The 57,671-nt window shown below is 60.4% G+C and carries 48 protein-coding genes and 1 pseudogene (2 of these 49 running past the window's edge); 41 read left to right on the top strand and 8 right to left on the bottom strand.

Annotated features, from left to right (window positions below; all coding sequences use genetic code 11):
* Positions 1–746: the 3' portion of a type I restriction endonuclease gene (locus ACNQR1_RS35200; protein WP_418050110.1), read on the top strand. 460 nt of this gene lie to the left of the window's left edge; the window shows 746 of its 1,206 coding nt (coding positions 461–1,206); its start codon lies beyond the left edge, outside the window; it ends in the stop codon at positions 744–746.
* A 672-nt stretch (positions 747–1,418) separates the two neighbouring features.
* Here ACNQR1_RS35200 and ACNQR1_RS35195 read toward each other — a convergent pair.
* Both ACNQR1_RS35195 and ACNQR1_RS35190 read right to left on the bottom strand, forming a co-directional pair.
* A complete protein-coding gene (locus tag ACNQR1_RS35195; RefSeq protein ID WP_418050109.1) occupies positions 1,419–2,234 on the bottom strand; it encodes a hypothetical protein in 816 nt (271 codons plus the stop codon).
* Positions 2,215–3,138 (bottom strand): hypothetical protein, encoded by a 924-nt coding sequence (locus ACNQR1_RS35190; RefSeq protein ID WP_418050108.1) that lies wholly within the window; start codon positions 3,136–3,138, stop codon positions 2,215–2,217. Before ACNQR1_RS35190 ends, ACNQR1_RS35195 begins: the two co-directional genes overlap by 20 nt.
* Positions 3,139–3,755: 617 nt before the next feature.
* Here ACNQR1_RS35190 and ACNQR1_RS35185 point away from each other — a divergent pair.
* From ACNQR1_RS35185 to ACNQR1_RS35165, 5 genes are all read left to right on the top strand, one after another.
* Positions 3,756–4,604, top strand: coding sequence for a TnsA-like heteromeric transposase endonuclease subunit (locus ACNQR1_RS35185; RefSeq protein WP_418050107.1), 849 nt, complete (start codon positions 3,756–3,758; stop codon positions 4,602–4,604).
* A complete protein-coding gene (locus ACNQR1_RS35180; RefSeq protein WP_418050106.1) occupies positions 4,601–6,769 on the top strand; it encodes a Mu transposase C-terminal domain-containing protein in 2,169 nt (722 codons plus the stop codon). The genes ACNQR1_RS35185 and ACNQR1_RS35180 overlap by 4 nt, the downstream gene beginning before the upstream one ends.
* 21 nt (positions 6,770–6,790) lie before the next feature.
* Positions 6,791–7,963, top strand: a complete 1,173-nt coding sequence (locus tag ACNQR1_RS35175) for an AAA family ATPase (protein WP_418050105.1) — start codon at positions 6,791–6,793, stop codon at positions 7,961–7,963.
* A gap of 97 nt (positions 7,964–8,060) precedes the next feature.
* Positions 8,061–9,590, top strand: a complete 1,530-nt coding sequence (locus ACNQR1_RS35170) for a TniQ family protein (RefSeq protein ID WP_418050104.1) — start codon at positions 8,061–8,063, stop codon at positions 9,588–9,590.
* Positions 9,591–9,749: 159 nt separating this feature from the next.
* Positions 9,750–10,700 carry a LysR family transcriptional regulator gene (locus ACNQR1_RS35165; protein WP_418050103.1) on the top strand — a complete coding sequence of 317 codons (951 nt, stop codon included), beginning with the start codon at positions 9,750–9,752 and terminating at the stop codon, positions 10,698–10,700.
* 154 nt (positions 10,701–10,854) lie between these two features.
* Here the strand turns inward: ACNQR1_RS35165 and ACNQR1_RS35160 are convergent, their stop codons facing one another.
* Positions 10,855–11,118, bottom strand: coding sequence for a helix-turn-helix domain-containing protein (locus tag ACNQR1_RS35160; protein WP_418050102.1), 264 nt, complete (start codon positions 11,116–11,118; stop codon positions 10,855–10,857).
* Between the two features lie 50 nt (positions 11,119–11,168).
* On the opposite strand from ACNQR1_RS35160, the gene ACNQR1_RS35155 reads away from it, so the two are divergent.
* The gene (locus tag ACNQR1_RS35155; protein ID WP_418050101.1) at positions 11,169–12,482 is read left to right on the top strand and encodes a TniQ family protein; all 1,314 of its coding nucleotides are present in this window, start codon (positions 11,169–11,171) and stop codon (positions 12,480–12,482) included.
* A gap of 137 nt (positions 12,483–12,619) precedes the next feature.
* Entirely contained in the window at positions 12,620–13,063 is a 444-nt protein-coding gene (locus ACNQR1_RS35150) for a winged helix-turn-helix domain-containing protein (RefSeq protein WP_418050100.1), read from the top strand.
* Between the two features lie 304 nt (positions 13,064–13,367).
* On the opposite strand, the pseudogene ACNQR1_RS35145 reads toward ACNQR1_RS35150, so the two are convergent.
* A pseudogene (locus ACNQR1_RS35145) lies at positions 13,368–13,472 on the bottom strand (hypothetical protein); the annotation flags it as partial.
* 298 nt (positions 13,473–13,770) lie between these two features.
* Between ACNQR1_RS35145 and ACNQR1_RS35140 the strand changes: the two are divergent.
* The 26 genes from ACNQR1_RS35140 (at position 13,771) to ACNQR1_RS35015 (ending at position 44,660) form a co-directional block, all read left to right on the top strand.
* A complete protein-coding gene (locus ACNQR1_RS35140) occupies positions 13,771–14,292 on the top strand; it encodes a nuclear transport factor 2 family protein (protein WP_418050099.1) in 522 nt (173 codons plus the stop codon).
* Positions 14,293–14,634: 342 nt separating this feature from the next.
* Positions 14,635–14,931 (top strand): hypothetical protein, encoded by a 297-nt coding sequence (locus tag ACNQR1_RS35135; protein WP_418050098.1) that lies wholly within the window; start codon positions 14,635–14,637, stop codon positions 14,929–14,931.
* 1,171 nt (positions 14,932–16,102) lie between these two features.
* Positions 16,103–16,813, top strand: coding sequence for an MlaE family ABC transporter permease (locus tag ACNQR1_RS35130; protein WP_418050622.1), 711 nt, complete (start codon positions 16,103–16,105; stop codon positions 16,811–16,813).
* Positions 16,810–17,667: an ABC transporter permease gene (locus tag ACNQR1_RS35125; protein ID WP_418050097.1), complete on the top strand. Its 858-nt coding sequence runs from the start codon at positions 16,810–16,812 to the stop codon at positions 17,665–17,667. The genes ACNQR1_RS35130 and ACNQR1_RS35125 overlap by 4 nt, the downstream gene beginning before the upstream one ends.
* Positions 17,668–17,671: 4 nt before the next feature.
* Positions 17,672–19,099, top strand: coding sequence for an MCE family protein (locus ACNQR1_RS35120; RefSeq protein WP_418050096.1), 1,428 nt, complete (start codon positions 17,672–17,674; stop codon positions 19,097–19,099).
* 27 nt (positions 19,100–19,126) lie between these two features.
* On the top strand, positions 19,127–20,155 hold the full coding sequence (locus tag ACNQR1_RS35115; RefSeq protein WP_418050095.1) for an MCE family protein: 1,029 nt from the start codon (positions 19,127–19,129) through the stop codon (positions 20,153–20,155).
* Positions 20,152–21,513 (top strand): MCE family protein, encoded by a 1,362-nt coding sequence (locus ACNQR1_RS35110; protein WP_418050094.1) that lies wholly within the window; start codon positions 20,152–20,154, stop codon positions 21,511–21,513. The genes ACNQR1_RS35115 and ACNQR1_RS35110 overlap by 4 nt, the downstream gene beginning before the upstream one ends.
* Positions 21,513–22,913 (top strand): MCE family protein, encoded by a 1,401-nt coding sequence (locus tag ACNQR1_RS35105; RefSeq protein ID WP_418050093.1) that lies wholly within the window; start codon positions 21,513–21,515, stop codon positions 22,911–22,913. Before ACNQR1_RS35110 ends, ACNQR1_RS35105 begins: the two co-directional genes overlap by 1 nt.
* Before the next feature lie 2 nt (positions 22,914–22,915).
* Positions 22,916–24,061 (top strand): MCE family protein, encoded by a 1,146-nt coding sequence (locus ACNQR1_RS35100; RefSeq protein ID WP_418050621.1) that lies wholly within the window; start codon positions 22,916–22,918, stop codon positions 24,059–24,061.
* Position 24,062: 1 nt separating this feature from the next.
* On the top strand, positions 24,063–25,562 hold the full coding sequence (locus tag ACNQR1_RS35095; RefSeq protein ID WP_418050092.1) for an MCE family protein: 1,500 nt from the start codon (positions 24,063–24,065) through the stop codon (positions 25,560–25,562).
* Positions 25,529–26,173, top strand: a complete 645-nt coding sequence (locus tag ACNQR1_RS35090; protein WP_418050091.1) for a hypothetical protein — start codon at positions 25,529–25,531, stop codon at positions 26,171–26,173. Before ACNQR1_RS35095 ends, ACNQR1_RS35090 begins: the two co-directional genes overlap by 34 nt.
* Before the next feature lie 43 nt (positions 26,174–26,216).
* Positions 26,217–26,885, top strand: a complete 669-nt coding sequence (locus ACNQR1_RS35085; RefSeq protein WP_418050090.1) for a hypothetical protein — start codon at positions 26,217–26,219, stop codon at positions 26,883–26,885.
* A 2-nt stretch (positions 26,886–26,887) separates the two neighbouring features.
* On the top strand, positions 26,888–27,214 hold the full coding sequence (locus ACNQR1_RS35080; RefSeq protein WP_418050620.1) for a DUF732 domain-containing protein: 327 nt from the start codon (positions 26,888–26,890) through the stop codon (positions 27,212–27,214).
* Between the two features lie 165 nt (positions 27,215–27,379).
* Positions 27,380–28,624 (top strand): cytochrome P450, encoded by a 1,245-nt coding sequence (locus ACNQR1_RS35075; RefSeq protein WP_418050089.1) that lies wholly within the window; start codon positions 27,380–27,382, stop codon positions 28,622–28,624.
* 422 nt (positions 28,625–29,046) lie between these two features.
* Entirely contained in the window at positions 29,047–30,288 is a 1,242-nt protein-coding gene (locus ACNQR1_RS35070; protein WP_418050088.1) for a cytochrome P450, read from the top strand.
* A gap of 130 nt (positions 30,289–30,418) precedes the next feature.
* Positions 30,419–31,519, top strand: coding sequence for a zinc-binding dehydrogenase (locus ACNQR1_RS35065; protein WP_418050087.1), 1,101 nt, complete (start codon positions 30,419–30,421; stop codon positions 31,517–31,519).
* Between the two features lie 23 nt (positions 31,520–31,542).
* Positions 31,543–32,727, top strand: a complete 1,185-nt coding sequence (locus tag ACNQR1_RS35060) for an epoxide hydrolase family protein (protein ID WP_418050086.1) — start codon at positions 31,543–31,545, stop codon at positions 32,725–32,727.
* A 54-nt stretch (positions 32,728–32,781) separates the two neighbouring features.
* The gene (locus ACNQR1_RS35055; RefSeq protein ID WP_418050085.1) at positions 32,782–34,446 is read left to right on the top strand and encodes a flavin-containing monooxygenase; all 1,665 of its coding nucleotides are present in this window, start codon (positions 32,782–32,784) and stop codon (positions 34,444–34,446) included.
* Between the two features lie 123 nt (positions 34,447–34,569).
* Positions 34,570–35,796 (top strand): cytochrome P450, encoded by a 1,227-nt coding sequence (locus ACNQR1_RS35050; protein ID WP_418050084.1) that lies wholly within the window; start codon positions 34,570–34,572, stop codon positions 35,794–35,796.
* 310 nt (positions 35,797–36,106) lie between these two features.
* Positions 36,107–37,717, top strand: a complete 1,611-nt coding sequence (locus ACNQR1_RS35045) for a GMC family oxidoreductase (RefSeq protein ID WP_418050083.1) — start codon at positions 36,107–36,109, stop codon at positions 37,715–37,717.
* A 190-nt stretch (positions 37,718–37,907) separates the two neighbouring features.
* The gene (locus ACNQR1_RS35040) at positions 37,908–38,138 is read left to right on the top strand and encodes a ferredoxin (RefSeq protein WP_418050082.1); all 231 of its coding nucleotides are present in this window, start codon (positions 37,908–37,910) and stop codon (positions 38,136–38,138) included.
* Positions 38,139–38,216: 78 nt separating this feature from the next.
* Complete coding sequence (locus tag ACNQR1_RS35035) at positions 38,217–39,620, top strand: aldehyde dehydrogenase family protein (protein ID WP_418050081.1); 1,404 nt, start codon at positions 38,217–38,219, stop codon at positions 39,618–39,620.
* 561 nt (positions 39,621–40,181) lie between these two features.
* Positions 40,182–40,610, top strand: a complete 429-nt coding sequence (locus ACNQR1_RS35030) for an MmpS family transport accessory protein (RefSeq protein ID WP_418050080.1) — start codon at positions 40,182–40,184, stop codon at positions 40,608–40,610.
* Positions 40,607–43,486, top strand: a complete 2,880-nt coding sequence (locus tag ACNQR1_RS35025; RefSeq protein WP_418050079.1) for an RND family transporter — start codon at positions 40,607–40,609, stop codon at positions 43,484–43,486. The genes ACNQR1_RS35030 and ACNQR1_RS35025 overlap by 4 nt, the downstream gene beginning before the upstream one ends.
* Before the next feature lie 29 nt (positions 43,487–43,515).
* Entirely contained in the window at positions 43,516–44,151 is a 636-nt protein-coding gene (locus ACNQR1_RS35020) for a TetR/AcrR family transcriptional regulator (protein ID WP_418050619.1), read from the top strand.
* The gene (locus ACNQR1_RS35015) at positions 44,148–44,660 is read left to right on the top strand and encodes a MarR family winged helix-turn-helix transcriptional regulator (RefSeq protein ID WP_418050078.1); all 513 of its coding nucleotides are present in this window, start codon (positions 44,148–44,150) and stop codon (positions 44,658–44,660) included. The genes ACNQR1_RS35020 and ACNQR1_RS35015 overlap by 4 nt, the downstream gene beginning before the upstream one ends.
* 106 nt (positions 44,661–44,766) lie before the next feature.
* Here ACNQR1_RS35015 and ACNQR1_RS35010 read toward each other — a convergent pair whose 3' ends face one another.
* The 4 genes from ACNQR1_RS35010 to ACNQR1_RS34995 all read right to left on the bottom strand — a co-directional run bounded on the left by ACNQR1_RS35010 (position 44,767) and on the right by ACNQR1_RS34995 (position 48,547).
* Positions 44,767–45,279, bottom strand: coding sequence for a CAP domain-containing protein (locus ACNQR1_RS35010; protein ID WP_418050077.1), 513 nt, complete (start codon positions 45,277–45,279; stop codon positions 44,767–44,769).
* A gap of 90 nt (positions 45,280–45,369) precedes the next feature.
* On the bottom strand, positions 45,370–47,016 hold the full coding sequence (locus tag ACNQR1_RS35005; RefSeq protein ID WP_418050076.1) for a hypothetical protein: 1,647 nt from the start codon (positions 47,014–47,016) through the stop codon (positions 45,370–45,372).
* Positions 47,017–47,084: 68 nt separating this feature from the next.
* On the bottom strand, positions 47,085–47,912 hold the full coding sequence (locus ACNQR1_RS35000; RefSeq protein ID WP_418050075.1) for an alpha/beta fold hydrolase: 828 nt from the start codon (positions 47,910–47,912) through the stop codon (positions 47,085–47,087).
* 83 nt (positions 47,913–47,995) lie between these two features.
* Positions 47,996–48,547, bottom strand: a complete 552-nt coding sequence (locus tag ACNQR1_RS34995) for a hypothetical protein (protein WP_418050074.1) — start codon at positions 48,545–48,547, stop codon at positions 47,996–47,998.
* A gap of 276 nt (positions 48,548–48,823) precedes the next feature.
* Between ACNQR1_RS34995 and ACNQR1_RS34990 the strand changes: the two genes are divergently transcribed.
* The 7 genes from ACNQR1_RS34990 to ACNQR1_RS34960 all read left to right on the top strand — a co-directional run.
* Complete coding sequence (locus tag ACNQR1_RS34990; protein WP_418050073.1) at positions 48,824–50,179, top strand: aldehyde dehydrogenase family protein; 1,356 nt, start codon at positions 48,824–48,826, stop codon at positions 50,177–50,179.
* Positions 50,180–50,337: 158 nt separating this feature from the next.
* Entirely contained in the window at positions 50,338–51,951 is a 1,614-nt protein-coding gene (locus ACNQR1_RS34985) for a CoA transferase (protein WP_418050072.1), read from the top strand.
* Positions 51,872–52,633, top strand: coding sequence for a CoA transferase (locus tag ACNQR1_RS34980; protein WP_418050071.1), 762 nt, complete (start codon positions 51,872–51,874; stop codon positions 52,631–52,633). Before ACNQR1_RS34985 ends, ACNQR1_RS34980 begins: the two co-directional genes overlap by 80 nt.
* A 174-nt stretch (positions 52,634–52,807) precedes the next feature.
* Positions 52,808–54,946: a CoA transferase gene (locus ACNQR1_RS34975; RefSeq protein WP_418050070.1), complete on the top strand. Its 2,139-nt coding sequence runs from the start codon at positions 52,808–52,810 to the stop codon at positions 54,944–54,946.
* The gene (locus ACNQR1_RS34970; protein ID WP_418050069.1) at positions 54,943–55,491 is read left to right on the top strand and encodes a VOC family protein; all 549 of its coding nucleotides are present in this window, start codon (positions 54,943–54,945) and stop codon (positions 55,489–55,491) included. The genes ACNQR1_RS34975 and ACNQR1_RS34970 overlap by 4 nt, the downstream gene beginning before the upstream one ends.
* 109 nt (positions 55,492–55,600) lie before the next feature.
* Positions 55,601–57,130 (top strand): flavin-containing monooxygenase, encoded by a 1,530-nt coding sequence (locus ACNQR1_RS34965; RefSeq protein ID WP_418050068.1) that lies wholly within the window; start codon positions 55,601–55,603, stop codon positions 57,128–57,130.
* Positions 57,131–57,141: 11 nt separating this feature from the next.
* A protein-coding gene (locus ACNQR1_RS34960; RefSeq protein ID WP_418050067.1) for an amidohydrolase family protein crosses the window boundary here: on the top strand, positions 57,142–57,671 show its 5' portion. 319 nt of this gene lie beyond the right edge of the window; 530 of the gene's 849 nt are visible here — the first part of the coding sequence; the start codon lies at positions 57,142–57,144; its stop codon lies beyond the right edge, outside the window.

The raw sequence follows: 57,671 nt of genomic DNA, 5'->3' as shown, positions 1-57,671 counted from the left end.
CCAAGGAGTCATTCGACATCGACTCGGTGGTCAATGCCGCAGAGGAACTCAAGTACATCGGCGGCATTCGCCGGATCATCGCTGCCGAGGTGAAAGACCCGTCCGAGGAGTGGGTTCGGTTTTTCGTGAACCGCATCTATGAGGGCCGTACAACGCAGAAGATCGTCGATCAGTTCCGACCACTTGTGGCGAAGGCGCTCAACCAGTATGTCGGTGATCAGGTCAACAGCCGGCTGAAAACCGCGCTCGGCGATGACGCGCCAGACCCGAACCGCTCAACAGAAATCACCCGAACCGACGTGCCTACGCAACCTCCGATCGGACAGGCCGCAATCGCTGAGACAGCAACGGTCGCAGACGGAGTGACTGATCCCGGTGTCGTGACGACGGACGAAGAACTCGAGGGATTCAACATCGTGCGAGCCATCGCGGTGGCCGAGGTTGCGCCTGAACGTGTCCACTATCGAGATAGCAAGTCGTACTTCGCGATTCTGCTTGATGACAACAACCGGAAGCCGATCATCCGGCTGAACCTCAACGGTAAGAGCGTGAAGTTCGTGACGACCTTCGAGCAGGGTAAGGACGTTGGCGTGCGACGCGATATCGCATCCGTGGTGGATATCTACAAGGTCGCAACCGACCACATCCGCCAGACCATCCGACGTTACGAAGGCACTGGCAGCAGTGCAGCGATGGACGTCGATGGTTCGATGGTCTCAATGTCAGACGAGCAGACCGCCTGGTGATGATGCCCGGTAGCCAAATGTCCGACCCCCAGTAGGTCGGCACCGAACCATCCCCCTGTTGAGCACCGCCCTACAGGGCATTTTCTAGACCAAAGTGAGAGTGCTCGTGGATCACATGAGTTACGAATGCTGTGGCTACGAACTTCCGGCGCTGGCAGTTTGACCCGTTGATGTAAGGGCTGATGCCCCGAACCGAAGTCAGGCAACTTACGGGCCGGCTGAGCGGCTGGCGCCGGGGTGTTCACGAAAAAGGGTGATTCGAATCTGGCACGTAAGAAGTCCCGCTGCCACGTGTCCAGTTGCAGCAAAAATGACACGCGGTTGAGACTGCTTGCACATGACGGGGCGTGAGACTGCGGGCATCGCCGCAGGTCAGCATGTCGGCAGATGACACGCAGTTTGAGAACCGACAGGAGCTGTCAGTTCTCATACCAGATGTCACAATCTCATTCCCGATGTCAGACCGATGTCACTTGTGACACCGAACTGCGACAAGTGGTACCGCGGGGCGGCTCAAAAAGTGGTGTCGCTGCCACAGCGCTTGGCCAGGCTTTAGACGGCGATTCGCCAATATCGGAGCTGAAAGCAGGCTTACGGGACGGGTCTTAGTAGTCGAGTCCCCGGCCGCTGACTGGCGGCGCACATGACGAATGACTGCTCACTAAGGACCCGCTATGCGACTGCCAGCGGCTCCCATTTTGGGCCGTCAAATACACGAAAATCTTGCGGGACAACAGCTTCCAAGCGGGCTAACAAACGTAGGTGCCACCCCGCCTCGCGGCCGTTGACTACCTGCGCAGTCACGTTGACCGAACCGCGGTTGGGGATGCGGTGCACTGCGTCGACGAGCAGATCCGGCACCCAGCCGAGCGGCTGATCTGTCACCGTGGTGGTAAGAATTGCTTTCGGGTTGTAGTCGTTGTCTGGCTGGTCATGCACTCTGAGGGGATCACCTGGCTGTAGCGCGCCCAAATGTGCCTCCAGGGCATCGGCGGACAACGAAACATTGTTTCCATCGACACGGATCGGCTCCTCAGGAATGTGCCGGATACCGTGGACGAGAAAGTTGCATTTCATCTGGCCGTTCCCGACTTCGGGAACTGGGAATAGTTGAACCGTGTCCCCTTGCCGTCGCCCCTCGGACCGTGAAATCTGCTCCCACGGAGTCGCGTCGTCATCCAACCCAAGGCGGCGAACCCAGTGCGCGAAGTCCGGTCGGCGGGGTGTCATCGCGCGTTGCGCAAAGAACGCAAACAATCGATCCGAGTGGTATGCCCGATGAAGGTACGGAAATCCAAGGAATGGATGGAAGTCATTGACCTGCAATGCGTTACGGATGTAGTGGAACGAGTACGATTGGCCGTCAAACTGCAATATGCCGACCGGCTCAATCGTGCGTTCGATGGGATGCTGCCAGGTCACGACCAGCCGCCGGCTCACTGCCCGTTGCGGCACCGCAGGTGCGGTGTCACACGTCTCGGCATGCATGAAGGAGCCTTTCTTGGTTGATGCGTAGTAGTTCAAGGATGAAGTTACGCCACGACTCCGACAAGTCCGTGACATTTGGCAGCAGAGGTGGTACATCAGTGGCCACAGTCACTGCGGCTAGTTTGGCTACCCAGAAGTCCTTAACGCGCTGGTCGCAACGATCGAGAGCTGAGACTGCGAGTTCAACTAGCGTTTGCGGCCTCCTTCCGGGAGGGTGTTCGAAGCGCCATGCAGTTCCCTTTTGTGCCCATTTGGCAATCGCTCCCGGTCGCGTGAGCCAGTTGGCGCACGACTCGTCTGTGACGTTGTAACCGAGGCAGCCCGCCTGGTCGTAGCCACCGCAGAGGCGTCGAGGACCGGAGCTGCTGTCGTTGGGCAGCAGGATCGACCAGTTCTCGTCGTGACGGTCTCGATTGGCGATCCAAGCGTCCAACGTCAAGTATCCGGCGAACGCGTCGAACGCGGTAAACGTTGTTGGGAGCGTCGAGTCGAGGGGTGCAGTTGCCTCGAATAGCGCGGTATCGATGCGGCTCAAGGAATGTCCGGGTCGGCCCTTGATATTGAATATTCCGGGTGAGTAGGCAGGGTCGGATTCGGCTAGGAGGACGGCGCCGGACTGCATTTCCCACTGCGGAGGGCGGAGATCGCGCGAAATGCTGCCATTACGGCCGTCGCGTACCGCGAGGCGCACCCGAGCGCATGGCACGCCCAACAACTGTGCAAGTCGGAAACTGATGTACTCACACAGGTCTTCGCGTTGTCGAAATCCGCCTTTGACAGTCGGGGGCTTGAATAGCCACAGGACCCTTGTCTCCGGTTCAACGAGCCAGACTTTTTCGTCTTGTCCGGCCGTCTCATCTGCGGCAACTGCCCATTCGGACACATCGACCGCTGCCATATACATTTGCAAGAGGGTAGCCAAACGGTGGGTGACCATGGAGCAGGCTCACCGCGGTTAGATCGCGTAGGCCAACGGGCGGCGTCGTACCGCTCAAGTTTCTGATGCTAGGGACGGAATGTCTTGCGGCAGAATATGAGCGAGCCGTGACTGTCCGACTCAACACCGGACTTGAGTATTTGCTTCTTGGTGTGGCGCAGCTACCAGAGGTCGATATCGGATGGACCTCCGCGACGGCGTTGCCGAGCGCGTTACAGCCGTCAGGCGCTGCGGTTGGTATCGATACCTGCCCAGGGCCGTATGCGACGACTCTGCGTGTCCAACGTGCTTGTTCTAGGTGGGTAGAGCTGCCACGCCGTCCACCCTGGAGCTCAAGGTCGTCATGCTCGCCATTCCATGGGGTGGTGTCCAAGAGGCGGCGTGTGTTCTCTTGATGGCATTGGCGGATCACCAGCCGAGAGAGCTCCAAAGCAAATGGATCGTGCTCCAGTGGAGCTGACCTGAGGGCGGTTTACGTTGTGGCAAGACTCCGCAGAAGTAACCGCAGACGAGATGCCGCATCAGTACCGTTCGGGTTGTTGAAGATTGAGAGCTGAGGCGCCGCCGACGGCTTCGATGGGCCTATGCTCGATTGCCACGTTGCGATCTCCCTACAATTTTGTCACGAATCCAGCACAACACTTCCGTCGGGGTTGGCATGTGCTCACGATCAAGCGGGGGTTCGCCGATGGATGGTGACGTCGATGAAAACGCTCTCTCGTGACTACATACACGCGTCGTATAGGACCTTGGATGGTTCGGAGGTCGTGGTTGATTGGGCCGAACTGGATCCAGATGCAGTGGTGCGGGGGAGTCCGTGGCGTACTTTCCCGTGGTACGTGGGCCAGCGCAATTACTCCGGACTCTACTGGTGTGTGACCGAAGGTACCCATGTCGGCTATGAGTCGCGACTGGAGCTGTCCCGGTTGGTCGTGGCGGATTTTGACCCGGATTCGAAACATATTGCTAGTCAACCGTTTCAGCTCAACGCAGTCATTGGTGGAGCGTCCTTCAAACGTGTTCCGGACTACCTGGTGTGCACGGATGGGGCGCCGGTGGTCATCGACGTTACGCGTCGGGCGAGCCTTACCAAGCCAGATAAAGTTCGCATATTTGACATGACTCGCGAGGTTGTTGAGGCTCGTGGCTGGCGTTATGAGCTGGCGACCGAACAGCCGCGAGTCGAGTACACCAACATTCGATTCTTGTCGGGATACCGGCGACCATGGCAATACCGCGTCGAGGTGCTAGACCGGTTGCGTCAGGAGGCACGTAGTCTCACCGATGCGACGATCGGTGACGTGGCCTCAAACGTTGGCTATTCCAAACCTATTGCCCTGTCCGCGCTCTTTCATCTCGTGTGGAATCACGAGCTGTTGGTTGATATCTCGAGGAAGCTCTCGTCTGCAAGCATCCTGACGGTGACGCCGTGAGCGGCGGTTCGTGGGCCGCTCGGCACGGCAGGGCCGCAGTCCCTTTCGGTGCGGGGACCATTCTCGACATTAATGGCGAAACGGCAACCGTTATGCAGCTCGTGCCTACCGAACGCGGCAACGATGTGCTGGTCACCGATCGCGGTGGTGCGCGCACCTACTGGATTGCCGCTCGTGAACTCCTGTCGTCGGGCCGTGCACGAATCATTTCATCCCAGGAGGGACCACTTTCCGACGATGACGTAGAAGTCGCGGGAACGGTGTTGGCGAATCTCACTGAGCAGCAACGGTCAAAGGTAGCTGCGAAGACCGGCGACGTGCAAGAAGTGTTGACAGGGTATCGATCCGGCACGACTGAACTCAAACTCAGCGGCGAACCACGACCCGAGTATGCGCCTGACACGAGTATGACCAGCCGTCGATGCGCCAAGGCCGCAGAACTCGGAGTGCACGAGCGTACGGTGCGCCGATGGATAGATGCCTATCGCGCGCACGGAGAAAGCGGTCTGGCTTCTTTATGTCAAACCAACCCATTAGGCCGCACCGATGGTCGGTGGCTGGAAGTCGCTGAGGAAATCCTGACCGAATACCGAGACATGTCCAGGCCAAGCCGTACCGCCATCATGTATCAGATCGAAGCACGACTGGACAGCCGCTTCGGAGTCGGTGTGGTTCCAATGCCCACACGCGCCACCGCATTTCGGCGTCTTGCTCAGATGGATCGCCGCATCCCGACATTCCACGGCAGCCGCAAACGCAATCGCGAAGAGGCTGCTCGCCCCGATCGTGAATACGGCAATCTGAATCCGACACGGCCAGGTGAGTACATGGTCATGGACATCCACAGCCTCGATATCTTTGTCTTGGATCCGTTCACTCTCGAGTCTGTGAACGCCGAACTCACCGTCTCGATGGACGCCTACTCTCGGTGCATCACCGGTGTACGGGTGACGCCGACCACCAAATCCCTCGATGTCGCGATGACGCTCTACCAAACGTATCGCCCAAACCTGGCACCTGCGCATTGGAAGGATTACGCGGTATGGCCCGAACACGGGATTCCGCGAGCGGTGTTCCCCGATGTCGACGGCCTCATAGGCCGCACCGGCGCCAGCAATCCGGCGATCCTTCCGGACACGATCGTCGTCGACCACGGCAAGCAGTTCAAATGCCAGCACATCAACAGCGTGTGCCAACGAATGGGCATTTCCATCCAGCCGGCACGGCTGCGGACGGCTACTGACAAAGGCATAGTGGAACGGTTCTTCCTGAGCTTGCGACTGGGTCTGCTCCAACTCTTACCCGGATATAAAGGGCCGGACGTGTTTTCACGCGGTCTTCACCCCGAGGCGGATGCCACCTTGTTTCTCGATGAGCTGGAAGCGCTGATACGGCAATGGATCGCTGAGCACTACCATCACCACCCGCATGAGGATCTGTTCGATCCCAACATGCCAGGGCACCTCTTTTCCCCAGCGCAAATGTTCGAACATGGGGTGGCACGTGCCGGCTATATCGAAGTCCCTCGGGATCCAGATCTGGCCTTCGAGTTCTTGCGGCCAGTACGGCGTCAAATCCGTCACGACGGAGTGCAGTACAAGAACCTCATCTACAACGGTCCCGCGCTAAACGGGTTGCGTGGCCAGGAGAGCCCGCACGGTGGGCCAGCAGACCGGAAGTGGTACATCTACGTCAACCCCGATGACCTCACTCGCGTCTATTTCCGCCACCCCGAGACCCGGAAGTGGTGCACACTGCTATGGAAGGACGCACCCTCTCTGGACCTTCCGATGAGCGAAGACGGCCTTCAATACGCTCGACGTCTGGCAAAAGCCCGCGGTACCTCCACTCATCCAGCGGCGGCGCTCAAAGCGATGCTGGCGCAGTGGAATATGGACCTGGGGCGCACATTGCAGGAACGTCGCATTGCGCTGCGCCTGGGGCGAGAACGCGCCGCGTTGGTCGGTGATCTGGTGACCAACGACGAGCAGCGAGCTCGGGAGTTCATCGAACAGCTACGCGCGGCCGAGTCGGCAGCCTCGATGACACCGGAGTCGCGGCCTCCGGCTGAGGACGTCGACGATGATCTCGACCCGTTCGATGACGAGGACGCCGACATCGACCTCGACGACGACACCTATTACGCCGATGCCTTCGACGATTGATAACCAGAAGGAGTGATAAGCATGACTGCACCAGCGAAAGACGTTACTGCACTGAGTATGTCGATCAATCGCTCACATCAGCACCGTACGAAAAGGGTGCGTCCAGCGGCTGCCACCACAAAGAAGAAGGTCACCCTGGACAACCTGACACTGTCTCGCAAGGAAGGTTTCCGATCGGTCGTTGAAAGTCCTCCGCGCCAGCAGCCCCGCACTTTGACAATGCGCGAACTTGATCGCCTCGATTCCAAGCAGCGCATGGAATACAACCGGCAACGCAGCATCTGGCACGCAAACTTTCGGACCATCAAAACCACTCAACTTCTCGAACTCGATGAGGACATCGCCGACATCGTCGGGAGCAACCAGCACGATGGCGACAAAGCCAAAGGCGCCATCGGCGTCGAGGCACCCGCGGGTGTGGGCAAGACCAGTGCCCTGTTGGACTTCGCGGGTCAGTTTCATCGTGCAGCCATCAGCGAATGCGGCAGGTTCACCGAGTCTGGCGATGAACGCTGGCCAGTCTGTCGGGTGGGGATGACAGGCAACACCGGACTGAGGGACTTCAACCGGGCAATGCTCGCGTTCTACAACCATGCCGGCACCCGAAGCGGTACCGCCGCCGATTTCGCCAATCGCGCCCTGGACTGCGTGTTGTCCTGCGAAACGAAACTCCTTATCGTCGACGATCTGCACTTCCTCAAGCAGCGCACGACCAGCGTGGAGATCAGCAACCAGTTCAAATACATCAGCAATGAGTTCCCTCTGACCATCATCTTCATCGGAATTGGCCTCAAACAGCGTGGCCTCTACAGCGACGGCGACTACGCCGATGGCATTCTCGGGCAAAGCGGACGACGGATAACGCCTTTGGTGATGCGCAGCTTCGACATCGACAACGCGCAGCACCTCAAGGAATGGCGGAACCTACTGCTCACCCTAGAGAGACGAATCGTGCTGGCCAACAAGGAAAGAGGGATGCTGACCAGACACTGGGACCTGTTGTTCGAACGTACCTCGGGTCGTATCGGGCCGCTGACCACACTTCTCAACCGGGCATGCTATCGGGCAGTGCGCACTGGCACTGAATGCTTGGATGAGGCCACGCTACGACGCGTACCTATGGACGCCGCCTCGCAACATCAACGCTCCGACATGCTGGAGAAGATCCAGCGGGTTCGACGCGGCTTCAAATGACGATGCCACCGAGATGGTGCGTCTGACACGTCATGCACAGGGCGGAAACGGAGACCAGGTACGAGACACCGCGCTGTAGCGCACCGAAGGCACGTTCATGACGCTTCCAATGCGAGTGAAGCCGATCCCCGGGGAATCGCTGGTGTCCTGGTTGGCCGCCCACGCCACTCGGATGAAATGCTGGTGGGGGGAAGTGCTCCAGATCGTCCTGCCGCGATACTCGTATCTCGGAACGTACGCTCGTGACCTACGTTTAGTTGCCCACCTGAGCGACGACCAACGGGACGCGATCGCGAACGCGACGCATACCGATCCAGCTGACGTCGCCGCGATGACTCTGGCAGGACGCTACGAGCCGTCCCTCATATCCATCGATCCTGTCAGCGGCCGACCAGACACGCCGTGGGGAAAGATCAGCCGACAACGCTTCTGCCCACTGTGCCTGAAGACCGATCCGGGTCGTGACCGACTTGACTGGCTGCTGCCCTGGATCACCACATGCCCCGAGCATCAGTGCTATCTCGCCGATGCGTGCACCCGAGACGGACACCACCAATGCGTGAGCCCCACGTGGCTTCACCTTCTGGCCCCGCCGTTGACTTTTCGATGTCGCGGCATCGTGCACGCACCGTCGAACTCGGCCGTCGGTGCCCGCTGCACGGCACGGCTATCGAACGCGCCTTTGACGAAGCTACGCGGCAATGATCCGGTCTTGCTCGCGCAACAGACACTCAGCGAATGGCTGTCACGCCCGCAGATCGACCGCGGTCTCTATTCGGCAGCACCAGCCCGTCCTGACGAGCTCCTTCAAGACGTGCTCCAACTGAGCGCCCGGCTACTCAACGGGATAGGCGGTACGGATCTGCTCAGCCTTTGGGAGCATCGGGCAACTGAGCATCGGATCACCTACTGGGATGAAACGCTGCGTGTCCGGCAGGCCGGCCAGGACAACGGCGTAAAGTCCGCACGCGTCGCTGCCGCGCCTGCCGCAGTGGTGAGCGCATGGGTGACCACAGCCATGCAGATCCTTACGAAACCGTCGATCACTGAGGCCGCCGATGCGTTGCGTGCTGCCAAACACATGATGGAAAATCCTGCGCCTGAACGGATGCCCCCCGTGTGCGCTCGATACAGCACTGCTCTGGCGGCCGCCGAGATTCTGTCGCGGAAACGATGCTTGGACGTCTTCGCCGAGGTCGCCGAAGCCAATGACGTTGCCGGCGTGCAGCATCCACAAAACGACCGGGTGCACGATCACGATGATGACACGACACTCCGCGCGATCCGAGCTGGGCTGTGGGCGCCCTGGACCCTCGGGCTCGACACGGGCACGCTGAGCTGGACAATGCACTGTCAAACGCTGACGCGACTACTGCTGGCAATGGCATCGCCGTTGGCCGGACCCGAAGCCAACCGCCGACTACATATTCATCCGAAGGCGAACAGCGCCATCGGCCGCGCGGCCCGGCAGCTCTATTCACATCGCCAATGGGCCGCGATCCATGAAGCACTCAAGCGGCTAAGCCGGTACCTCAGAGCGACGCCGCCACCGATCGATTACCAACGCCGCCGCGACCTCGACTACCGTCGGCTGCTCAACGACCGCCAGTGGAGTCAGGTTGCCTAATCACTCGACATCTCAATCCAAGGCAGGCCAGACGGGCCCATCATTGTTCGCAATTGGCTTATCGAGCAGATAGGTGGACCGCCAGCGAGAAATGCTGATGGCAAGCTATTGCCCCGTGACGGACCTCAGGATGTTCTGCGCGCACACCTGAGCGGTGAATTGCTTGCCACGCTCGACGCGATCGCGACAGACTTCCTGCGCTCCTGTGGAATCACCGATGAGCCGCTGCGATGGTCACCTCCGATGATACTTCTGGATGGCCTCGATCTGCCGGGCATGACTGTGGCTGCCATCCCAACAGAAGAAATCCACCATCTCATCGACCAGGGATACACCGTTTTCGGCGCGAGTCGCGCACTCGGTGTACCGGTCGACGCAGTTCGTTTCGGCCTCGAACACGACCCACGTCGCGACCACCCAACGCCCGGACCTAAACCAGTGCCCACGCCCGCGCTCGATTGGCTACGAGCAGTGCTACCGGAACCGAAACTGCGCGACCTATACGAGCGTCAGCAACTTGGTCGCCAGACGATCGTCAAACGGGTCGCCGCCGAGCACGGCCGGATTTTTGACCACCGGACACTGGAAAGTCTTCTACGCGAGTACGGCATCGAACAGCGCCCCACTCCGCGGCCGACAGCACAGTGGCTTCAGGACCAATACATCCTGGCGGGCCGCACGCTTACCGACATCGCCACTGAACTCGGCGTATGCCCAGACACAGTGAAAAACTATGCCCGCCGCTACGAGATCCCCACCCACCGCTACAAGTGGCGCTACGACCAGGACCCGCGAACACTGCAACTGCTTGAGGCGCTCGCAATCGACTCAAAAACCTGCGATCCACGACTTGCCAGCACACACACGTGGAATGACCTCCAAGTTCTCGTAGCCACGAGCCGCTATTCGTCATTCAGTGCCGCCGCTGCTGCCCTCGGCCGTGCGCAATGCACCATCAGCGCACACATTCGTTCGCTGGAAAAAGCGTTCGGACACAAAGTGTGCGAACGTGCAACGCGCGCGAAGAAGAATCGTGCGATAGAGCTGACCGACTTCGGGCAACGGCTCGTCAAGCTCGCAACAGCCGTCGATCTCGGTGCCAGGCGCTGACATCCGCTGGACTGACACCGAAAGACCGAGGCTAGGCAAACACCGACATCGCTCTGATCGGCACGCCTGAAAACGTGAACGAACGGTGGCGCACGGCGCGATGCATTTGACGTGAGTTGGCAACGGGCACTGGGCGCTACGAGGTCGACAATCTTTACAGGTCGTCCTCGCTCAGAAGCTCACCCACCGGAACACCGAGGACCTCGGCAATGTCATACAGCCGTTCGGCGAGAATCCCGCGCCGCCCATGTTCCATCTGAATCAGTTGGTTGCGAGCAACCCCGGATTCAAGGGCGAGACTTTCCTGCGACAAGCCCCGATCGAGCCGCAGCGTTCGAATCCGAAGGCCGATGAGCTTGCGACGACGCTGCCATTGCTCGCCCCGATGCGGGTCGTCTTGCGGGGCGCTTGTCGGCATCCCACAAGTAGGACTTACGAGTGCATAGAAGTCTGCACCGCTAACGGCACATGGAAATATGTACCGCTGGCGGTACACTGGTGTGGTGGGTTTCGGGAGTGGCATCACCGAAGAGTCGGCCTACGGGTGACCAGCCGATCGCGCAGGATCGCGGTTTGACCGCCACAAGACGCCCCGTCTGCCCTCCCGAAACCCACCCCCGCAGGCCGCCTGGGCCAGCGGCGGTGCCAACTCCCAGGACCTTGCCCCTGCGCGTTCAACCCCTGCCTGGGGAGGCCCTGGATTCCTGGCTCGAAGCCCTCGCACACCGCTACGGCGTGCCCTTCGGTGATGTGCTCTACCAGTGCGGCATCGCATCGGCGGGACCCGGCGCCTGGATGCGTCTGCTCGACCCTGGCACTCTCGCACGTATCGCGCACGTCGCTGACCTCAGCGCCGACGATGTTGATGCGATGGCACTGCCCCGCGACCATGGAACGCTCACGCGCGTGAACAGGTGCCTGGCGCGGATGCTGCCGTCCGGGCCGTGGGACTGGCGGGCCAACTCCCGATACTGCCCATACTGTCTTGACAGCACGGGCGGACGATGGAAACTCGCTTGGCGCCTCAACTGGACGTTCGCATGCCTCACGCACCACTGCTTGTTGGTCGATACATGCCCAGAGTGCCTATGTGAGCAACGTCGAAATCCATCCCCAATGACCCATGTCCCGTGCCCCGGTCAATGTCGCGGTCCGCGCCGCCGAGATCCGACCGGTGCACTACTCGCCTGCGTCGCAGGCCTCGCTTCTGCACACCCAATCGACCTCTCCGCCCAGCCAAGGTTCCTAGAGGCTCAACAACAGGTGACGAATATGCTTCTCGCTGCGACCCCCGCCGCGAGGCAAGACCTCCATCGCACGCCCGTCGCCTTTGAAACTCTCAGAGTGCTGGTGAGGTGGGTCGCCAAAACGATCGACTACGCACAACTAGAACCGCAGGCCGTTGTGACTTCCTGCTATCCCAGCCTCGCAGCTCCGTACTCTGACTCGACGGCCGAGAACACGGCGGCCGAAACCGCCGCACACGTTGCTACTGCACTAACGATCCTCAACACGCGCAATACAGCCGAAGCTGCACACACCTGGCACGACCTCATGATCGCGGCCAACCACGGACGCATCCACCGTTTGACAGACGCCGACCGAGGCAACCTCATTCCGCGAATCCGGCTGGCTCACAGCCGTGCCTACGCGGACGCCAACGCCCAACATAAACTCCGCCGCCGTCTGAGCGCGTCAGCGGTCAAGCATCAACCGCTTCGCCCTGAACCCACGCTGGGTGGACACCCACTCGGAAACTCTGAACAACACTGGTTCCGTTGATGTTTGCGTCGGCGGCTCGAATCACCGAGCGCGTGGGAGCCATGTCGAAGACGGCGACGCATAGCAGCCGCCACGACTGAACAGACCGCATAGAGGTGGTGAGGGCTTTGGCGCATGAGAACCCCCGGCCGAAACCGATGCCGATCACCGATGAACAACTGCGTAAGGCCGGTGCGCAACGCCGACTAGCGGCATCCCGCGAGCAGCGACTGATCGTCTTGGCCGTGTTGGCTGGGCGATCACAGACCGTGATAGCGAAACTTATCGGCGTATCGCAGCCGCAGATCAGTCGTACTATCGCCGCAGTCAAACGCCAGAACAACGGGACCCTGAAAGTAGCGCCAAAGTCCGCTCTCGACATCATCGATGAACGCGACGCTGGCGAGATCGACACCCCGGCAATGATGCAGGCGCTCAGGGCGCTCAACTACACCCACGGGCATGTTGCGAAAGTTGGGGGCGTTTCCACCGATGCGTATGCGAGGGGCAGCTGGGACGATATCGATTATGCCTTCCATGAGGACAAGCTTTCCTTTGCGGAGTACTCGGAATTGTTCCGTACGTATGTATCGTCTCGGTGAGTCCGGAGTCTTCATCCGTTGTGAAAGATTGCGGCACGGAAATCAGCGCGTCACGCTCGCCGATCCATAGGTCTCCTGCTCCAAGAGCCTGATCGGCTGCCGGACCTGTGCGAACGACCCAAACATGTTGTGAGTAGCCGACTTTTCCTCTGTTTCGATACGTACTAGTAGCGATCCGGAAGCGCCTGTCAGATCCATAGCCACCCGCGACGGCTAGGGCAGCGGGGACGGGCGTCGGTCTAGATCGAGACCGCTCCCGTCCCCATTTAGATGGTTAGTTCGGCGGCAGGTAGCCCAGTGTTGACTACTGGGGCGGGTATGCCGGCGCATGAACTCCGCGCAACGCCCAAGGCAACCACTGAAAGAAGTACTCGATTTCATCGCTTGCGTCGTAGTCCGGATTGGGATCCATCCCACGTCCTTCCTTCGCGTGCCGGTTTCCGCCGAGGGATACGCACTCATTTGGACTGAACCCGGTCACAACCACAGTAACTTGATTGCAACACGATAGCAGTCGGCTCGCATTCCCACAATTATTGACTAAGTATGGTTACAGTCGTCTTTAGCGGTGAAGGGTAGTTGGGCGACGCGGCACAGAAGGATGCTGCTGACCTGCAACGGTACTTCGTCTGTGATGTCTCGCGGCCCGGTGCGCAGCGCCAAATAAGCGTGTGCGTCCGCCCTCCGGAAAGAACTGGGAACCAAACATGATTGATGAGGAAGCTCTGGGTTTGAGGCTCGCAGCTCTCGAAGAGCGTCTGACGCTACTCGAGGATGAGAAGTCGATCCGGGAAGTGCTCGCGCGATACGGCTACTACGCAGACGCCTGCTTGGACGATCAGTACATCCAACTGTTCACCCGCGACTGTGTCATGGACATATCGTCTGGCGACCCGGGTGACCCTTTCAAGGTGATCGAGTGGCGCGGCAGGGATGCGATTCGAGACTTCTTGACTGAACGAACGGGCCGTCATGGCGATGGGTTTCGTGGTCGAAGTCTCCATGTGCAAGGCAACAACTTGGCCATTCGAATCAGCGGGGCAGAAGCGACGGCTACGGGTTACTCGTTCATCCTGCGCCAAGGTGACGCCGATGTCTGTTTGGTGAGCGCATCGATCAATCGTTGGCAGCTGCGGAAGGACGACGGCCGTTGGCGCGTGCAGCGCCGCGTCAGGCGCGGAGTCGGTGCGCCAGATACTGCCGCGGTGCTCAAGTCTGACGACGATTGACAAGACGGTTGCGCCCCAGTCGCCACTGACTCGGGACCGGCCAGTCGAGGTGCGATCCGACCCCTACGGCGACCTATATGACGGTGTTGCTCAGGCTTTCCGGTAGCGCCCGTTTCAGTTTGGCATCAGTGCACGTAGACGTGCGATTCGCACGGTGAATCGGCGGTCTTCGTCGACTTTGCGCGGCCAACTCTCACCCTGCTATCGGCGTGGGCGGCCGGCTCGCGGCATCTGCTGCTCCGCGCATGGCCCACTGGTGGAATGTCAATGGCGTCGCTTGACGGAAAATGGCTGCGTGTTTAGAGTCTGTGTGACGCGCACTACAGAGTCGAAGGAGACAACGTGGACATCGAGCGTTTGTGGAAATTGGCTGAGGATGCCGCGGGGCTTCTGCCCGAGGCTCCGGTGTCCGGCGGTGCGCTCCACTGGATGGCCTGGCGCGAACTGGTGTGGGAGACCGCCCGCCGCCTGGGTGAGATTGGTGGTTCGGCTTTGCCAGACCTCGCTACCGGAGCGGTGATCGACCCCAATGTCACATCGGTGGACCCCTGTCAGCTCATGAAGTTGGCAGCGATGTTGCAGCGCGACGCAGTCGTTGGCCTGGTGACAGAGGATGCGGCTGCGATGCGCCTGCGCTAGCCCGAACACGCCGCCGACTGATCCGATGTCACAAGAGACGGCGACGATGCATGTTGGACCGCGACGAGTTTTGAGTTGCCTGCTCCGGTCCTGACTATGCTCGCGGGACTTCTGACTATCTGGGATGTCGATCTTCTCGCAAGTCGGAATTTCGGTTGCAGCCCATCGTGGCTGGTGGAGACGCCAAGCTACTCGCGTTGCGTGCAACCTCACCTAGCCGACGCGGCGCAAAGGACGCTGGGGCGGTAGGTGAAACGTTCTCAACCACGGTTGATTGGGTGCGGCGGGATGGCGTGGTTACCGCCCCGGCTAGCAGAGTCAATTATGAGCGCTCAATAGGTGCCAACCTCTTAGTCGTTTCATAGGATAACTAGCAAAAGTTGCGACGATGTCGTAGGCGCGGCGCGCGGATAGCTGAATAATTAACGTAGGCGATAGCTGATGAGTGTTCCAGCTGTGGGCACGACTGCTTCAGTTACTCCAAATGTCGCACGGGTCTGCGGCGAGGCGAAGCTGCGTCGGCGCCAACCTGCGCCGGCGTTGTGCTTCCCATACGAAAATCGGAATTGTTACTAAATAGCCAGCCGCGCAGCATATTTCGGTGGATGCATGCACCCTTTTCAGCGGGCCCGCGCTGTGGCCATGCGGAAGCGGCTAAGCTGCCGGCACATCGCCTCCGAGCTTCCGGCCGGCGGGGGAGCTTCGCCAACTGTCTTCGAAGCTAACTGTTGCTAGACCGGCTAGCTGTTACCGGTCGGAGCTCATGTTTTGATCGCGTTGACGCAGTCACCGTTAATATGTCACACTCGTGTTCAACCAGTGAAGCAAGTCACATAATAAGACTTTGATCAGTAGTTTTATCTCGCTGTAGCAGCATTGGGGCTTCGCGCAAGCCAGGCGTTGTGGAAGCCGAAAGACACCGAAGGGTAGGACCGGATTTGATCGGGTATGGCGCCGCACTGGATCTCGGGTGGTGAGGGTGAATCACTCAGACGTCGATGACACGGTTGTGTTGGAGGACGATGACATCGCCGTTCTGGACGAAGATGCCATGGCTGTTCTGGATGCTGCAGGGCACCACTCGCGGCGTGCGCAGCTTGCGGGTGCGTTGCGACGAATCTCGTCAGGCAAGGCCGCAAAGCCAATTCACGGGGTGGGCGGCTTCTTCGCGATGGCCCTCGACGTACTCGTGTTGATACCGCGCCGACCGTTCGCATGGCGAGAATTCATACTGCAATCGTGGTTCGTTGCCAGGGTTTCTCTGCTACCCACCTTGATGCTGGCGATCCCGTTCACGGTACTGATGGTCTTTACGTTCAACATCCTGCTCGTGGAATTCGGTGCAGCTGACTACTCCGGAACCGGTGCCGCATACGGAACGGTGACCCAGATCGGTCCGGTGGTGACAGTGCTTGTCGTCTCCGGCGCAGGAGCCACCGCGATGTGCGCAGATCTAGGAGCGCGCACGATCCGGGAAGAACTCGATGCGCTACGTGTCATGGGTGTCAATCCGATCCAGGCGCTGGTGGTGCCCCGCGTCCTCGCGGCGACAGTAGTTGCCACCTTGCTGTCCTCTGTGGTGATCCTCGTCGGCCTCATCGGCAGCTTCATCTTCTCGGTTTTCATCCAGCATGTGACACCAGGATCTTTTGTCAGCGGGTTGACGGTCATTACCGGTGCCGCAGATGTCGTGATCTCGCTGATCAAATCGACCCTCTTTGGACTGGCCGCCGGTCTAATCGCTTGTTATCAAGGCACTTCGGTTGGTGGTGGGCCGGCCGGTGTGGGCAATGCTGTCAACGAAACTGTCGTCTACACCTTCGTGGCACTGTTCGCAATCAACATCGTTGCGACAGCCGTCGGTGTAAAGGCGACACTATGAGCACAACAACCGCACCGAGCAGCTTGCACCCGCGGTTGAGACGCGTGGTGTCGGGATGGGTCGACGGGGTAGGCCGCATTGGAACCCAGGCGCAATTCTACTTCCAAACTCTGGTGTCAACGCGTGACGCGTTGACACACTACAAGGTCGAGACGATCCGACTCATTGCCCAAATGAGTTTGGGCACAGGTGCTTTGGCGGTGATCGGCGGCACCGTGGTGATCGTCGGATTCCTGACTCTGTCCACCGGGGCCCTGGTAGCGGTGCAGGGGTACAACCAGTTCGCCAATGTCGGTGTCGAGGCCCTCACCGGGTTCGCCTCCGCCTTCTTCAACGTCCGCCTCATCGCACCGGTGATCGCCGGCATCGCGCTCGCGGCCACCATCGGTGCTGGCGCCACAGCGCAACTCGGAGCAATGCGGATCAACGAAGAGATTGACGCGTTGGAAGTGATGGGAGTGCGTTCGGTGGCATATCTGGCCTCGAACCGGGTCATCGCCGGTGTGGTCGTGGTGATGCCTCTGTATTGCGTCGCGATGCTCACCGCGTTTCTGGCTGCCCGGTTTGGCACCACGGTTATCTACGGCCAATCCACCGGTGTCTATGACCATTACTTCAACACGTTCTTGAACCCAACCGACATCATCTGGTCGTTCTTCCAGGCGGTGTTGATGGCAGTCGTGATCATGCTCGTGCACACCTACTACGGCTTCACCGCGTCCGGTGGCCCTGCTGGTGTGGGGGAGGCCGTCGGACGTGCGGTCCGCACGTCGATGATCTCCGCAGTCTTCGTGGTCCTGTTTGTCTCACTGGCGATCTATGGCCAGTCCGGCAACTTCAATCTGTCGGGATAGCAAGGTGACTTCAAAAAAGAGCACGAACCGCGTCCACCCGGTTTGGTGGGCGGTCGGCATGTTCGCCGTTATTCTCAGCCTCGTACTGCTGTGTTCAGCTCTGTTCGCAGGGACATTTCACAGCTATGTGCCGGTAACTTTGACTGCGGATCGAATCGGCCTGGTGATGGAATCAGGTGCGAAAGTCAAGATGCGAGGCGTCGAGGTAGGACGGGTTGCGGGTACGACACAGGGGTTCAATCCAGTCGGTCTGAGGTTGGAGATCTTCCCCGACCAAGTTGCGCACATTCCGGCGAACGTAGAAGCGGAAATCAAGGCCACCACCGCTTTTGGGGCCAAGTACGTCGATCTGATTGCCCCCGAGAACCCGAGCCCGAAACGGCTGGCTGCCGGCGCGGTACTTCATTCCCGAAATGTTGGCACCGAGGTCAACACAGTCTTTCAAAGCCTGGTCGGTCTACTGCGTCAGATTGATGTCCCAAAACTCAACGCGGTACTGACGGCTATGGCGGACGGTGTCCGCGGAGAAGGCCAGCAGATGGGGAAGGCAACAACTGCTGCCAACCAGGTACTGGAAGCGGTCAACCCACGGATGGGAACCGTCGCTGAGGATTGGCGGTCCTTCAAGGGCGCTAGCGACGCGTACAGCACTGCAGCGAAAGACATTCTGTCGGCCCTGGATGCGACGAGCACGACCAGTGACACGATCAGAAGTCATGCCCGCGACCTGGATGCCGTGCTGCTGGGCACAATCGGGTTTTCTAGCAGTGGTACTGAGTTGGTCGCCTCGAGCAAGGACAGCTTCGTCTCCATGGTCAACCAACTTGAACCAACGACGAACCTGCTGCAGAAGTACAGCTCAACTTATACGTGCACGATCCTGGGCGGCATGTACCACCTTGAACATGGGGGTGACGCATGGTTCGGTGGCAACGGCCGAACGTTCATCGCGGATGCCGGACTCATATTCGGCGACGATCTTTACACTTACCCGGAGAATTTGCCGATTGTTGCGGCCAAGGGCGGTCCGGGCGGCAAACCCGGATGCGGGTCGCTGCCCGATGTGTCGAAAAACTTCCCTGTACGCCAACTGGTGACCAATACAGGTTGGGGCACTGGGCTGGACTGGCGTCCGAATCCCGGTATCGGGCAACAATGTTGGGCGAACTACTTTCCTGTGACACGTGCGATTCCGGAACAGCCGAGCCTGCGGCACTGCCTGGACGGACCCGGACCTGGTCCAGCTCCCGCCTATCCCGGTGGTGTGCCATACGGTGCCCCCTGGTACGGGCCGGACGGCACTCCGCTGTATCCAGGTGTGCCGCCGGCTGATCCGCAGGCGCGGTATCCCTCGCCGGCACTAGGGCCGCGACCCGGAGTGGATCCCTTGCCCATCGACCCCCCGGCCGAAGCGTCGCCGCCGGCACCGTGAAACCAGCCACCATGAGAGGTATCAACCGTGAATGACAAGCTAGGTCGTGCCGCGATCAGCTTCGCCGTGTTCGCGATCGTCTGCATGCTAGGAACCTTTGCGCTGCTCGCTGTCTTCGCACAGTTTCGGATGTCCAAGGAACAGATGTATCGGGCCGAATTCAGCGATGTCAGCGGCCTGGCTGTCGGTGACTTTGTCCGGATCGGCGGTGTCGAGGTCGGCAAGGTCAAAAAGATCTCCATCACCCCGGAGCTAAAGGCCCTAGTTGACTTCAGTGCAGAACCGACGGTGATCCTCACTGAAAGCACCGAGGCGGCCATCCGATGGGCTAACCCGATTGGTGACCGCTATTTGGCTTTGCTCGAAGGCACGGGGGAGTTCAAGCGGCTCAACCCGGGAGGGACCATAGCGTTGGCCCGGACCCAGCCGGCGCTTGACCTCGACACGTTACTGGGGGGTTTTCGGCCGCTGTTCCGGGCATTGGACCCTGAACAAGTCAACGCATTGTCCGGGCAGTTGATTGCCGCCTTCCAGGGGGAAGGCGCCACGATCGGCTCGTTCCTGAGCCAAGCAGCCACCGTTGCCAACACCTTGGCCGACCGCGACGAGTTGATCGGACAGGTCATCGACAACTTGAAAGCAGTCGCAGGCACCTTCGGCCACCAAAGCGACCAGTTCGGTAAGGCGATTGATTCGTTGTCCGAACTCGTGAAGGGCCTTTCGGACCGAAGAACCGATGTGACCAACGCTATTGCTTACACGAATGCAGCGTCTGCCACCATCGCCGATCTACTCGATCAGTCACGCCCGGCGTTCAAAGAACTACTGACGCAAACGGATCGCACGGCCTCCATCGTCTACGACGACCGCGAGTGGTTTGCTAACTACCTCAGCACGGTCAAAGACTCTTACAAGGTTCTGAGCCGCTTGGGGATCATGGGCGACTACTTCACCTTCTATCTGTGCGACGCGATCCTGAAGGTGAATGGAAAGGGTGGTCAGCCGGTATACGTGAAACTGGCCGGCCAGGACACGGGACGGTGTGCACCCAAGTGAAGTCCTTTGCAGAACGCAACCTGTTTGTCATCGGCGTGACGGGTCTAGTGTCCGTCCTTGCGATCGCCGCCGCAGCCTTGGAATACGACAAGTTGCCCTTCATCAGAAGCACCCATCACTACTCCGCCTATTTCGCCGAGGCCGGCGGATTGCAGGCAGGCGCGGCCGTTCAGGTATCGGGCTACCGCGTCGGCGAAGTCTCATCGGTGGACCTCGATGGTGCGCGCGTCCGCGTCGACTTTGACGTCGACGATGAGGTACATCTGGGCTCCTTGACTGAAGCCAACATCAGGACCAAGAGCCTGCTCGGCTCCAAGGTTTTGCAGGTCACGCCGAGAGGGGACGGCACCCTGACGGAGGCGATTCCTCTTGAGCGGACTAAGGCTCCCTACCAGTTGCCTGACGCCCTCGGAGACTTGTCAGCCACCATCAGCGGGTTGAACACCGACGACGTGTCCAGTGCATTGGCAACGATTGCCGAGACCTTCCAAGACACTCCGCCGGATCTGAAGCGTGCAGTAGAAGGTGTCGGGCGTTTCTCACAGACCCTGGCCGCGCGTGATGAAGCGTTGCGGAGTCTCTTAGCCGATGCGAAGAAGGCAACCACGGTGCTGTCTGACCGTGCCGACCGGATCTCGCAGTTGATCGCCAACAGCAATCAACTGCTTGCTCAATTGAAGACTCAAAGCGCTGCACTCCAACAAATTTCAAGCAGTCTGTCGGCCCTGGCACATCAACTCGGCGGATTTATCGATGACAACCAAGCGAATCTGCATCCGCTCCTTGACAAGTTGAACGAGGTCCTCAAGATCGTCGACGACAACAAAGCGAACCTGCAGCAATCGATCAAGTATCTCAACCAGTACGCCATGTCCCTAGGGGAGACAATCGCTTCGGGCCCATTCTTCAAGGCCTACCTCTCCAACCTGTTGCCGGGCCAGTTTCTCCAGCCGTTCATCGACGCCGCGTTCTCAGATCTGGGGTTGGACCACAACGTCCTGGCGCCCTCGCAGCGGAATGACGCCCAAACAGGGCAGCCTGCGACGCCGCCGTTGCCGGTGCCCTATCCCCGCACCGGGCAGGGTGGGGAGCCACGGTTGAACGTCCCAGACGCAATCACCGGGAATCCCGGAGATCAGGGATGCGGCCCTGTTGGTCTTCCGCTGCCTGGTCCCACGGGTTGCTACCCGTACAGGGAGCCGCCTCCGGCACCGGCCCCTGGCGGCCCACCGCCTGGTCCGCCGGCACTGAAACCACCGGGGCAGGACGCTCCCCCGGAACCCACGCCGCTGCCGGTTTTCGACCCTGCTCCACCGTTACCTGACAATGCTTCATCGCCTGCCGAAGGACAGCACTAATGACGCGTACCAGACTCCGCATCGGACTTGCGGTCGGCCTCGTCGCGGTCTTGGCGGTCGGCACGATCTTTGTTGTCAGAGCGATGACTGGATTCGGAAAGAACTACGTGGTGGCCTATTTCGATAACAGCAACGGCCTGTATCACGGGGATGAGGTACGCATCTTGGGTGTGCGTGTGGGGAGCATCGACACGATCGAGCCACAGGCGCAACGGGTGAAGATCACTTTCTGGGTCGATCGGAAGTACAAGGTACCCGCGGATGCGAAGGCAGTGATCGTCTCGCCTCAGCTGGTGACTTCGAGGGCCATACAGTTGACCCCTGCGTACACGGCTGGCCCTGTCATGGGCAACGGGGCGACGATCCCACAGGATCGCACGGCGGTTCCGCTCGAGTGGGATGACCTACGCAAACAGCTGGAAAAGTTGGCGCAAGCGTTGCAGCCGACGACACCCGGAGGCGTGAGCACGCTGGGTGCCTTCATCGATACCGCGGCGCAGAACTTGCGGGGTCAAGGGCCGGACATCCGAAAGACCATCATCTCGCTGTCGCAGGCGTTGTCGGCTCTAGGTGATCACAGCGACGACATGTTCTCCACGATAAAGAACCTGTCTGTTGTGGTGTCAGCGCTCAACGACAGCGCCGCGCTCATGAGGGACCTCAATCAGAATCTGGCATCGGTGACGGGATCCCTGACGGATACACCAAACGCGGTGGGAACAGCCATCAAAGATCTCGACACCGTTGCGGCCTCGGCAACGCAATTCATTGCAGACAACCGAGATGCGCTCGGTACGACCAATGAGAAGTTGTCGTCCATCACTTCGGCAATCCACGACAGCCTCGACGACGTGGAACAGGCGCTCCACCTCTTCCCAACCACGTTGCAGAACTTCTTGAACATCTACCAGCCGTCTCAACTGGGCATCACCGGCGCGATCAACGTGACCAATTTTGCTGACCCAATCTCGTTCTTGTGCGGGGCGATTCAGGCGGCATCGAGACTCGGTGCCGAGCAGTCCGCGAAACTCTGCGTGCAGTACATGGCGCCGATCGTCAAAAACCGGCAGTTCAACTCGCTTCCTATCGGTGAAAACCTCTTCGTCGGGGGGGCGGCCCGACCAAACGAACTCACCTATTCAGAGGACTGGCTGCGTCCAGACCATGTGCCTGCACAACCCCCTCCCGCCGCGGCAAGCCAGCCGCCTGGAGTCGATTCGGTGTCACCGGCCCAGGTTTCAACGGGTGCACTCAACGGCCCGCCGCCACCTGTTGGCGAGCCGATCTCGACCGACCCGGGAGCCGGCCTGGAGGGAATGATGCTTCCAGCCGCAGCGGGGCCGCCGCTGCCCGCTGAGGCTGCGCCGGGGCCGGCAGCCTCCCCCGGAGGTGGATCGTGAGCATGTTCATGCGCAAGCGCTTGCTGTCCAGACTGGTCGGCATAGTGCTGGCGGGAGCGGTGGCCACGTTAATGTCTGGCTGCGAGTGGCGGGGACTCAATTCGGTGTCGCTCCCCGGAACGGAGGGCGGTGGGGCGGGTGCGTTTGTGATCCAGGCACAGCTCCCCGACGTTGCGTACATCCAACAGAATTCGCGAGTCCGCGTGGCTGACGTGAACGTCGGCACGGTCACCAAGATTGAGCGGCAGGATTGGCACGCCTTGGTCACGATGCGGCTCAACGGCGATGTTGACTTGCCCGCGAATTCCACTGCCATGATTGGGCAGACGAGTGTTCTGGGATCCCTGCATGTCGAGCTGGCTCCGCCCACCGGAAAGGCACCAGAGGGCCGGCTGCACGAGGGTTCCCTAATCCCGCTGAACCGCGCTGGCTCCTACCCGGGCACAGATGAAACGTTGTCGGCGCTCTCCCTGATGCTCAACGGTGGCGGGATCGGACAAGTTCAGGACATCACAGCAGCATTCGCCACCGCATTCGCCAATCGTCAGCAAGACTTGCGCAGCTTGATCGAACGACTGGACGAGTTCGCTGGGCACATTCAGGAGCAGACTGCCGACATCATCTCCGCGACGGAGAGCTTCAACGGGTTGGTGGGCCAGCTTGCTGCCCAGAAACCTGTGCTGGACAAGGCGTTACGCACCCTGCCTGAGGCGCTGGCAGTGCTGGCCGAACAGCGACAGAACCTCGTCAACGCTTTCGACGCGTTTGGGAAATTCGCCGCGTTGACCACCGATACCGTTAACAAGTCGAAAGAAAACCTGGTCAAAGAGCTCCAGCAGCTCGGGCCAGTGATCAAGTCACTGGCCTACACAGGGCCCGCTCTGACTCGATCTCTGGATTTCTTCGGTACTTATCCGTGGCCGAAGAAGAATCTGGCCAGATGGGTTCGTGGTGACTACGGGAACCTCACCGCGATTATCGACCTCACCCTGAGCCGCATCGACGGCACATTTTTCACAGGCACCCGCTGGGAGGGCGACCTCACTGAGCTCGAGATGCAGTGGGGCCGCACCATCGGCCAGCTACCCAGCCCGTACACGAATGGCAACCCGCTGGTCGCTCCATACCGATTCGATCAAGGACCGTGACATGCGCTTGACTAAGTGGACCAAGATCCAATTGGCGATCTTCGCGACCGTAGCCATGGTGGCCGGCGTGATCATGGCACTCGGCTTCATCAGGGTCCCCGCATTGCTGGGTATCGGCCGCTACACCGTAACCATGGAGCTTCCGACCGCCGCTGGACTGTACAAGGGTGGCAATGTGACCTACCGGGGGACTGAGGTCGGCAAGGTCACCGCTGTGCGCCTCGACGGCTCCGGAGTAGAAGTTGAATTGTCATTGCGCTCAGATGTGGCGATTCCAGCTGACCTCAACGCTGAAGTGCACAGCACCTCTGCGATCGGTGAGCAGTACGTCGCATTGTTGCCCCGCTCTGCAGATCCCCAGTCGTTGAAGGATGGGGATGTCATCCCATTGGACCGAACATCGACTCCACCGGAGATCGGTTCATTGCTCGACGCCGCAAACCGCGGCCTCCAGGCCATTCCGCATGACAACCTCAAGACTGTGATCGACGAAAGCTACACTGCAATAGGAGGTTTGGGTCCAGAGATATCCCGCATCGTCAAGGGCTCGACCCAACTGGCCATCGATGCGCAGAAAAACCTCGACTCGATCACGACTCTGATAGACCAATCCAAACCTGTGCTCGACTCGCAGGCCGACACTGCCGACTCGATCCAAGCGTGGGCCGCTCACGTGGCAGACCTGACCGGCCAGATCAAGGCCAATGATTCCGCGGTCGCTGGGCTACTGGAGAAGGGCGGGCCAGCAGCCAACGAAGCCCGACAGCTGGTCGAGCGGCTGCAGCCGAGCCTTCCCATAATGCTCGCGAACCTGTCGAGCGTCAGTAATCTTGCCCTCGTCTACAACGCATCTGTCGAACAAATCCTCGCGCTTCTGCCGATGGGAGTGCAGATCATCCAGGCCAGCGACGTGGCGAACAAGGACAGCAAGCATCCCGGCTTCACCCTGAATTTCAACCTCAATCTCAATGTGCCGCCTCCCTGCACGACCGGATTTCTTCCAGGACAGCAGCAGCGGAACCCCGTGTACGAAGACACCCCAACGCGTACGCCCGACGATCTGTACTGCCGCATTCCGCAAGATTCGTGGAACGCTGTGCGTGGTGCTCGCAATCTGCCGTGCATCCGCAAGCCTGGCAAGCGTGCCGCCTCGGCGAAGGTCTGCAACAGCGACGAGGAGTATCGCCCTCTCAACGACGGATTCAACTGGAAGGGTGATCCGAACGCCACGCTGAGTGGACAGAGTGTTCCCGAGGTTGAACCCGACGTCCGCTCGCCGTCCGCGCATTCGAGAGCTGCACAGCCGGCTGCGCCAGAGCCGTCGGATCCGCCGGAACCACCGGCTGCGGCCGAGCCGCCACCCGTCGCAGTCAGTTACTACGACCCCGCAACCGGCACCTACGTGGCTCCGGATGGGCACGTGTACAGACAATCCGAATTGTCGGCCGCCAACACAGGAGACAAGACATGGCAGAGCATGTTGATACCGCCGAGCAACTGACCGAAGACGAGTCGGGCTTGCACCACGAGGACTGCGCTGCCGAGAGCAAGCCTACCGAGGCTGACGACGAATCCTCTTCCGAGACGGACGAATCCAAAGACGATGCCGGAATCCGCCAACGCCGGCTGCTGTCGGCAGTGGACATCCCGTTGCTGTTCGGTCTGGTCACCGTCGTGATCTTGGGCGCGGTGGGTGGATGGCTCGGGTACCGCATGTATGTCAATGATCGAGCGCAGAGAACGCACGACGCATTCGTCGAGGCTGCCCGACAGGGCGCGGTGAACCTAACCACTATCGACTACGCCAGGGCAGACGCCGACATACAGCGGATTCTCGACTCGTCGACCGGAAAGTTCCGCGACCAGTTTCAGGAGCGGTCACAACCTTTCGCCGACGTCGTCAAGCAGGCGAAAACGAAGTCCGAAGGGACTGTCACCGAGGCCGGAGTCGAATCGCAAGATACAGACCAGGCACAGGTGCTGGTTGCGGCGTCGGTGAAAACCTCAGTTCCCGGTGCTCCGGAACAACAGCCCCGGGAATGGCGCATGCGGATCACCGTCGAGAAGGTCGATGACGGCTTCAAGGTTGCAGATCTTCAATTTGTGCCTTGAGGCCGACGAACCAATTTCAACTATGAGCTGAACGGAATACATTGTGCGACTAGTCATTGACAGCAAGACAGACGAAACGCCGCAGGATGAAGAGCACGACGTCGGCGCCTCGTCGGAGTCTCAGATCCATGACCTGACAAACGAGCTCGAAGATGTCGATCCAAGCGAATTTGACCAGGATGACGAGTCCGAGGACTACGAGGATGCAGCTCGGCAGGGGGTAGACAAGCGAACCTGGAGGCACCGACTGGCATTCGTTGTGCTCCCAGCTTGTGCCTTGATACTCGCCGGAGGCGTGGGCTACCTGAAGTGGCAGGACAGTTCGGCTAGGGCCTCGCAGGATTCAGCCGTCGAATCCGTACGGGTTGCGACCGAAAGCGCCATCGCAATGCTTGCCTACCAACCCGATACCGTTGACAAAGACCTGGCCGCGGCCGCGAACCGGCTGACCGGAGATTTCCGGAATGACTACACCAAACTCATCAACGACATCGTTATCCCAGGGTCGAAGGCAAAGCGCGTCACCGCTGTCGCAACGGTGCCCTCTGCCGCGTCAATCTCGGCGACTGCAAACCACGCTCAGGTGCTCGTGTTCGTCAACCAGACCACGACGATCGGCGACGGCGTACCGACCAACTCCATCTCAAGTGTCCGCATAACCCTCGACAAGGTGGATGACCAATGGCTCGTTTCGGGCTTCGAACCAGTGTGACGATGCTGGCAGCTACGGCAGGTGCAGCGATCGCGATAACGCCTGTTGCCTCAGCCGACTCAGTCGCCTACTTGGTCAACGTCACCGTGCGACCAGGCTACAACTTCCCGAACCCTGACGCCGCGCTGGCCTATGGACACACCATCTGCGACAAGCTGGCTGCAGGCCGCGGCTATCCCCAGTTGATGAGTGACGTCAAGTCTGATTTCGGCAACTCGGACGAGTATCAAGCGTCTTACCTCATATCTCAGGCCGTCAACGAGCTGTGCCCGTCGCTGATTTGGCAACTGCGCAACACCGCTGCGAACTACCGACCGGCGGGATCCTGAGCCTGCATTGAGTGTGACGGAGAAGGCCAAGTCCTAAGTATGTTGACTGACTCACTATGGTGTTGCAATATCTGTCTGCAAGGTGTTGAACCATAATTTGAGTTTCGTTGAGCGTGACGTATCTGTTCTGTCTTCAGCCTCAGCCCAGTGACGAGGAGAAATCTAGTGACCGCTTATCTCGAGGATGTCAGGCTTCACGATCCGGCCTTGTTTCGTGAAGGTTCGCCGAACGAGTTGATCAAGTACCTGCGTGAGAACGATCCGGTGCATTGGACTGAGGAGACCGACGGGCCGGGTTACTGGGCGGTGACGCGTTATGACGACATCAAGCAGATCGAGCTCGACTCCGAGACGTACTCGAATGAGCCAGTGGTCACCATCTCCGACTTGAACACCAAGGGCAGCGATGAGAACCACAAGATGCTGATCTATTCGGATGCGCCGTGGCACACCGAGCACCGCAAGAAGATCGCCCCGGAACTGTCGCTTTCGCGGGTGCGTAAGGGCCGTGAGGGGATGGACAGCCTCGTCAATCTCATTGTCGACATGGTGATCGAGAAGGGCGAAGCCGATCTGGTGACCGATCTGTCGGGCAAGATGGCAAGCTATGCCATTGCCGATCTGATGGGTCTGGATCGGGAGCACTCGCTGTCGATGTTCCGCGCCGCCGAGATCCTCAACCAGAACATCGACACCAATAGCGGTATCGGGCTCGAGGCAACGATGACGCTCGTCCAGCATGCGGCGGAGGCGTACAACGAGCGCCAGGAGAATCCGCGCAATGACACCCTCACCCGGCTCACTAAGGGGGAGATTCAGGGCCGGCCAGCTGATGAGCTGCAGTTCAACCTCGACTTCATGCTGTTCATCGCGGCCGGTAGTGATACGTCTCGCAACGTGCTGTCCACCGGCATGCTGACGCTGCTGCAGCATCCGGAAGCGTGGAACATGCTCAGGGACAATCCCGAGCGTATGCCGAAGGCTATCGAAGAGATGCTCCGCTACAACCCGCCGATCATGGTGATGCGCCGCACCACCACCCGTGACACCGAGCTGCGCGGACGCAAGATCAAGCAAGGCCAGAAGGTGGTGATCTACTATGCCGGGGCCAATCGTGATCCTGCGGTGTTTGAGGACCCCGACAAGTTCGATATCACCCGTAAGGTCAATCCGCACATGAGTTTCGGCGCGGGGCGCCACCACTGCCTGGGCGCACACCTCGCCCGTCTGGAACTGACTTCGATGTTTGACACGATGCTGCGGCGGATGCCGGACATGGAACTTGCCGGACCCGTAGTGTGGCCGGAACCAGGTGATGTACCGATGGTTACTGGTCCCGAACACATGCCCATTAGGTTCACTCCGGGCGAGCGCGAAGTGACCGGCGACGTAGAGTCCGTCTTCGCGTAAACCGCAAGCCAACCGGAATGGTCGTGACTCTGCTGTCGGGCGCGACCATTCCGGTCGTTATGAGCACCCTTGGATCAGCCAGTGCGATCAAGATTCGCGCAAGCCTGCGCCTCATCAGATTCAAGCTGCCGCGGAGCTCGGCCTGCACACTCATTTCCATGGTCGCGGCGACTCCCAGGACAGCGGTATGTCGGTTCTTCGCTCGCGGCGAAGCCGGCCCGTTGATGTGTGACTTCTACGCGGAGAGCGCTTCGTTCATTGGCCAGATCGGTGTGAGCGGGACCTGTGAGACATAATGATGTTGACCGGCTCACTCTTATGGTGCAATATGGATGTACTGCTTTAAAAGCACGACTTAGATGCGTTGAGCGTGACGTATCTGTTCTGTCTTCAGCCTCAGCCCAGTGACGAGGAGAAATCTAGTGACCGCTTATCTCGAGGATGTCAGGCTTCACGATCCGGCCTTGTTTCGTGAAGGTTCGCCGAACGAGTTGATCAAGTACCTGCGTGAGAACGATCCGGTGCATTGGACTGAGGAGACCGACGGGCCGGGTTACTGGGCGGTGACGCGTTATGACGACACCAAGCAGATCGAGCTCGACTCCGAGACGTACTCGAACGAGCCGAACGTGACTATCTCCGACTTGAACACCAAAGGCGATGAGAACCACAAGCTGCTGATCTATTCGGATGCGCCGTGGCACACCGAGCACCGCAAGAAGATCGCCCCGGAACTGTCGCTTTCGCGGGTGCGTAAGGGCCGTGAGGGGATGGACAGCCTCGTCAATCTCATTGTCGACATGGTGATCGAGAAGGGCGAAGCCGATCTGGTGACCGATCTGTCGGCCAAGATGGCAAGCTATGCCATTGCCGATCTGATGGGTCTGGATCGGGAGCACTCGCTGTCGATGTTCCACGCCGCCGAGATCCTCACCCAGAACATCGACATGAACAGTGGCGCTGGCCTCGAGGCGACTACCACGATCATGCAACACGCCATGGAGGCGTACAACGAGCGTCAGGAGTCCCCTCGCAACGACACTCTCACCCGTCTCAGCCAGGGTGAGATTCAGGGTAACCCGGTTGATTTCTTCCAGTTCGGCCTGGAGTTCATCCTGTTCGTCGCGGCCGGTAGCGATACGTCTCGCAACGTGCTGTCCACCGGCATGCTGACGCTGCTGCAGCATCCGGAAGCGTGGAACGCGCTGCGTGAGGATCCCGAGCGCATGCCGCGGGCAGTCGAAGAGATGCTGCGCTACAACCCGCCGCTGATGGTGATGCGCCGCACCGCCACCCGTGACACCGAGCTGCGTGGACGCAAGATCGCCAAGGGCCAGAAGGTGGTCATGTTCTATGCCGGCGCCAACCGCGACCCCGAGGTCTTCGAAGATCCCGACAAGTTCGATATCACTCGTAAGGTCAATCCGCACATGAGTTTCGGCGCGGGGCGCCACCACTGCCTGGGCGCACACCTCGCCCGTCTGGAACTGACTTCCATGTTCACCACCATGCTGCGACGCATGCCGGACATGGAACTTGTCGGACCGGTGGAATGGCCGGTGAACGGCGACGTTCCGACTATTACCGGCCCGATCCACATGCCGATTCGGTTCACGCCCGGTAAGCGCGAAGTCAGCGGGGAAGTGGAGTCGGTCTTCGCATGAGCTAGCCGGAGCCACGCCCGGACCGACCATGCTTCGAGTGGGATGGTCACGCTTTCTCCGTCGGCGTGACCATCCCCATCAACATCAACTGCCCCGATCGGGCTGAAATCACTTTGGGAGACCAAATCCTATGAAAGCCGCCGTCATCACCGAGATCGGTAAGCCCTTCGAGATTCGCGACGATCTCGAGCTCGACGCCCCACGGGGCCGCGAGATCCTCGTCGACGTGAAGGCGAGCGGTCTATGCCACAGCGATCTTTACTGCGCCACGACGGATATCGGCACCCCTCTGCCTGGAGTGTTCGGCCACGAAGTGGCGGGTGTGGTCCGCGCGGTGGGACCGCAGGTCCACGACTTCGAGATTGGTGATCATGTCGTCGGGTGCTTGTCGGGCTTCTGCGGGCGATGCGACCGCTGCCTCAAAGGTGCACCCAACCTCTGCCGCAACTACCCGGCGGGGACGCAACGGGCGCCAGGAGAGCCCGCACGGCTGCGCCTCGGTGGTGAGCCGATTGCACAATTTCAGGAGATCTCGGGCTTTGCCGAACAAGTCCTCATGCATGAGAACAACGCCGTACGGATCCCCGAGCAGGTGCCGTTTCCTCAGGCCGCAATCCTCGGCTGTGGCGTCGCGACCGGCGCAGGCTCCGCCATTCACAGTGCCGGTGTGCGCGTCGGCGACACCGTCGTGGTCATCGGCTGCGGTGGCGTCGGTCTCAATGTGGTTCAAGCAGCCGCGCTTGCTGGCGCGCGGCAGGTCATTGCCGTGGACCTGCAGGACTCGAAGCTGAAGCTCGCTGCGAGCAGCTTCGGCGCGACCCATACCATCAACCCGCAAGACGGTGACGTCGTGGCGGAGATCCATGCCATCTCCGATGGCGGTGTTGATCATGCCTTCGAGGTGATCGGAGGGATCGAAGAGACTCTCACGCAGGCGGTGCGTGCGCTGGCACCAGGTGGCACTGCCTACGTGGTCGGAGCTCAGGGCCCGACGTCGCGATTCGGCTTCTCCCCAGCCGACCTTCTCTTCCAGAAGACGGCTCTGCAAGGCGTATACATGGGCAGCTGCAACTTCAAGATCGACATCCCCCTGTACGCGGAGTATTACCTACAGGGGAGGTTCAACCTGGACGACCTCGTCTCCAAGACCATTCGACTGGACCAGATCAACGAGGCGTACACGGAGCTACATGGCGGCGCCATTGCGCGTTCGGTGATCACGGAGTTCTGAGATCGACTCGCAATCAACCGATCATGCCCGCAGATGACAACTCGATTCGTGACGCGACCATGGACCTAAAACCCTTCAAGATCTGCGCAGACGAAGATGCTCTCGTCGACCTACAGTCGCGGCTTTCGCGCACGCGATGGCCGCGGCAGGTCGACGATGGTAGCTGGGAAGCCGGTGCCGACCGCAGCTACATGGAGTCGCTCTGCACCTACTGGATGAACGAATATGACTGGCGTGCAGCAGAAGCTGCACTCAACCGATGGCCGCAGTTCGAAACGAACATCGACGGCGCACGCATCCACTTCCTGCACATTCGGTCTCCGCACCCGGATGCACGGCCACTGCTAATGGTGCACGGTTGGCCCAGTACACCATTCGAGTTCGCCAAACTGTTCGGAGGGCTGACGGACCCTGCCGGACATGGCAACCCGAGCGGCCAGCCATACCACATCGTCGCGCCATCGATTCCTGGGTACGGATGGAGCGGACCCGTCACCGAACCTGGATGGCATCCTGGACGAATCGCACACGCCTTCCGCGAATTGATGTCTCGTCTCGGGTACGAGCGGTTCGCGGCCTTCGGCGCGGACATGGGGTCGCCGATCTCGATCGAGCTGGCACATGCGTATCCCGAAGCGCTCATCGGGCTCTACCTCACATTGATCCCCAGTGGGCTGCAGCCGGCTGACGGCTCACCGACTCCCGATGAACAACGGCAGCTCAACGCGAATGAGCTGCTGCGTCGGACCGAGGGCGGGTACGCCGCCATCCAAGCAACAAAGCCCGACACCGTGGCATATGGACTGACCGATTCTCCTGTGGGCCTGGCAGCGTGGCTGGTCGAGAAGTTCCGAAGCTGGACGGACTGCAACGGCGATCTCGAGTCGATCCTGAGCAAGGACGAGATCCTCACGACGGTGATGACGTATTGGCTGACGGCCACCGCCGGTTCGTCGGGACGGCTGTACTACGAGCTGGCAAAGTATTTCGGCAACGAGGAGACGCGGATCGATCGCACACGCGTGCTGGTACCGACGGGAGTCGGGGTGTTTCCCAAGGAGCTGTATCTGACATCGGAACGCATCGCCGAAGACCATTTCCAGATCGAACACTGGAGCCAGATGCCGCGGGGGGGACATTTCGCAGCGGTGGAACAGCCGGAATTGCTTCTGGCGGACGTACGAAAGTTTTTTGATCACAGGCAGTGAGCTGGTCGGCGTCGAGCTGTCCACGCACTGTCCGCGAAACCCGGAGAGAATGAAATGAGCACAGAAACTGTCGATATTGCGGAATCGGCCCAGGCGGATCCGTCGAATCATTACGACGCGATCATCATCGGGGCAGGTCCCGCCGGCATGTACGAGCTTCTACTGCTGCGCCAACGTGGAGTACGGGCACGGATCCTGGAAGCGGGCAGCGGCGTCGGTGGAACGTGGTACTGGAACAGGTACCCAGGGGCGCGGCTCCATTCCGAAAGTCACTCGTACCAGTACTTCTTCGACAAGGATCTGCTCGATTCGTGGGACTGGTCCGAACTGTTCGCGGGCCAGCCGGAGCTGGAGAAGTACTTCAATGCGGTCGCGGACAAGCATGATCTGAAGAAGGACATCGAGTTCGACACCAGAGTGGAAGCTCTGGAATTCGACGAGCGGACCAACAACTGGACCGTGCGTGCTGAGAATGGAAAGGTCTTCTCTGCCCACGTGATCGTGTCGGCGACCGGCCCCCTGTCTGCGCCGATCTATCCCCCGGTGCCCGGGCGGGAGACCTTCACCGGCGAATCTCACCACACCGCGCGGTGGCCCGAGAAAGACGTTGATTTCACCGGCAAACGAGTGGTCGTTGTCGGCACCGGATCGACTGGCGTCCAGGTCATTCCGAAGATCGCCCGCCAGGCGGCCCATTTGACCGTGCTGATGCGTACCCCGAACTGGGTCATTCCACTGAACAATCGTCCGATCGACAAGTCGGAGATGGATTCCATCCGCAACGGATATGACGGCTTCCACGAGTATCTGCAGGGCACCTTCGGCGGATTCATTCACGATGTGGACAGGAAGCCGTCGACGGATTACACGCCCGAGGGTCTGCGCGAGCGGTTCGAAACTGCTTGGGAAGGACCGGGATTCACTAAATGGTTCGGGCTTCCTTACGATGTGCTCGGCGATGAGGGGGCCAATCAACAGTACTGCGACTTCATTGCCGAGAAGATCCGCGAGCGCGTCAAGGATCCGGCCACCGCAGCTCTGCTGACCCCGCATCACCCGTTCGGTGCCAAACCGGTGGAATGCGAGTCCGCTGGTTATGCGGGCGACGGCTACGGATATTACGAAGTGTTCAATCAGGACAACGTGGAACTCGTCTCGGTCGCCGACGATCCGATCACCGAAGTGGTCGAAGGCGGCATTCGTACCGCATCGAGACTGTTCGACGCCGACATCATCGTCTACGCGACGGGGTTCGAGGCATTCGTCGGATCGATCAATCGCATCGACATCACTGGGGTCGGCGGTCAGAGGCTGCGGGACCGGTGGGCGGACGGCCCGGTGACCCTGCTTGGGCTCCAGGTGTCCGGGTTCCCGAACTTCTTCATGGTCGGCGGACCACATGGTAAGGGGGGGCACGGCAACTCGACTCGCTGCGCCGAAGGGCCGCTGGAATGGATCGCCGATCTCACCGAGAAAATCACCGAAGAGAGCATCGCCCGCGTCGAGGCCGATCCTCAGGCCGAAGCCCAGTGGACGGACCATGTGAACGAAAGCGGCAACAACTCGATTGTGTCCAAAGCCAAGTCGTTCCTGTTCGGCGACAACGTCCCAGGCCGCAAACGTGCCTACGTCGCCTATCTGGGGGCTTTGCCGGAGTTCGTCGACCGGCTGCAGGCCGTCAAGGCCAAGGGCTACGAAGGCTTCGTGATCACCCGTTGAGTGCGGTAGCGCCGCGCGGTGTCGACCGCGCGGCGCACTGGTGGGTGGCCGTTGACCACGGATCCCCACAGAGAAGAAGCGAGCGAATTAGGCTCACGCCAGCGGTAGGAGGAGATTTCCGCGATGTACACCAACCTGCAAGATCCCAAGTTGTTCAGTACCGGGCATCCATTCGATGTCTACGCCTACTTGCGCGAGAACGATCCTGTGCACTGGCAGGAAGAAACTGACGGCGCCGGCTACTGGGCACTGATGAAATACGCCGACATCAAACAGGTTGAGCTGGACTCGGAAACGTTCTCCAATGAACCGCACGTCTTCATCGGCGATAACAACGCCATCGGCGACGAGACTCATCGCTCGCTGATCTTCTCCGACGCCCCACGGCACACCGCACACCGAGCGCTGATGGGTAAGGAGTTCAGCGTCAGGAGGGTCAAACAGGCTCGGGAGGGAATGGAACAACTGGTCGATTCCATCATCGACCAGGTGATCGAATCAGGTGAGGCCGACCTGGTCGCGGATCTGTCGGCGAAGATGGCGAGCTTCACCATCGCCGACCTCATGGGCATCGACAGATACGAATCACTCGAGATGTTCGAGGCGGCTGCATTTCTGACGCGCAACGTCCCGTTCGATCACGGCCCTGGTCTGGACGCAGCTCTGACCATCTTCACGCACGCCGCTAAGGCGTGGCAGGAGCGAAGCGAAACACCTCGGGAAGACACGCTCGGACGAATTGCCCAGGCGGAGATCATGGGTATCCCCGTGGACGAGATCCAGTTCCAGATCGACTACTCGCTCTTGGTCAGCGCAGGCAGCGACACATCACGGAATGTGCTGGCCACCGGCATGATCACGCTGATGGAGCACCCGCAGGCCCGGCAGCAGCTCATCGACCAGCCGACCTTGCTTCCGCGCGCCCTCGAGGAGATCCTCCGCTACATCCCCCCGATCCGAGCCATGCGTCGAACCGCGACCAAGGACACCGAGCTCAGCGGGACGAGGATCCGTAAGGGCGACAAAGTGGTGATGTACTACGGCGCAGCCAATCGGGACCCTGATGTGTTCGAGAACCCCGACACCTTCGACATCCACCGCAAGGTGAACCCGCACATGACGTTCGGCGGCGGGATCCATCAGTGCCTCGGATCGCACCTTGCGCGACTGTCTCTGACGGCGATGTTCTCCGCACTCCTGCGCCGGATGCCTGATATGGAGGCAGCCGGTCCGGTGGAGTGGCCCGAGCTCGGTGAGGCGCCGATGGTGAGCGGCCCAGAAGGTCTGCGTATTCGCTTCACCCCCGGTGAGCGGGTTGTGCAGCACGAAGTTGCCCCTATCTTTGCCTGACCCGGCAGCTGACGGCCGAGCCCCGATCTGAGGCGGCCTAATTATGTTTATTCGACGGCCGGGATTGGTTCCGGGCGGAAGCCGCCGGTGTGACGTGCGGTCTTGACTCGGTTCTCGAGCCAAATTAAGGTCCAACATAGTAGTAATCATTACTTCGATGAACGTCGTGGCGGCGGTAACCGCAGGCTGATGTAGGAGCCGCCCAGGACGCTCCAATGCGCGGTTCGCTGCGAGCCCGAACCATGACCACAACGACGTTCTTGTTCCAATCGACACCAAGTTGCAGTGCAGCAGAGGAAGTGAAGGCGAGATGAGTTTCGACTACATCATCGTGGGGTCGGGCGCCGCGGGTTCGGTTCTGGCGAATCGACTGACCGCGGACCCCGGGACCAGAGTTCTGCTGCTCGAAGGCGGCGGCTCGGATCGGCACCCGATCCACAAGGTGCCGAAGGGGTTCGCGTTTACGATGACGTCCCCCAAATACACGCGCCACTATCAGACCTCGCCATTGGAGGACGGTGGTCCCTCAGACTCGTGGTTTCGAGGACGGATTGTCGGTGGGTCGACCACGATCAACGGTCTCGTGTGGAACCGCGGATGGAGTCCCGACTTCGATCAGCTCGAAGTCGAGGGCAACAAGGGATGGGGCTGGAGCACGTTCCTCAGCGCCTATCGTCAGATCGAGAACTTTCATGCCGATTTTCCGGTCGAGCCGCGGTTGCACGGTCTGGGTGGACCGGCCGACGTCGAAGTAGCACGCCCACGGGAAGAGCTCTGCGAGGCCTACATCGAATCCGGCCTTGCGGTCGGGATGAATCGGGTCGCGGATGTGAACGGCTCGGACGACAACCGCACGGGCTACGCACAGTACTCCACTCGACGCGGTCTGCGAGTTACTGCGGCCAGCGCCTATTTGCGTCCGGCGTTGCGGCGGCCGAACCTGAGTTTGGTCACCAACGCTGAGGTCCAGAGGATTTTGTTCGACGGCAGACGCGCGGTCGGCGTCATCGCAACGGGTGGCGGTAGCCGACGCCAGTATCACGCCAAGAAGGAGGTGCTGGTTTGCGCCGGCGCCCTGGAGTCCCCGCTGTTGCTGGAGCGTAGCGGAGTCGGTCGCGGTGACGTGCTCGCGGCCGCCGGGATCGACCTCCTCGTGGAATCCCCCAATGTGGGGGAGCGGATGTCAGAGCACCGTGGTCTTCGATTCATGTACCGCGTCAAAGGAGCTCGCGGTTTCAATCACGAAGTCAATACACAGCTACGGCAGCTGTTTACCGGTGCGGAATTCCTGGTCCGTCGGCAGGGCATGATCAGCCAGGGATCTGCAAGTGTTCTGAGCTACCTCACCGCGATCGACGACGCCAAACGCCCAGATGCGATCGGCTTCTTCAGCCCGATGTCAGTGAAATCGACGACGCTGCACGATAAGCGGCTCGCCACGGCTGATGAACCAGGGATGATGGTGGGGTTCTACCCGTTGCGGCCGACAAGTCAGGGCTCGATTCACGTCAATTCACCCTCGCCGGCGGAGCCACCGCTGGTCGATGCGAACTTCTTGTCGACCGAGTACGACAAGTCGGTCATCGTCGCAATGGCGAAGAAAGTACGCCACATGTTCGCCGCGGATCCCATTTCGAGGTATGTGGATGCACCGCTCACGCCGGCGTGCACGTTGGACGACGATGAGGAGCTCATCCATCACGCTCTAACTGCTGGTGCGAGCGGATATCACACGCTGGGCACCTGTGCCATGGGACCGAACGATGACGACGTCGTGGATTCCGAGTTGCGCGTCCGGGGGACAGAGGGTCTCCGAGTGGTTGATGCATCAGTCTTCCCGTATCAGCCGAGCGGCAACACCTCGGCACCAACTCAAGCGCTGGCTTGGCAGGCCGGCGAGTTGATCCTGAATGGCGACTGAGGCCTACCTGGTGTGCCGGATACGGGGCTCGGCGCACCGTTGACGTGGACCGAGCCATCTGTTCATAATAGAAACACCACAAGCAGCATCATTTGAGAGTGATCAACCCAAGTCGGTGGCAAGCCCGCGGGCTTGGTTGTCACACCCGAACTCGACGCAGGCTTGGACATCGGAATGGAGAGATCGCCCTATGAAATTTGTAGTTGATCTCGGGTCGTGTCAGAGCATGGGTCAATGCAGTTTCACTGCGCCGGACCTCTTTCCGCTCGACGACGACGGTCAGTTGGCGTTCCCCGACGGGGCGGGAGTGGAAGAAGGAGCGGAGTTCGTCTCCGAGGAACTCACGGCAGAGGATGCCGACCTGGCCGAGACTGCATCGTTCGTCTGCCCGATGCGGGCGATACGGATGCAGCGATCGTGAGCCTCGCCTTATCAGCTGTCAGGCCCAGCCAATCTCGTTGATAACACCGATCATTCACCCCCCATTTGGAGAGAACATATGACCGTGCAAGCAAGTGATGTCCGTCAGGCCGCTCCCTCGTACCGCACTCTGAACCCTGCCACCGGCGAGGTGGTGAACGATTGGGGCATTTTCGACGAGGGGCAGGCGGAGGCAGCGCTCGCTCTCGCCCACTCGACGTTTGAAAGCTGGCGGCAAGTGCCGCTCACCGAGAAGATCCAACACTTCCACAAGGTGGCCGATCTGATCGACGAGCGCACACCAGAACTGGCCCGGCAGACGACCGTCGAGATGGGAAAGCCGCTCATGGAGGCCACCATCGAAGCGGGTATCGCATCATCGATGTTCCGGTACTACGCCGACCGCGCCGAGCAGCTTCTGGCAGACGAAGTGGTCGAGGTTCCAGGCATGTCTCGCACGGTGATTCGGCGCGAACCACTGGGGGTAGTGCTGGGTATCGAGCCGTGGAACGCGCCGCTGTTCCAGGCGATGCGGGCAACAGCGCCTAATCTGATGCTGGGAAACACTGTAATCGTCAAGCCTGCCAATATCACCGCCGGTTCGACGCTCATGTTCGACGAGATCTTCCGGCTGGCCGGCTTTCCCGATGGTGCTTACCAGACGGTGCTCACGACCCGAGATCAAACACTCAACTTCATCGCCGATCCCAGAGTGCGGGCAGTCACGTTGACCGGGTCAGATGCGGCTGGCGCCCTGGTTGGAGAGCGGGCGGGAAAGCACATCAAGCCCGTTGTGTTGGAACTCGGCGGCTCGGATGCCTGCGTGGTGTTGGACTCGGCTGACGTTCCCAAGGCCGCAGCGATTGCGTCGGCGTGCCGCCTCATCTTCGGTGGGCAGGCCTGCGCATTGCCCAAGCGAGTCATTGCAACCGAAAAGGTTGCCGACGAGTTCATCACGCACTACGTCGCAGCGTTCCGCGGTCAGGTCATGGGTGATCCTCTCGCTGAAGGGACAACCATCGGACCCCTGTCGAGTGAATCGGCTGCCGAGACGTTGCAAGCGCAGTACGACGACGCAGTGAGTAAGGGAGCCAAGGTCCTTGAGCCGGGTGGGCGCGTTGACGGTGCGGGCTACTATTTCAAGCCTGCCGTCCTCACCGACCTGACACCCGAAATGAGGGTCTACCACGAAGAGGCGTTCGGGCCCATCGGCCTGGTCTTCCGGGTCTCGGACGCCGATGCGGCCATCAAGGTAGCCAACGACACAAAGTACGGTCTCGGCGGTGTCGTCTTTTCGGAAGACCTTGATGAGGCACGCTATGTGGCCGAACGACTGGATACCGGTGGTGTTGGGATCAACACGTTCCTTGGCGCACCGGTCGAGATTCCCTTCGGCGGAACCAAAGCCTCGGGCATCGGACGTGAACTCGGCACCAGCGGCATGGATCAGTTCGCCAACATCAAAACCTATGCAGAAGGCTGACCTAGGTCTGGATTGGTCTCCTGCACGAGCTATTCATCAACTGACCAATGAAAAGGTCTGTGGTGCAACAGAATTATGCTTTCTGCTGCCCTCTACATCATGGCGAACGCCGTGATGTAGAGGGCAGTTCTGTACCCGCCCAGCCGTAGGGAAGTGAGTGTCGGCATCGCTGGCCTTGATGACGATGACGATGACGATGGGGTTTCCGGCAACTGCTCGACGCTGTCCAGTGTGAGATACGCCTCGCGGGATACATTGCCGCAATTAATTTTTCGCACGGCCAGTCTCTGCGGCGTACCTTTGACCAGGCGGTGTCGGCACATGCGGTCAACCGGAACTGGTGAATCAATATTTGTCGAAGAAGAATTCATGGATTCACCGACAAAGATTCGGCCACAATAGTTTTGATCTTCCTTCCGTCGAAGGTAGAGTTGTCACCGGCCCGCAACGGAACTCGGGTTCCGCGAGGAGAGGGCCTTTTTCGCGAGGCGGCGTTGCACTACCTGCATTGCGCGCTCCGGTCTTTGGTGGCACAAACGACGAAAGTGGAGGACGCGAGCGGTGTTCCGGTTGCTAAAAAAGGCGTGGATACCACTCGTGTTGGTGGTGGTCGTCGCTCTGGGCGCGTACGCGATCCTTCGAATCCGTGAGTCCAACCATCACGTACCCAGGGCAGCAGATGGCTCCGGCATCACCGCGAACTTCAATCCGAAGCACATCATGTACGAGGTCACCGGCTCCGGAGGGACCGCGAACCTGAACTATCTCGATGAGAACGGGCAACCCCATCTCGTCGAAAACACCCCGTTGCCTTGGTCGTTCACGATTGTGACGACGCTGCCGTCGATGTCGGCCAACATCATGGCCCAGGGGGACCGTGATGTCAGTGATCTTCGGTGCCGGGTGACCGTCGACGGCGAGGTCCGCGACGACCGGGCGAGTACCGACACCGTCAAACCGTTCATCTACTGCTTGGTGAAATCCGTATGAGCAACTCGCACTCGAAGCCCCATCGGCCGTTCATCGGCCACATGGTCCGAATTTTTTCGCTGCCGATCATTATTTTCTGGGCGCTTGTCGCGGTCGCCCTGGGCATTGCGACTCCCTCACTGGATGAAGTGGCGGCCAGTCGCTCGGTGCCGCTGAGCCCGACCAGTGCGCCGTCTTATCAGGGGATGCTGAACATCGGCAAGGTGTTTCAGCAGTACGACTCCGACTCTTCGGCCATGGTGGTGCTCGAGGGCGAGGACAAACTCGGCGACGAAGCACACAAGTTCTACGACGAGATCGTCAAGAAGCTCGAGGCCGATCGCGAGCATGTGCAGAACGTCCAGGATTTCTGGAGCGATCCGCTGACGGCTGCTGGCTCGCAGAGTGTGGATGGCAAGTCGGCCTATGTGCAGATCTTCCTCAACGGCTCCCAGGGCACCAGTGCCAGCCACGAGTCGGTGGCCGCGGTCCGCGACATCGTCGCCTCGGTGCCCGCACCTCCGGGGATCAAGGCGCACGTGGCCGGCAACACGGTCCTCAACGCCGATACCAGTGTGGCCGGCCACCAGAGCATGGCGCTGATGGAGTTGGTGTCAGTCGGTGTCATCATCGTGATGCTGCTTGGCATTTACCGCTCAGTGGTCACAATGCTCATTTCGATGGTTGTCATCGGACTGGAACTCTTCGCCGCGCAAGGTGTTACCGCAACCGCCGGGAATCTGAACATCATCGGACTGACTCCGTACGCGGTGAGCATGGTGACCATGCTGGCGTTGGCCGCAGGAACCGATTACGTGATCTTCCTGCTCGGCCGGTACCACGAGGAGCGATCGAAAGGCCTGGAGCGGGAAGACGCGTTTTACGTCGCGTATCACGGTGTCTCACACGTCATTCTGGGCTCCGGTCTGACGATTGCCGGTGCGTGCATGTGCCTCACCATGACCACGCTGCCCTACTTCCAGACCATGGCGCTGCCCTGCGCGATCTCGGTTCTGGTGGTCATCGCCGCGGCGTTGACCCTGGCGCCGGCAGTGTTGACCGTGGCGTCGAAGTTCGGCCTGCTCGATCCCAAGCGGGAACTTTCGGCCAGGGGTTGGCGCAAAGTCGGTACCGCGGTGGTGCGCTGGCCGATCCCGATCATTTTCGTGACCTGTCTGATCGCCGTGATCGGCTTCGTCAGCCTGCTGACCTACGTGCCGCAGTACAACGATCAGAAGTTCACCCCGGCCGACATGCCGGCCAACCAGGCGATGGGAGTCGCCGACCGGCACTTCTCCCAAGCCCGGATGAATCCGGAACTGTTGATGCTCGAAGCCGACCACGACCTGCGCAACCCGGCCGACATGCTGGTCATCGACCGGGTCGCCAAGAACGTGGTCCACATGCGCGGCATCGAGCGGGTGCAGACCATCACCCGTCCGCTTGGCTCACCGATCGAGCACAGCTCCATCCCGTTCCTGCTCGGCGCGCAGAACGCCGGCACGCTGCAGGGCGCCAAGTTCAACAACGACAACTCGGCGCAGATGCTCGAGCAGGCCGACGAGATGGGCCAGACCGTGGCCAGCATGGAACGCATGTACACGCTGATGTCCGAGCTCACCGCGACGACGCACAGCATGGTTGGCCATACCCACGACATGGTGGCGGCCACCCAGGAGATGCGCGACAACCTGGCCGATTTCGAAGACTTCTTCCGGCCGCTGCGCAACTACCTGTATTGGGAACCGCACTGCTTCGACATCCCGATCTGCCAGTCGATGCGGTCGATCTTCGACACCCTGGACGGCATCGACAAGCTCACTGACGAAATGCAGGGTCTGACAATCGATATGGACCGCATGGATCAGCTGATGCCGCAGATGCTGCCGGTGCTGAGGTCCACCATCGACTCGATGTCGAGGATGCGTGACTTCATGATCGCCACCCACAGCACCATGGCCGGTACCCAGGCTCAACAACAGGAACTGGCCAAGGGCGCCACCGAGATCGGCCTGTACTTCGACCAGGCCAAGAACGACGACTTCTTCTACCTGCCACCGGATGTGTTCCAGAACCCCGACTTCGAGCGGGGGCTCAAGATGTTCGTCTCACCCGACGGTCACGCGGTGCGCTACATCATCACCCACCAAGGTGACCCGGCCTCGGTCGAGGGCATCAAACACGTCCGAGACCTCAAAGACGTTGTCGCCGACGCGGTCAAGGGCACCCCGCTGGCCAACGCGAAGGTCTCGCTGGCCGGTACCGCATCGCTGTATGCCGACATGCAGGACGGGGTCAAGACAGATCTGATGATCGCGGTTCTGGCGTCGATGATCCTGATCTTCGGGATCATGCTGATCATCACCCGAAGCGTGGTAGCCGCCTTGGTGATCGTTGGCACCGTGGCCGCATCCCTGGGCACCGCGTGTGGCTTGTCGGTGCTGCTGTGGCAGGACATTCTCGGACTGGGCGTGCAATGGATCGTGATACCGCTGTCGATGGTGATCCTGCTGGCCGTGGGTTCGGACTACAACCTGCTCGTGGTCTCCCGTCTGCGAGAGGAGATCCATGCCGGGCTCAACACGGGCATCATCCGCGGTATGGGAGCCACCGGACGGGTCGTCACGGCAGCCGGCCTGGTGTTCGCGTTCACCATGATGTCGATGATCGTCAGCGACCTGCGGGTGGTAGGCCAACTCGGCATGACCATCGGCATTGGCCTGATCGTCGACACGCTCATCGTCCGGGCCTTCATGACGCCGTCGATCGCCGCGGCGCTGGGTCGCTGGTTCTGGTGGCCGCTCAACACCTTTGAGATCACCAGGCGTTCGCGCGAAGAGCGCGAGCGGAAGAATGCCGACGGCGACACCGCCCCCGTCTCGATACCGGCCTCATGAGTATCGTTCGCCGGTCAGGCAAAGTGGAGATGGAGCCGTTCGTTGCGACAACGAAAGCCACTTTGGACATCGGGCCAAGGCGTCAACGCAGCGTCGGCCGCCTCGACCGATCGCGGGACCCAGCCATCCTCAACGCCGCACTGGCTGCTTTGGCCGAGAACGGCTATGTCAACACCAACATGAACGACATCGCCGCGCGCGCAGGTGTGGGGAAGGCGGCCATCTATCGCCGCTGGTCATCGAAAGCGGCATTGATCACCGATGCGCTGGTGTACTGGAAACCTGACCTGATGGAGGACGACGCGCCCGACACCGGCAGTCTGAAAGGCGATTTCGACGAACTCGTGCGTCGTGCGGTGCGCAATGACGAAGAGCACTTCTCCTACGATCTGGTGCTGCGAGCCTCGGTCGAGGCCACTCACGATCCGCACCTCGCCTCGGCCCTCGACGATCTTATGGTGCTGAAGGGAAGACGGGTGGTGAGCACCATCCTGCGGCAGGCCTCTGACCGCGGTGAAGTGGCACCAGACCGGGACTGGTCGTTGGTTGCCGACGTGATGACCGGGATGTCTCTGATGCGGGTGATCAGCGGGCAGAGCATCGACGCGAAATTTATCCGCAACGTCATCGACACGTTGATCCTGCCGGCGGTGCGCGGTCAGTGACCAGCACAGAGTCCACGCCGGCAGATCGGAGGACGACGCTTGAACCGGCGGTAGTGGCGGGGCAGTTGCAGATAGCGTTGCTTCGTCTCTGGAACTGCCATCGGCGCGAAGAGGTTGCGAACAACGCTGCAGGTGGGCTACCCGCCGCGCAACTGGCTGTTCTGTCTGAACTTGCTACCCATGGGCCCACTCGGGTGTCCGATTTGGCCGCATCGTTAGGAGTCCGGCCACCTTCGATTTCGGTTGCCGTGAATCGCCTGATGAGGATGGATCTGGTGACTCGATGGCCACGATCCGTAGACCAGCGAGAAGTCCACGTCCACATCACGGTACGAGGACACGACTTCCATCGAAAGACCCTGATCGAACAGGACACTCGGGCTCTTTCTGATGTTGTCCGGTTGAGTTCAAAGGACCAGGAGGCGTTGAGGCGTGCGCTACCTGTCCTCGACGCGGTCGCTCAAGCAATCTGGAATAGCCAACGATCATGTCGCGGTGGTCAGGGCTGAGACCGCCATCCAGTAGATGGATCAACCGGTGGCAGTCTTTGTGTTCAAGGGCGACGGCCTTTGCAGCAGAGGAGAATTGGATATCGCCTATCGAACCCGACCATCCTCAAGCGGCGCGCTCGCCCTTACCGTAGACGGCAACTACGACCGAGCGATCCAGCGAATTGGCCGACCACACGCCCATCTCGATGTTCCCGCAATCCTGCATGATGCCCATATAGTCCGGACGCCAATACCATTGGTTCAGGATGTCCATGCCGTTGATCGCCAACGCTGGATTGATCGCGACAGTCTCGCTCACGTCTCCCGTGTAGCCTGCATTGCGGGCACGGTCGGACACCATCGTGCCGTCGGACCCGATATCCCCATCAAGCGCGCGATTGTTCAGCACGTCATTGGTATGCCACTCCGCCGCGAGCCTCAGCTTCGGATTCATCTTGACATTGGTCGGACAACCGGCCTGATGCTGAATGGTGTAGACGTTGGCCAGCACGCTGTTGTTCAACCGCTGATTGTCTGCATGAGCGGTCGGTGCAGCCATCGTGGTGGCCAAGGCCGGCATCACAAGAAGTGCGACGGCGAGCCTGGGCGCAGTCGTCAAGACAGTCGAAACAACCATGCTTGAACATTACATCAGCATGGTTTGATTTGGTTGAAATGTGATTCTTCTGCTGCGCAACGAGATTCGACGGGGCAATCGGTCCAGAAACTAGCCGAGCATCGTACGCATCTCCTGCTCGGCGAGGCCACGCGCCTCAGGCTCTGTGATCGACTGACCACCGGCCTTGATCATCCGTGCGCGCCCACTCTTGAGGTCATCCTGATACCGTGCGTCGATCACGTCGAATTCCAAATTCTTGACGTAGATACGCATCCGATCCCGTAGTGCGGCGTCGTCGGCTTCCGAGTCGGCGACGACCCGGTGCAGTGATCCGGTTGATACCAGTAGTGCGTGTGCGACTGCCCGCGCCCGCTCGTCACGTAGACCGAGCACCACCTCCCGCGGCGAGGAACGAATCAGATGATCCTTCCACCAGTCGAAGTCTGATGGTGAATCAACCGCCGTGAGTTCTGTTGTCGGCTGCAACAGTGCTCTGACCAGATTCTCGGACGACTGCTTGAAATATGCCTCACGCCTTCCCGCGGGAAGCAGTGCTGCGTACTTGAGCAGCTCGGCGCGGACATCCTCTGTCGAATAGCAATACCGCCGAATTCCGTGGATCGAGGGATCGAAGAAACCAAACTCGTAGTTGAAGACCCGGAACGGGTTCAGTCCGCTGTCGAGTTCCGATGGCCAGCCCCGCTGCGCCGCTTGCGGTGTGAAAGCCCAGACATCCTCGTGCTGCGGCACATCGTTCAGGATGTCGTCGAAGATCGGCGCACCGTACAGCCGTTGAGGAAGGATTAGGCCCGGCATCCTGAAGTAGGAGATGCTCACCCCGGATGCCTGTGCCTTCCGAAGGAAGCGATTGTTGTCCAGGTAGGTGAGCGAGGCCGTATAGCGGGTGAGTGGCAGAGGGTGCGCCTCACCCAAATGAAAGACTGCGTCGTATAGGCGATTAACCCAGTCGCGTCCCCAGACGCGGATCGCTGCTCCAGCGATGCTCCGACCAACGTCCGCTTCGTCTCCGATGTACTGACCACCTACAGTGGCTGCGCCTAGCAGCCCGAGAAGTGCGGTAGTAGGCGAATCGAAGCCTGCGGTGCCGTCGTCAGATCGAATTAGCAAACGTAACCAATCGGTCAGCCGGCCGAACAGCGACTCGACGTCAACTTTGATGGCCGGCTTGAGTTCGCAAAGTAACTGTAGTCCGTCGGCGGTGAACTCGCGCTGATCATCTCCGACGCCCATTGATGCCTTGACGAATTCTCCCAGAACTCCGATGTGTTCCGGAGAGTGGGACCGGTCGACGTCATCGGTCAACGCGTCGCGGATGGCGGCTGCGATATCCGCTGTCGAGTCGCAGTTCTCCACCTCATCAAGGAAGTCGTGCAATTCGCGGCGCCGCACGGATGAGAAGGGAACTTCACGTGATCGCCGGTTGGCGGCGACTGCCACCTCTGCAAGGGATACCTGGGGACCGTGGCGGCTGCTCCCGTTGCGGGCATAGGACCGGATCACGTTGCTTCGTACCCACTGGTTGACAGCTTGTCGACTGACGCCGACTGCGCGGGACGCTTCTGCTTGGCTGACCAGATCGGATGGAATCTCATCGGCGACGGATTTGGTCCTCAGCCGTTCGGCGGCTCGCTCCAACGCTCGTACGAGTTCAGGCAAGGGCACCGCACCGGCTTCACCAAGTGTGAGTGCCAGGCGCTCGAGAGCAACCGAGATCGATTCGTCGCCCTGGTTCATGCCTTCCAATCCTCTTCCCGACCAATACGAACATGAGTGTAACCGGATTGGAGGAGGAACCGTCACAGCTAGTGAGTTATCTCCGAACACCCGGTGATCGGCTCACTCAGCAGAATTTCGATTGCGGCCGCGGTCCGTGCCGGCGCATCGAGGGGAACATGGTGGTAGGCGCGTGGAACAACGATGTTGGGTACCGGGCGGCCGAGCATTTCAGCCAAGCGCTCGACTGCGCTCAGATTCGCGATTTCGCTGGCTGCGCCGTATATGAAGCCGACGGAGCACTCTATCTTCGCGATGGCGGCATTCAGCACGTCTCTGGGAATGCGGTGCATTGTTGAGGGATCGAACTTCCAACGCCATCCGTTCTGCTCCTCGCGCAGCCCTCCCCTTGCGACATCGACAAGCAAGCGATGGGCAGCACAGGTAGCTCGAGGCCTCAGCCGGAAGTTTTTGATCCCCTCGTCCTGACTCGCATAGAACTTGACGACGCGGCTCCCGCCGGGACGCGGCGGGTGGGGAATGATGGCGCTATCTATAGCTATAACGGCCCTGACAACGTCGGGGAACATTGCCGCGGCATACAGCGCAACCAGCCCACCCATGCTGTGGCCGACGAGGGCCACCTCCCGAGCATCCAATTCGTCGATGACGGCCCTGATCTCTTGGGCCCACGTGCTCAGGCCGTAGTCATCGTCGCGGTGTCCGCTGTCGCCATGCCCGGACAGCTCGATCATCACCACGTCTCGGAACTGACCGAGATATGGCACCACCGCCTGCCACCAACCGGCATGAGCACCCGCCCCGTGTATCAGAAGGACTGGGAGGGCCTTGCGGTGGCTATCCAACCGGCGGTAGCGAATTCGGCAACCGCCCACGACGATGAAGTCATCACGCACGGTCGGCGAACGGAATTGATGACGCCCGTTTACCGCCGGTGGTCGTTGGCAGTTGGTCTCAGATCCAGATACTGATCCAAGCTTCACACCTTGCTCGCGGCAGCCTTCGACCGAGACTCGACGTCATTGAACAATTCATCGAGTGCGTTACGCGCCGCTTCGATTCGCCGTGCGTAAACGTCGTCGTCCACTGCTGCTTCAGAGTGCGTCGACTCAACGGGGCTTTGGACGTTGGCCGTCGCCGAGGCGACGGCAGCGAACACCGACCACAATTCCTGAACCATGGTCTTCGCGAGCTTCTCGTAATCGATCGACACAACTGGTGCCACCACCGAGGAGGGGGTCGCCTGCCCACTGTCAGCCGCCTCAGTGACCGCGACGGGACGGTAGGCGTCCCGAGTGGCGGACGTGGCGCTGATTTTGTAGGTCCGCTTCCCACGGATTTCGCGGGTGATCTCGCCTTCGGCCTCCATGGCGGCGATCAGCTGAATGAACGCGACTCCCGTTCCCTTGTAGTCGATGCGCTCTTTCAGGACACTTGTTGCGAACCCGGAAGAGTCCGAAATCGGCCCCCCAGTGGCGAGGAGTTGCCGAACGCGTGCCCGCGCAGTGCGATCTCGAGCCATCGATGCCACCTCCATAATTACGTTCGATCCGAACTGCCTTGCACCCGCCGTCGCTGTTGCGACAGTTAGAGATGCTGTAAGCATATAACGGTTCAACTATAACATCACTTTCCTCCTGCGCCCGGGGTTCGGCCACGAATGCCTTGTTCTAATGGTGGAGTAATGTTGTACTCCGCAATTGGACGGCACGTGGACGTCTTCGAGAGAGCGAGAGTGCGGACAGTGACGAGAACCCTTCACCATTGGATCGACGGCCGAGCCCGAGCCAACCCAGAGGGCCCGACAGTGCTCGTCGAAGGACCATTCGACCGGACGCCGATCGCCAGCGTCCCGTTGGGGTCGGAAGCCGACGTTGACGATGCCGTTGCCGGTGCGCGCCGGGCGCTCGAAGATTGGCGTGATCGACCGCCGTACGAGCGCGGCCGGCTTCTGGCTGCGATCGCCCAGCGCCTACGTGAACGGCAAGACCAGTTCGTCGCCGTCGAGGTGTCCGAGACTGGAAAGCTTGAACGCGAAATGGTCGGCGGCTTGCACACCTCCGCCGACTACTTTGAGTACTACGGCGGTGTCGTGCGCGCACTATTCGGCGAGACCATCAACTTGGGAGCCGGGGACCACGCTTTCACAAACCGTGAACCATATGGTGTCGTCGGCATGATCACACCGTGGAACGGGCCGTTGACACAGGCTTCTCGGGGTGTTGCAGCAGCACTCGCAGCGGGCAACACCGTTGTCCTCAAACCGTCTGAATTCACATCCAGCACCACAGTGATGCTGGCCGAACTCGCGACAGAAGTCGGCGTACCACCCGGGGTGCTCAATGTCGTACTCGGTACCGGCCAAGAAGTAGGCGCAGCCATCAGTCGCCATCCCGATGTCCGGTTATTGGCTTTTACGGGGTCGGCCGGCGTGGGTAAGCAGATCGCACACGAAGCCGCCGAGCGACTGGTGCCGACGATCCTCGAACTGGGCGGAAAGTCGGCGAACATCGTTTTCGCCGACGCAGATCTGGACAAAGCGGTTTCGAGTGCGTTGACGATCTGCGTCGGAGCAGGGCAACAGTGCGCAGCGCTGAGCCGTCTGCTCGTTCAGGACTCGATCTATGACGAATTTGTGGCTCGCGTCGGCGAAGCGATCCAAGCACGCAGGCCGGGACCGGATCTTGCGCCAATGACTACTGAAGCGCAGTTCGAGAAGGTGGTCGAGTACTTCGAGATTGCCAAGACCGAGGGGGCCCGGCTCGTTGCCGGCGGAAGGGCCGTGGGCGGAGAGCTCGCGAGGGGTCGCTACGTCCAACCCACCGTGTACGCCGACGTGACTGCGGACATGCGGATTTTCCGGGAAGAGATCTTCGGACCTGTCCTAGCCGCCACGCGGTTCACTGATGAAGCGGAAGCCATTACGTTGACCAATGATTCAGAGTTCGGGCTGGTTGCCAGCGTATGGACGGCCGACTCAGCACGCGGCTTGAGGGTTGCTTCCAGGTTGGACGCGGGTCAGGTCCTGGTCAATGGAGGGAAGTCGGGTATCGAGACTCCGTTCGGGGGCTTCAAGGCTAGCGGATTGGGCCGGGAGAAAGGCTTTGAATCTCTGCTGCACTACACGCAGTTGAAGACCACGATCGTGTCGACCCGCGATTGATCCCCAGGGATTCCACCTGGTGCCATGTCGTGCGGGACCGATGACGACAGGACGTTCGCGTCGCTTGGTTTGGTAGCGCTATTGTGGTGTTGCGTGCAGTAACAAAGTTAGAACAACATAAGCTGGCGCAGTCACAGCAGAGCGAACGGAGCACCAGAATGACCACCAACCCCGGTGCGCGTGGACCGTTGGACGGCGTGCGTGTGATCGATGCGACCGACGGAATCGCAGGCCCCGTCGCGACGATGATCCTTGCGGATTTCGGGGCGGACGTGGTGCGCCTCGAGGACGACCGCCATGCAGAGCTCGAGTTGCCCGGCCACGTGATGTGGAACCGGAACAAAACCGTATTGCCGAGCACTGAAGCAGCATCTGATCTCGTCGCGGCAGCTGATCTGGTCGTCACCACCTGCGCCCGAGAAGCGGAACGGTTGGGTGTCCCGGTGGAGGGGAACCAGCCCGTGGATCAGGTGCATCTGCATCTACCTGGCTGGGAGCCGACAGATCCGCCACGGAGGCCGGTCGACGCCCTGCTTGCTGACCGGATGATGCAGGCCGACTTTGGGATAGCCCGCCGCCAAACGTCGTTCAGCGGTGGTCCTGTCGAATGCGTCTACCCGTTCGTGAGTTACCTCCAAGGTGCATGGGGTGCTACCGCGGCGATTGCGACGCTCATCGAACGAGTCAAGACCGGAATGGGGCAACGACTCGTCATCGATCCGTTGCACGGGGCTATCGTCGCTGCCACGACCACCATGTTTGCCGATCCCGAGGTCTCACTGCCCACGACATCGGTGGGTCCAGGTGGGCCCAATCCTGTCTTCGGTACCTATCAATGCGGCGACGGTGAATGGATCTTCCTCGGGGCGCTCGGTGTGAAGTTTCAGGACCTCGCCTTCGAACTGCTGGACGTCACCGACATCACGTCACATCCGCGCATCGCGGCGAATCGCGAGGCGATCTATGCGGTAGATCTACGCGATCAGGTCCGCGCGCGCATCGCGGAAGGATTTCGGACCAAACCGCGGTCGCATTGGCTGGCCGAGTTCGAGACCGTCGGTTGCCCAGTAAGCCCGGTGGGCGAACGCGACCACTGGCTCGATCATGAGCAGGTCAGCGCCATGGGGCAAAGGGTGGAAATCACTGACCCGCAGGTGGGACGTGCCGTTATGGGCGGCTCGCCGGTCGACTTCTCGGCGTTTCCTTCGCCCGTCTTCAAGCCGCGGCGCCAGGTCTCTACCGCGGCCTGGCCGGCGCGTCCCACGCCGCAATCCGATCCTGACTCCGACAGCGACGCGCTCCCCGGGCGAGGGCCATTGCACGGCGTCAAGGTGCTGGACCTCGGAACCGTCTTGGCAGGTCCCTATGCTGGTCAACTGCTTGCCGCGTTGGGGGCCGACGTCGTGAAGGTCGAGACGACCAAGGGCGATGAATTCCGGACGCGTGGGTACATGATCAATCGCGGGCAGCGCAGTCTGTCGATCGATCTGCGCGACACGCGGGGTCACGCGACATTTCTGAAGCTGGTAGCAGGCAGTGATGTCGTTGTAGACAACTTCCGCCCGGGAGTGCTCAACCGACTGGGCATCGACCTCGACGCGTTGCGCTCCGTCAATCCCGAGATCGTCACCGCCTCGATCACGGGCTATGGGGGCGTGGGGGCCGCTTGGAGCCCAACCTGGATACGATCCAGTGGTCCAGGCGTTGTCCGGCATCATGGCGGCACAGGGCGGAAACGCCGAGCCCGTATTCTGCACCGTTTCGGTCAATGATGTAACGAGTGCCTGCTTGGCCGCCTTGGGAACTTGCGCCGCCCTGTACCAGCAGGTGACGGGGCGGGGCGGTCAAGCGATATCCACTTCGCTGGCAGCCGCCGCGACGTTCATGCAGAGCAACGAACTGGTCCGATACACCGGGCGACCCGCGGCTGAGCGCGGCGGCCGCGACCATGCCGGCCCGCAGGCCATATCCAGGTACTACTTGTGCGCAGACGGTTGGGTCCGGTTGCATCTGCCGTCCCGTGACATGGCCGTGAAGGCGCGGTTGATTGCGCATCCCGATCTTCATGAGCAGACGGTGGCACTGGCCATCGCCTCGGCGGTATCGAATATGTCGATCGAAGAACTGGATCGACGGGTCGCACCGCTCGGAGGACTGGCGACCCGGGCGCGAGACAACAAAGAACTCTTGTTTGCCGCCTCCACACTCGATGACGGACATGTCGGCAAGGTGACCTGGCCGGACGGAAACGTCAGCTTCATGCCGCGCTCGTATGGCACCTTCGGTAGGCACACGTCCAATTCGATGATGACTACGCCGGGAATGGGCGAGCATTCTCGGGCTGTACTGGCTGAGGCTGGGATCGACGCTGACGCGATCGATGAATTGGTTAGCGCGGGGGTTGCCGTGGAGGGAGTTCCTTTGGCCAGCGTGGCCGGTACCGGGTATCGATGATCTCGGTTGCACAGCCGCTCGCTAGGGAACGGGTTCTATTTGTGTTTATACTCGGTCTGAACAGTATTGGGGTTCTGTTGGGCTGCGCCGGGAGGAGATGGTCACCGTGAACGGTCATCGCTACCCTGTCGGGTTCGGCCGGAGGACTGCGTCGCCGTGGGATGCGATCGTGTCGTGTCCGAACTAGCTTCAGCGGGCGCGCTGTCCGGGATCAAGGTTGTCGATTTGTCCCGTGTACTGGCCGGCCCCTACGCCGCGCAAATGCTCGGCGATCATGGTGCGGACGTGATCAAAGTCGAACCTCCCGCCGGGGACGGCACCCGATTGTGGGGACGCTCAATTCACGACTCGACCAGCCCTTACTACGTCGGGTTGAATCGAAACAAGCGGCATTTGTCTGTGGACCTGTCCACCGAAGCGGGGCGTGCGGTACTGCTGGCCTTGCTCGACGAAGCCGATGTCCTCGTTGAGAACTTCATCGGTGGAACCATGGAGCGGTGGGGGCTGTGCTCCGATTGGTTGCTGCAGAACTACCCGTGGCTGGTGTATTGCCGGATCTCTGCCTTCGGCACATCGGGGACCATGGCAGGTATGCCGGGCTACGACGCTGTGCTACAGGCATATTCAGGCCTGATGTATCTCAACGGGGAACCCGGGCGTGCTCCGGTGCGGATACCCATGCCGGTGGTCGACTTGACCGCAGGGATGCATGCTTTCTCTGGAATACTGTTGGCACTCAACGAGAGACACCGGTCAGGGCGTGGCCAACTCGTCGACATCAGCTTGCTTGACAGCGCGATGAGTCTCCAACACCCCGCCGCCGCCAATTACTTTGCCACTGGTGTGCCACCAGAACGACTGGGAAGTGGCCACCCGAATATTGCCCCGTGCGACGTTTTTGAAGGATCAGAAGGCTATGTCTACATAGCGGCCGGTACGGACAAACAGTTCCAGCTGCTGTGCGACTACCTGCAGATTCCAGATCTGTGTGCTGACCCGAGATTCGCCATGAACGCCGCCCGCCTGACCAACGAATCCGTGCTCAAGGCTTCTCTGGAGGCACGGATGCGCGAGATGACCGTCACCGCGCAGACCGCTCGGGAAATGATCGCGTGGGGCATTCCGGCGAGTATTGTCCGATCTCTTGACGAAGTGGTTAACGACCCCCAACTCGTCGATCGCGACATGATCACCACCGCAGGTGCATTTCAGGTGATCGGAATCCCCGTAAAGCTGAGTAGGACGCCAGGTTCCGTCCGGACCCCGCCCCGATTATTGGGTCAGGACACGGTGTCGGTGCTGAGCAGACTCGGGCTCAGCGACGAAGTCATCGACTCCCTGCTGGATTCCGGGGCCGTCATAGCTCAGGACCGTCAACGCTCGGAGGCCGAATCGGCCGAATCGTCGGCAACGCAGTCGCGGGCCTTGTTGAAACCGCTTTCAGAGAGGGAGCCAATGGAGTACGAGAACATCCTGTATGGCGTGAGCGACAAGATCGCCACCATCACGCTGAACCGGCCAGAGAAACGCAATGCGTTGAGTCCGGCGTTGCGCCGCGAGGTTGTCGATGCGCTTCACACCGCCGAACGTGACGACGACGTCACCGTGGTCCTGATCCAGGGGGCCGGCGAGGCGTTCTGTGCCGGCTATGACATGAACAGTTACGCCGGTGGCGAGAAGAACCCGGAGCGACCCGCAGGCTGGAACCACAGCGAATTGTTCGAATCTTGGACAGGCCAGTTCCCGCGTAGCGCGCTGCGTGACTGGTTCACGATCTGGGATCTGATGAAACCAGTCGTGGCCAAGATCCACGGCTACTGCCTTGCCGGCGGCTCCGAACTGATGTCCATGTGCGACATCGTCTTCGCCGCTGACAACACGATCATCGGATACCCTCCCACCCGCGCACAGTCGACTCCTGATATCGACTACTTCCCCTGGAAGATGTCGATGGCTCAAGCCAAATACCTTCAGCTGACCGGAAACTCGGTGACGGGCGCCCGGGCTGAGGAGATCGGCTGGATCGCGAAGAGCTTTCCGGCTGAGGACCTCGACGAACAGGTGATGCGCGAGTTGCGCCCCATGGCACAGCTGCATCCGGCCATGCTCGCGGCGAACAAGTTCACGTTGAACCAGAGCTACGAGACAATGGGGATTCGTGCAGCGATGCAGGCGTGTGTTCCCTGGTACGTCATCGCTCGTAGCTTCCGACCTGGTGGCGGAGACTTTCAACGAATGGCCGCAGAGCAGGGTCTCAAGAGCGCGCTGGCGTGGCGCGACAGCCCGTTCAAGGCGGAAGGGTTTCCGCTGTGAAGGACAAGACAGGAGAACACAATATGACCGAGGCCGCGGTCAAAGAACTCAATCACGTCGCGATCGGTGTCTCTGACCTGGACGCATCTCTCCGGTTTTATACCGAGGGGCTCGGCATGCGAAAGACGCTGGTGAAGCCGGTGAGCGATCTGACGTGGCGCCTCATGCGACTGCCGGAAAACACCACGGGCTTGTCCGTTTTCGTACAGGGACCGTCGCGCGTCGGCCAACTGGAGCTGGTCAAATGGGATTTGCCCTGCCCCGATGGTGATGTGCCCAAGCGTCCCGGAGCGATGGGTGTGGGCCAGCTGTCTTTTCCGGTCGACCCTGAGCACATCGAAACGATCTACCAGCGGCTGGTCGGCATGGGTGTCACGGTGTATTCCGAGCCCACGACGACAATCGTGAAAAACTACGGCCCCGTCACTCTGTTCCTCTGTGAGGATCCGGACGGAAACCAGGTCGAACTGATCGCCCTGCCATCGCCGGAGGTCGTACGCGAATTCCGTGCTGCCCTGAAGAAGGAGTCCGCAGAAGATAGGTAACACCACTAGCCCAGGATTTGAGCATATCGCAATTCTGTTACTATGGTGTTAGAACCACTTATTGAATCTTATGATGCTGAGTGCTCGCCAGAGCGGTTCGGAGGGTTGGATGGCGCGTCCGTTGCGCGTGGCTGTGGTCGGTGCCGGGATGTCTGGTGTGTTCCTCGGCTATCACCTCAAGAAGGCCGGGCACGATCTCACCATCTATGAGAAGCGGCCGGCCGTCGGTGGGACGTGGGATACGAACACTTACCCGGGTCTTCACGTCGATGTCCTCACGCGCAACTACGAGTTCCCGTTCGCGCGCAGCCACCACTGGACCAAACATTACGCGCCGGGATCCGAGGTGCGGTCTTACCTGCAGGACTTTGCGCAACAGCAGCAGCTGCTTCCGCATATCCGGTTCAACACCGAGGTGACCTCCGCGGTGTGGGGTGATGAAGACGGACGCTGGACGGTGACCTTGGATGATGGGTCGCAGGCCGAGTTCGACATCGTCGTCGCCGCAACGGGATTCCTCCGGGTTCCTCGGGTGCCGCACCCGCCGGGATTCGACGACTTCAAGGGCCGTCAATTCCACTCGTCGGCCTGGGACCACACGATCGACCTGAGTGACAAGTCAGTCAAGTACGCGGTCGTGGGCACGGGATCCAGCGGTGTCCAGATCGTCACTGCGCTCGGCAAACTGGGCCTCGACGTCACCCAATTCATCCGCTCACCGCAGTGGATGCAGGTCAAACCGAACCCGGCGTACAAGTGGTGGGAGAAGGCCGTTCTGCGCGTTCCTGCGTTGGCGAGACGGTACGACGAGAAGATGGCAGAACGGCGGGTGAAAACAGACGGCACCGAGACGTGGAAGCTGGTGCCCGGCCCGGACCGCGACGAGATGAACCGGCGTTTCGTCAAGATGCTCGAGGACGAGATTCCCGATCCAGTTCTACGCGCCAAGTTCACCCCCGCCGAACCGCTGGGAGTGAAACGTATCGCCAAGACGCCGGATTACTACCGCGTTGTTCAGCAGGCCAATGTGCACCCGGTATTTCGAGGGGTCGAACGGCTGGAGGAAGCCGGAATCGTCGATGACGCCGGCGATCTCCATGAGGTCGACGTCATTGTGTGGGCGACCGGATTCGACGCCCACGCTTACATGAGGCCGATGTCTGTGAGCGGCGCCGAGGGTGTCACCCTGGACGACGCATGGCGGGATGGAGTGCAGGCGTTCAAGGCCATCGGGGTCCCACGGTTCCCTAACTTCTTCTTACTGTGCGGCCCGTTCGCGCCTATCAACTCGCTTACGATTCCGACAACCCTTGCCCACGAAGTGGGCTACCTGATGCGGTTGTTCGGGGTCATTTCCGAGACCGGAAATGCCTATGCGCCAACGCAAGAAGCCACCCGCCGTTTTCTGGACGAGGTCGAGGCGGCGCTGCCCGGCACGACATTCGCCGCGGGGAACAACTGGTACAGCCAGCGTGTCGGTGTACCGATCATCTGGCCGTTCACCCGGGCCAAGCACGAGAAACAGTACGAGACACTGTCGTTGGACGATTTCGACGCTTACCCGACAGTGTTTGCCGCCGGTGGACGCTCGGCCTCGGACGGTGAGATCGTCCCATTCCGCGCCCGTCGGAGCGGTTGAGGGCAGTCGGAATGGGATACGCACCAATTGTCGATGCCCAGGTGCACGTGTGGAAAGCCGCCACGGCGGAGCGGCCGTGGCCGCCTGACGCCATCGCACCTCAGCGTGAAGTGCCGCTAGAACTGCCAGAGCTCAGTCAGCGTATGGCCGATTCCGGAGTGAACGCGGCACTGCTGCTCGGGCCGACGTGGGAGGGCTCTCGCAACGACTACGTGCTCGCGGCGGCGGAGGCCGACCCGGCGCGTTTCGGCGCGCTATGTCGGTTTCCCGCCGGTGACCCGGCGACGGTCGAGCGATTGGCGCACTGGCGCGAGTGCACCGGTATGTTAGGTATTCGTATGTCGCTCAATCGAGGCGATGTAGCCGGCGCGCTCGAAAGCGCTGCCGGTAGCGGATTCTTCGCCGCGGCATCGGAATTCGGTGTGCCACTAAGTATCTATGCGCCGGGCCGCCATGAGCTCTACGAACGCCTCGCTACGGAGTATCCAGCTCTGAGGATCACCGTAGATCACGCCGCGATCGAGCACCGAGATCGCCCGTT

The organism is Mycobacterium sp. 48b, assembly GCF_048282725.1.
In the GTDB taxonomy this organism is placed as follows: Bacteria; Actinomycetota; Actinomycetes; order Mycobacteriales; family Mycobacteriaceae; genus Mycobacterium.
The sequence above is the reverse complement of the archived record's forward strand: the minus strand, read 5'-3'. Positions and strand labels throughout refer to the sequence as shown.

Coding starts and splice junctions, on each gene's coding strand:
- ACNQR1_RS35195 (WP_418050109.1), bottom strand. CDS start 2,234: ATGCATGCCGAGACGTGTGACACCGCACCTGCGGTGCCGCAACGGGCA.
- ACNQR1_RS35190 (WP_418050108.1), bottom strand. CDS start 3,138: ATGTATATGGCAGCGGTCGATGTGTCCGAATGGGCAGTTGCCGCAGAT.
- ACNQR1_RS35185 (WP_418050107.1), top strand. CDS start 3,756: ATGCTCGATTGCCACGTTGCGATCTCCCTACAATTTTGTCACGAATCC.
- ACNQR1_RS35175 (WP_418050105.1), top strand. CDS start 6,791: ATGACTGCACCAGCGAAAGACGTTACTGCACTGAGTATGTCGATCAAT.
- ACNQR1_RS35170 (WP_418050104.1), top strand. CDS start 8,061: ATGACGCTTCCAATGCGAGTGAAGCCGATCCCCGGGGAATCGCTGGTG.
- ACNQR1_RS35160 (WP_418050102.1), bottom strand. CDS start 11,118: ATGCCGACAAGCGCCCCGCAAGACGACCCGCATCGGGGCGAGCAATGG.
- ACNQR1_RS35155 (WP_418050101.1), top strand. CDS start 11,169: ATGGAAATATGTACCGCTGGCGGTACACTGGTGTGGTGGGTTTCGGGA.
- ACNQR1_RS35150 (WP_418050100.1), top strand. CDS start 12,620: ATGCCGATCACCGATGAACAACTGCGTAAGGCCGGTGCGCAACGCCGA.
- ACNQR1_RS35140 (WP_418050099.1), top strand. CDS start 13,771: ATGATTGATGAGGAAGCTCTGGGTTTGAGGCTCGCAGCTCTCGAAGAG.
- ACNQR1_RS35130 (WP_418050622.1), top strand. CDS start 16,103: ATGGCCCTCGACGTACTCGTGTTGATACCGCGCCGACCGTTCGCATGG.
- ACNQR1_RS35125 (WP_418050097.1), top strand. CDS start 16,810: ATGAGCACAACAACCGCACCGAGCAGCTTGCACCCGCGGTTGAGACGC.
- ACNQR1_RS35105 (WP_418050093.1), top strand. CDS start 21,513: ATGACGCGTACCAGACTCCGCATCGGACTTGCGGTCGGCCTCGTCGCG.
- ACNQR1_RS35100 (WP_418050621.1), top strand. CDS start 22,916: ATGTTCATGCGCAAGCGCTTGCTGTCCAGACTGGTCGGCATAGTGCTG.
- ACNQR1_RS35095 (WP_418050092.1), top strand. CDS start 24,063: ATGCGCTTGACTAAGTGGACCAAGATCCAATTGGCGATCTTCGCGACC.
- ACNQR1_RS35090 (WP_418050091.1), top strand. CDS start 25,529: ATGGCAGAGCATGTTGATACCGCCGAGCAACTGACCGAAGACGAGTCG.
- ACNQR1_RS35080 (WP_418050620.1), top strand. CDS start 26,888: ATGCTGGCAGCTACGGCAGGTGCAGCGATCGCGATAACGCCTGTTGCC.
- ACNQR1_RS35065 (WP_418050087.1), top strand. CDS start 30,419: ATGAAAGCCGCCGTCATCACCGAGATCGGTAAGCCCTTCGAGATTCGC.
- ACNQR1_RS35060 (WP_418050086.1), top strand. CDS start 31,543: ATGCCCGCAGATGACAACTCGATTCGTGACGCGACCATGGACCTAAAA.
- ACNQR1_RS35055 (WP_418050085.1), top strand. CDS start 32,782: ATGAGCACAGAAACTGTCGATATTGCGGAATCGGCCCAGGCGGATCCG.
- ACNQR1_RS35050 (WP_418050084.1), top strand. CDS start 34,570: ATGTACACCAACCTGCAAGATCCCAAGTTGTTCAGTACCGGGCATCCA.
- ACNQR1_RS35045 (WP_418050083.1), top strand. CDS start 36,107: ATGAGTTTCGACTACATCATCGTGGGGTCGGGCGCCGCGGGTTCGGTT.
- ACNQR1_RS35040 (WP_418050082.1), top strand. CDS start 37,908: ATGAAATTTGTAGTTGATCTCGGGTCGTGTCAGAGCATGGGTCAATGC.
- ACNQR1_RS35035 (WP_418050081.1), top strand. CDS start 38,217: ATGACCGTGCAAGCAAGTGATGTCCGTCAGGCCGCTCCCTCGTACCGC.
- ACNQR1_RS35025 (WP_418050079.1), top strand. CDS start 40,607: ATGAGCAACTCGCACTCGAAGCCCCATCGGCCGTTCATCGGCCACATG.
- ACNQR1_RS35020 (WP_418050619.1), top strand. CDS start 43,516: ATGGAGCCGTTCGTTGCGACAACGAAAGCCACTTTGGACATCGGGCCA.
- ACNQR1_RS35010 (WP_418050077.1), bottom strand. CDS start 45,279: ATGGTTGTTTCGACTGTCTTGACGACTGCGCCCAGGCTCGCCGTCGCA.
- ACNQR1_RS35005 (WP_418050076.1), bottom strand. CDS start 47,016: ATGAACCAGGGCGACGAATCGATCTCGGTTGCTCTCGAGCGCCTGGCA.
- ACNQR1_RS34985 (WP_418050072.1), top strand. CDS start 50,338: ATGACCACCAACCCCGGTGCGCGTGGACCGTTGGACGGCGTGCGTGTG.
- ACNQR1_RS34965 (WP_418050068.1), top strand. CDS start 55,601: ATGGCGCGTCCGTTGCGCGTGGCTGTGGTCGGTGCCGGGATGTCTGGT.